The following is a 49996-nucleotide window of genomic DNA, read 5'->3' as shown; positions in this document are numbered from 1 at the left end:
ATCCCCTGCTGCGCCGAAACCGCCCGCTCGGCGGCGACCGAAATGGCGCGGATCGGCAGCTACATCGGCCAGCATTACGGCGGCAAGCACCGGCGGGTGTGAGGCTCTCTCGTCATTGCGAGCGGAGCGAAGCAATCCAGAGCCGGACCAGGACGCCCTGGATGGCTTCGCTCCGCTCGCAATGACGTGCCCCACTCGTCATCCCCGCGCAGGCGGGAATCCAGAACCTCTGACGTCGCGACCCTTGCGACGACCTGTGCGTCTGGATTCCCGCCTTTGGCCTGCGGCCAAAGTTTATCCTGAGCGCCTGCCTTGCAGGCAGCCGAAGGGCGGGAATGACGGTGCTGGTAACCACGGGAACGACGGCACCGCCCCGCACCCTCGACGTCCCCCCGCGATCCGGCGTATGGCGGCGTGGTGATTCAAAGGCCTTTTCCCGCATGACCGCCGAGACCGGGCTGGCCGCCCTCTGGCTCGCCGCCGCGCTGGCGGCGTTGCAGGCGCTGCTCGGCGCCCTCGCGCTCCGCCGTGCCATGCCGCAGGCGACCACCGCGATCCGCGCCGTCGCGGTGGTGCAGGGCGCGCTGGCGGCGCTGGCGATGGCGGCGCTGATCGCGGCGTTCCTCGACAGCGACATGTCGGTCGCGCTGGTCGCCACCAACAGCCATTCCGCCAAGCCGTGGCTCTACAAGTTCGCGGGCGCGTGGGGAAACCACGAAGGCTCGATGCTGCTGTGGGTCACGATCCTCGGGCTGGCCGGGGCCGCCGTCGCGCGGTTCGAGCATCGGCTGGCCGAGCGCACGCTGGTGGCGACACTGGCGGCACAGGCGACGATCGCGCTCGGCTTCTACGCCTTCCTGCTCTTCGCCTCGAACCCGTTCGCGCGTCTCAATCCCGCGCCGCCCGATGGCGCGGGGCTGAACCCGCTGTTGCAGGATCCCGGCCTCGCCTTCCACCCGCCGACGCTCTACGCGGGCTATGTCGGGCTGTCGGTCGCCTTCTCCTTCGCGGTCGGCGCATTGGTGACGCGCGACGTCGGCCCGGCGTTCGCGCGCGCGATGCGGCCGTGGGTGCTGGGGGCGTGGATCTTCCTGACGCTCGGCATCACCGCCGGCAGCTACTGGGCCTATTACGAACTCGGCTGGGGCGGCTGGTGGTTCTGGGATCCGGTCGAGAACGCCAGCCTGATGCCGTGGCTCGCCGCCACCGCGCTGCTCCATTCGGTGACGGTGCTGGCGACCCGCGACGGGTTGCGTGCGTGGACCGTGATGCTGGCGGTCGTCGCTTTCTCGATGAGCATGATCGGCACCTTCCTGGTCCGCTCGGGCATCCTGACCAGCGTCCACGCCTTCGCGGTCGATCCGCGCCGTGGCAGCTTCATTCTCGTGCTGCTGCTGCTCTACATCGGCGGCGCGCTCGCCTTGTTCGGCGCGCGCGTCGGCACGGTGCGGCAGGGGAAATTGTTCGAACCGTTCAGCCGTGAAGGCTCGCTGGTCGCCAACAATCTGCTGCTGACCGTCATTCTCGGCATCGTCCTGATCGGCACCTTTTACCCGATCGTCGCCGGCGCGTTCGACGTGCAATTGTCGGTCGGCCCGCCGTTCTTCGATTCGACCGCCGGGCCGATCGCGCTGTTGCTGGTCGCGGTGATGGCGGTCGGCCCGCTGCTGCGCTGGCGGCGGGACGAAGCCGAGGCGGTGATCCAGCGGCTGTTCCCCGCGATCGCCGCGACGCTGGCGGCCGGGGTCGGGGTGTTCCTGCTGGCCGGGCCGATCGGCGTGCTGCCGCTCGCCGGGGTCGCGCTCGCCGCCGGGCTGGCGGTCGCCAGCGTCGCGCCGCTCGCCCGGCGCAACCTGCGCCGCGCCCCGCTGCAATTATGGGGCATGGTGATCGCGCATCTCGGCATCGCGGTGTCGCTGGCCGGCATGGCGATCAGCACCGCCTATACGCAGGAGACGTTGCTGGCGGTCGGCGTCGGCGATCCCGCACGGGTCGCGGGCTACACCGTCCGGCTGGAGGGCGTCCGCCCGCTGGTCAGCGATAACTGGACCGCGATCGAGGGGCGGCTGTCGGTCACGGACGGGGATGGCCAAAGTTTCGTGCTGCGCCCGCAGGTCCGCTATTTCACCACACCCGTCACCACCACCAACGAAAGCGCGATCGCGACGATGTGGAACGGGCAGCTCTACACCGTCCTCGGCGCGCTCGGTGACGACGGGCGCTGGCAGCTGCGCTTGTGGTGGAAGCCGTTCGTGACGCTGATCTGGCTGGGCGGCGCGCTGATCGCGCTGGGCGGCGCGCTGTCGCTGCTCGGTCACCAGTGGCGCTTGTGGCGTACGAAGCAGCGCGCGGAGGCGTTCACATGAGGAGCGGGCGCATGAAGAGCGGGCGCATGAAGCGCTGGCTGCCGCTCGGCATCTTCGCGCTGATCGTCGCGGTCGTCGCCTGGGGCCTGTGGAGGCCCGCCGACCGCACCGTCCGCTCGGCGCTGGTCGGGCGCGCGCTGCCCGATTTCACGCTGCCCGCGATCGCGCCCGGGAAGCCCGGCCTGTCGAGCGCCGACTTCCGGCAGGGCAAGCCGCGCCTGCTCAACGTCTTCGCCAGCTGGTGCGTGCCGTGCATCGCGGAGGCGCCGCAGCTGATGACGCTGAAGGCGGCCGGCATCCCGATCGACGCCATCGCGATCAAGGACACGCCCGGGGATATCGCGGCGTTCCTGCGCCGCAACGGCGATCCCTATGCCCGGATCGGCGCCGACGCGCACAGCCGCGTCCAACTGGCGCTCGGCTCCTCGGGCGTGCCGGAGACGTTCGTCGTCGACGGCACGGGCGTGATCCGCGCGCAGCATGTCGGCGACATCCGGCCGGAGGACGTGCCCGAACTGATGCAGGCGCTGGCGGCGGCGCAATGAAGCGGCTCGCGCTCGTCGCGTTGCTGACGGCGGTGCCGGTCGCCGCGCAGACCGCGCTGCCGCCGCTCGCCTATACCCAGCTCCGCGACCCCGATCAGGAACGACAGGCGCGCGGCCTGATGGAGACGCTGCGCTGCGTGGTCTGTCAGGGGCAGTCGATCGCCGATTCCGACGCCGACATGGCGGGGGAAATGCGCGCGCTGGTGCGTCAACGCATCGCTTCGGGCGAAAAGCCGGCGGCGGTCCGCGACTGGCTGATCGCGCGCTACGGCGATTACGTCAGCTATGCGCCGCCGCTGCGCGCCGTCACCCTGCCGCTCTGGCTCGCCCCGCTGGCGCTGCTCGCGCTCGGCCTCTGGATCGCGCGCGGCTCCTTCCGTCGGCGGTGATGCGACCGCGCGCGCGGTCGCGGCGTTGACGGCCCGGATAACCGGGAGATTGCCATGCCTTCACTACTCACCACCGCGTTGATCGGCGTCGGCGCCGGACTGGCGGCCTCGTTCGTGATGGACCGTTTTCAGGATGTCGCCGCGCCCGCCTTCGGCATGGACGGGGGCGATGACGATCCCGCCACCGTGAAAGCCGCCGATACGATCAGCCAAGCGGTCGAGGGACGCCCCGTCACCCAGAAGCATCGCGCGCTGGCCGGCTCGGCGATGCATTATGCGCTGGGGGCGGCGATCGGCGGCGGTTATGCGCTGGCGGTGCGGCGCTGGCCGGCGCTGGCGCGGGGCTGGGGTGTGCCCGCCGGCCTGTCGACGATGCTGCTGCTCGACGACGTGCTGGTGCCGGCGGCGGGCTGGGGTCCGTGGCCGCGGGCGGAGGTGCCCGGCAACGCTTACGGCCTTGCCTCGCATCTGGTGTTCGGCGTCTCGATGGAGGCGGCGCGGCGCGCGGGCGGGGCGTTGCCCGTGTGAGCGCCGCGCGCTAACCCATGACGATCTTGTTCCGGGGGTGTCGCATGTTCTCGTCGTTCGTTCGTCCGCTCGCGCTGCTGGGCAGCGGCGTGGGGTTGCTGCTCGCGGTGCCGGCGGTGGCGGAATGCGCGCGTGGCAAGGTCCGCGTCGATCTGCCGCAACAGCGGATGGACGAGCGGATGCAGGCGCTGGCGCACCTCACCGGCTGCTTCATGGAGGTCGATCCGACCCTGCTCGCCGACCGGCAGGCGCCGCGCGTGCGTGGCCGCGTCACGCCGCGCCACGCCTTGTACCTCTCGCTGCGCCGCAGCGGGCTGGAGGCGGCGCCCTACAAGGGCCATTGGCGGATCGATCGCCGCCAGCAGGAACGGTTCGCGCGCCGTATCACGACGCTGCGTACCACCGCCGCCGAACAGCGGGAGCGTGGCGCGATCAGCCGCGTGCGCGCCGCCGGTGTCGCGCACAGCCTGCGCCATGTCGAAAAGGCCGTTCCGCGCGAGGTGAACGAACAGGCGCATCTGAGCGTGAAGGATCGCATCCGCTACAATGCGCAGCTCGACCGGGTCGGCCGCAAGATCGGCACGCCGCCCCCGCCGCTGCCGTCGGGCTGGGTGCCGCCGATCCGGTAAGCGCGCTACCGGTCGCGCCACCAGATCAGCACCGCCAGCGCGACGCCGGCCGCCAGCCCGACGAGAAAGCCGATCGACGGCTGGCCGGTGTACAGGCCGATCGCGGTCCCGCCCAGCGCGCCGACCGCGATGGGGAAGCCGCCGGCGGATGGGGTGCGCGGGGGAGGTGCCATGCCGCGCCAGATGCCACGCCGCGCCGTGCAGCGCCAGCCGTCGCGACCGGGCGTGGCGCGCATGCGATGCGGACGCTGATCACCCCGGTTTTCGCGCTTCTTCTTCGCTGAGCAAGCCGCTAGACCGGGGCCATGTGGCCTGACGTGGGGCGGCATGGCGTGCTGGTCCGCGTCGTGTGCGGCGCGATCATCGTAAACGGGATCGTGGCGGTCCCGGCGTCCGCGCAGCAGGCGCCGGCGCCGCCCTTGGTCGTGCCGCCCGCGCCGATGAGCGATGTCGATCCGAACGACGCGCTCGCACCGCTGCCCGATATCGGCGTCGACTGGCCGGACCTCTCGACCACCGCCGCCGCCCCCGCCGCGACGCGCGGCGATGTCGGCGCGAGCTTCCGCTACGGCTGGCGGATCGACGGGCTGGACGCGATCGGCGGCGCGCTGCTGCGTCAGCGGTTCAGGGAATTGTCCGTGCTGGCCGGGGCGGAGGGCAAGGAGGCCAATGCCGCGCAGCTCGACCGGCGCGCGCGGCAGGACGCCGACCTGCTGGTCACGCTGTTGAAAGGAGAGGGTTATTACGACGCGGTCGTCGCGACCCGCGTCGAGCGGCAGGATCGTCGCCCGGTGGTCGTGCTGGCCGTCACACCCGGAGCGCTCTATCGCTTCACCGGCGTCACCTTGGCCGGGGTCGAGGCGGCGGGCGCCAAGGCGGCCACATTGCGCGACGCGTTCGGGGTGAAGCCCGAGGATGCGGTGAACGCCGATGCGATCGCCGCGGCCGAGTCGAACCTGCGCACGCGGATCGGCGAGGAGGGCTTCCCCTTCGCCACGGTCGGCGACCCGGAAGTGGTGGTCGATCGCGCGACGCAGACCGCGACGCTGGCGATGGAGGTCGCGCCCGGCACCGCGCGCCGTTTCGGCCGGATCACGGTCAATGCGGACAACAAGGTGTTCGACGCCGCACACGTTCAGGACATCGCCCGCTTCAAACCCGGCGACCAATATGAGACCTCGGAGGTCGACGACCTGCGCCGCGCGCTGGTGCAGACCGGGCTCGTGTCCACCGCCGAGGTGCGCGCGGTTCCGGCCGCCGACCCGAACGCCGTCGATATCGCGGTCCGGCTGGAGCCCGCGCCGCCGCGCACGATCGCGGTCGAGCTGGGCTATGGTACGGGTGAGGGTGCACGCTCCGAGGTGAGCTGGACGCACCGCAACCTGCTTCCGCCCGAAGGCGCGGTGACGCTGCGCGGCGTCGCGGGCACGCGCGAGCAACTGGGGCAGATCACCTTCCGTCGCAACAACTTCCATGCCCGCGACCGCGTCCTGACCGCGCAGCTTTCCGCCGCGCACCTGCGCCGCGACGCGTTCGATGCGCAGACCATCTCGCTGTCGGCGGCGCTGGAGCGGCAGACCAATATCTTCTTCCAGAAGACCTGGACCTGGTCGCTGGGGGCGGAGCTGGTCGCGACCGACGAGCGCGACGTGATCGCCTCCACCGGCCAGCCGCGCCGTCGCACCTTCCTGATCGGCGCGCTGCCGACCAGCCTCGGCTATGACGGATCGGACGACCTGCTCAACCCGACCCGCGGATTCCGGCTGGCGGGGCGGGTCAGCCCGGAAGTGTCGTTGCAGGACAGCGTCTTCGGCTACACCCGCGTCCAGTTTGACGCCAGCAAGTATCAGCCGGTCGGCGACGGCGTGGTGCTGGCGGCGCGCATCCGGCTGGGCACGATCCTCGGCGCGCCGCGCGACCAGATCGCGCCGTCGCGGCGCTTCTATGCCGGCGGCGGCGCGTCGGTGCGCGGTTACAGCTTCCAGTCGATCGGCCCGCGCGACGTCAACAACGACCCGATCGGCGGACGCAGCCTCGCCGAGTTCGCGGTCGAGGCACGCATGAAGGCATTCGGCAATTTCGGCGTCGTGCCGTTCCTCGATGGCGGCAACATCTACACCGGCGGGCTGCCGGATCTGAGCGGGATGCGGTACGGCGCCGGGATCGGCGTGCGCTATTACAGCAACTTCGGGCCGATCCGGCTCGACGTCGGCACGCCGATCAATCCGCAACCGGGCGATCCGCGGATCGCGGTCTATGTCTCGCTGGGACAGGCGTTCTGATGCGGGTGGCGCGGGTTCTGGGCCTGATCGTTCTCGGCGTGGTGGCGCTGGTCGCGATCGTCGTCGGCGGGCTCGATACCGATGTCGGGCATCGCTTCGTCGCCGATCGCGTCAACGCGCTCAGGCCCGATAACGGCTTGCGTTTCCGGATCGGACGGATCGACGGGTCGCTGTACGGGCAGGCCGAACTGATCGACGTGCGCCTCTATGATCCGAAGGGCCTGGTGCTGTCGGTGCCACGCGCCCGACTCGACTGGTCGCCGCTGGCGTGGCTCGGCAACCGGCTGGAGATTACCGCGCTCGACATTCCGCTCGCGACGCTGGCGAAGCTGCCGGAGCCGCGCGATACCGGGCGATCCGGTCCGCTGCTGCCCAGATTCGACATTCTGATCGGCCGGCTGGCGGTGACGCGGCTGATCGTTGCCCCCGCCGTCACCGGGCGGGTCCGCGAAGGCCGGTTGCGCGCGCGCGCCGACATTCGCGACGGCCACGCGCTGGTCGATCTGGACGCGGTTGTCGCGGGTAGCGACACCCTGGCCGTCCGTCTGGATTCGCGACCGGATGCGGGGGTGTTCGATGTCGCCGCGCGCGCACGTGGCGGCGTGCGCGGCGTGCTGGCGCAATTGACCGGGCTGAACCGCGCCGTCGCCCTCGACGTGGCCGGGGCGGGGGATTGGCGGCGGTGGCGGGGCCATGCGGTGGCGCAGGCGGGCACCACGCGCATCGCCGACCTGACGCTGGGCAATCGCGCCGGACGCTACACGCTGACCGGCACGGTCGCCCCGGCCAGCATCACGCGTGGGAAGCTTCAATCGTTGACCAGCCCGCACGTCATCGTGAACGGCGACGCGACCTTCGTGGCGCGGCGGCTGGACGGGACGCTCTCGCTGCGCTCGCGCGGGCTGGCGGTGCAGGCGACGGGGATGGTCGATCTGGCCGACAGCGCCTTGCGCAGCGTGCGCGTCACCGCGCGGCTGCTGCGGCCCGAGGCGCTGTTCCGCAACATGCGCGCCACGGACATGCGGCTGCGTGCAATCCTGGACGGCAATTTCCGCACCTTCACCTTCGATTATCGCCTGACCGCCAATCGCTTCGCCTTCGACGATACCGGTTTCGAGCAGGCACGCGCCGCCGGACGCGGTCGTTGGGGACCGCGCCCGATCGCGCTGCCGCTCGCCTTCACCGCCGCGCGCGTCACCGGCGTCGGCGACGTGGCGGGCGGTATCCTGCGGAACCTGTCGCTGGCCGGTGTGCTGCAGGTGACAGCCGATACGGTGGTCGGCGATGGTCTTCGATTGCGGTCGGACAAGCTGACCGGCCGGATCGGCCTGACGCTCGACCTTCATACCGGCCGCTATGACATCGCGCTGTCGGGGGCGCTGGGGCGCTACCTCATTCCCGGGCTGGGCGTGGTGGACGTCGATTCGCAACTGCGCGCGGTGCCGGGCGCGAACGGCCATGGCACGCGCGTGGTCGGGCGCGGGAGCGCGCGGATGGTGCGGCTCGACAACGGTTTCTTCCGCAGCCTGACCGGCGGGCTGCCGCGGGTCGAGGCGCTGCTGGAACGGACGCCCGACGGCGTACTGCACTTCCCCCGACTGGTGCTGACCGCCCCCTCGCTGCGGCTGGCGGGCAGCGGCTATCGGCGCCGTGACGGGACGTTCGTGTTCGAGGGGAGCGGCACGCAGGCCAGTTACGGTCCGGTGCAGCTGAAGCTGGACGGGCGCATCGAGAAGCCGACGATCGACCTCGTCTTCCAGCACCCGAATGCCGCGTTGGGATTGCGCGACGTGCGCGCGCATCTCGACCCGACGCCGCAGGGGTTCGCGTTCGCGGCGGCCGGTGGCTCGCGACTGGGACCGTTCGAGGGCGCGGGCGCGATCCTGCTGCCGCCGGGCGGGCAGGCGCAGATCGCGCTGGCACGGCTGGACGTGAGCGGGACGCGTGCGACCGGAACGCTGGATATCGTCGACAACGGCTTCAGCGGACGGCTGCGCGTGGCCGGTGGTGGCTTGTCGGGGGCGCTCGACTTCGCGCCGGCCGGCGCGGTGCAGCGTGTCTCCGGGCGGATCGACGCCCGCAATGCCCGGATCGGGGGCGGGGCGAGCGTGCGGCAGGGGCGGGTCGATTTCAACGTGCTGCTGGAGCCGGATGGTGCCCGCGTCACCGCGACCACCAGTGGTGCGGGGCTGCGTCGCGGCGCGCTGTCGGTGTCGCGCTTCGCCGGGCAGGTGGCGCTGACCGGTGAAACGGGTGAGGTACGCGCATCGGTCGCGGGATCGCGCGGCGTCGGCTTCCGGGTGGAGACGGTGACGCAGATCACCGCCGATGGTTACGTCGTGCGCGCCAACGGAACGATCGGGCAGCAGCCGATCCGGCTGGAGACGCCGGCCGTGCTTCGTCGTGACGGGGACGTCTGGGCGCTGGCGTCGACCCGCCTGACCTTCGCGGGCGGCAGTGCGCAGGTATCGGGGCGGCTCGGCGCGCGAGAGACGGCGGTGCGCGCGGCGTTGCAGAGCCTGCCGCTGGGTGTCCTCGACATCGGCTATAGCGGGCTGGGACTGGGCGGCACCGCGACCGGCACGCTGGAACTCGCCGCGCGCGATGGCGCGGCGCCGACCGGGCGCGCCAATCTGACGGTGCGCGGGCTGACCCGGTCCGGGCTGCTCACATCGTCCGCGCCGATCGACCTCGGGCTCGCGGGCGTGCTCGGCAGCGACCGGCTGGGCGTGCGTGTGGTCATGGCGTCCGGCGGCAAGACTGTCGGGCGTGCGCAGGCGCTGTTGAAGCCGCTGGGCGGCGGCGACCTGGTGGAGCGGCTTACCCGTGCGCCGCTGTTCGCGCAGCTTCGCTATGCCGGACCGGCGGATACCTTGTGGCGGCTGACCCGGATCGAACTGTTCGACCTGTCGGGCCCGGTCGCGATCTCCGCCGACGTGACCGGCACCGCCGGCAGTCCGCAGATCCGCGGGCTGGTGCGCGCATCGGGCGCGCGGATCCAGAGCGCGACCACCGGAACGGTCGTCACCAACATCCAGACCGCCGGGCGCTTCGACGGATCGCGGCTGCGGATCGAGCGCTTCACCGGCGACGCCGGGCGCGGCGGGCGCGTGACCGGGACCGGCAGCTTCGATTTCGGCGCGGCGAACGGCGTCGCGCTCGACCTGCGGATGAACGCCGATCATGCGGTGCTGATCGACCGCGAGGATATCGGCGCGACCGTGACGGGGCCGATCGCGTTCCGCTCCGACGGTACGGGAGGGGTGATCTCGGGCGACGTGCGGCTGGACAGCAGCCGCTATCGGCTGGGACAGGCGACGGTCGCCAGCGCGCTGCCGCAGATCAATGTGCGCGAGATCAACGTGCCCGGCGGCGACGTGATCGATGACGAGGCGGCCGCGCCTTGGACACTCGACGTCCATGCACGCGCGCGCAACGGCCTGCTGGTGTCGGGGCTCGGCTTGACCAGCGAGTGGACGGCGGACGTGCAGATCGCCGGAACGCCGACCAATCCCGCGATCACCGGGCGCGCCGACCTGATTCGTGGCGATTACGAATTCGCCGGGCGCGAGTTCGAGCTGTCGCGCGGCGTGATCCGCTTCGCGGGCGAGGTGCCGGCCAACCCCGCGCTGGATATCGAGGCGGCCGCCAACACCACCGGGCTGAACGCCACCATCCGCGTGACCGGCGTCGCGCAGAAGCCGGAGATCAGCTTCTCCAGCACGCCCGCGCTGCCGCAGGACGAGTTGCTGTCCCGCCTGCTGTTCGGCACCTCGATCACGAACCTGTCCGCGCCAGAGGCCTTGCAGCTGGCGGCGGCGGTCGCGGCGTTGCAGGGCGGCGGCAATGGGCTGAACCCGATCAACGCGGTACGGCGCGCGGCGGGGCTGGACCGGCTGCGCATCCTGCCCGCCGATCCGCAGACCGGGCAGGGCACGTCGATCGCGGCCGGGAAATACGTGACTCGCCGCTTCTATGCCGAGATCATCACCGATGGCGCCGGCTATTCGGCAACGCGGGTCGAATTCCAGGTAACGCGCTGGCTATCGTTGCTGTCGTCGATCTCGACGCTGGGGCGGCAAAGCATCAACGCACGGGTATCGCGCGATTATTAGCGTAGCGATGCGGAACCGTCAGCGCTGGGCCATGTTGATCGTTCGCTGATGACCACGCCCCAACTCCTCTCGATCGCGACCCTGATCGGGATGATGGCACTCTTCATCTGGGGGCGTCTCCGCTACGATCTGGTCGCGATCATGGCACTGCTCGCCAGCCTTGCGCTGGGGATCGTTCGGCCGGCAGACGCCTTCAAGGGCTTCTCGGACGATATCGTCATCATCGTCGCGTCCGCATTGGTGCTGTCGGCGGCGGTGCAACGATCGGGTGTGATCGAACGCGCGCTACGCCGCGTGTCGCGGCGCGTGACGCGGGTCCGCGGGCAGTTGCTGGTGCTGACGGGATCGGTCGGTGTGGCGAGTGCGCTGGTCAAGAATATCGGCGCGCTGGCGATGCTGATGCCTGCCGCCTTCCAGATGGCCAAGAAGAACAACCACGCCCCGTCGGTCTTTCTGATGCCGATGTCGTTCGCCTCGTTGCTGGGCGGGTTGATGACGCTGGTCGGGACGTCGCCCAACATCATCGTCAGCCGATCGCGCGAGCAGATGCTGGGCGAGCCGTTCGGGATGTTCGACTATACGCCCGTCGGGCTCGGGTTGTTAGTGATGGGGCTGCTGTACCTCAGCGTCGCCTATCGCCTGATTCCCGCCGACCGGCGCGCGGCACCCAGCATGGCGGAGGCGCTCGACATCACCGGCTATGTCACCGAGGTGGTCGTACCGGAACAGTCGCCGGCGGTCGGCGAAACGGTCGCCGCCTTCCTGGACCGTCACGAACATGAGGTGACGATCACGCGGATGGTGCGCGCCGGCATGCGCAGCCATCCGCTGCCCGATACCGAGTTGCTGGCCGGCGACACCCTGATCCTTGGCGGGGATCCCGACGCGCTGGAGCGCGCGATCGCGGGCGACCGGCTGACGCTGGAAAGCGAGGAGCGCGAGAAGCGCACCGATCGCGGCGAAAGCGAGCTGGGGGTCATCGAGGCGGTGGTCAACGTCGGCTCCCCTTTGGAGGGGCAGACGGCGGGGCGGCTCGATCTCCAGGCACGCTACGGCGTCAACCTGATCGCGATCTCGCGGCGCGACGAGCGGTTGTCGCGGCGGCTCGGCAATATCGCGCTGCGCGCCGGGGACGTGGTGGTATTGCAGGGGGCGCTCGACAGCTTGCCGGAGAAGTTGCGCGCGCTCGGCTGCCTGCCGCTCGCCGAGCGCGAGCTGCGGCTGGGGACCAGTCGGCGTGGGTGGCTGCCGGTCGCGATCCTCGGCGTGGCGATGTTCGCGACCGCCATGGGCTGGGTACCGGTGGCGGTCGCCTTCTTCGCGGCGGCGGGCGTGGTGGTCGTTACCGGGATGCTCCCGGTGCGCGACGCCTACAATCATATCGAATGGCCGATCCTCGTGATGCTCGGCGCGCTCATCCCGGTGTCGGATTCGTTGCGGACGACGGGCGCGTCGGACGTGATCGCGACCTGGCTCGCGCAGACCGCCACGGTGCTGCCCGCCTGGGGGGCGGTGATGCTGATCCTGGCGGCGACGATGGCGGTCACGCCGTTCCTCAACAATGCCGCGACGGTGCTGGTGATGGCGCCGATCGCCGCGCAGTTCGCGGGCGACCTCGGTTATCGACCCGAAGCCTTCCTGATGGCGACCGCCGTGGGGGCGGGGTGCGATTTCCTCACCCCGATCGGGCACCAGTGCAACACGCTGGTGCTGGGCCCGGGCGGATATCGTTTCGGCGACTATGCGCGGCTGGGAGCACCGTTGTCGCTGATGGTGCTGGCATTCGGAACGCCGCTGATCTTGTTCTTCTGGCCGCTCCATTGACGCGCATCAGTATGAATTTATGGGGCTTTTCCTGAGGCGCTGGAACCGCGTCGGTGGCTTGCCGTTCGTCGCGGCGACGTAACGGGAGAGTGATGATGAAGAGCTTCGTTCCGGTGGCCGCGTTCGCGATGATCGCTGCGGTGCCAGCAACGGCGCAGGTTACCTCGCCGGGGGCCTTCGTCGCGGCGGCGGGGGCCAGCGATTTGTATGAGAAGACGTCCAGCCAGTTGGTGCTTCAATCGACGCGCGACCCGAAGGTCCGCTCCTTCGCCCAGATGATGGTGCGCGATCACAACCAGAGCACCGCGATGGTGAAGGCTGCGGCCGCCAGGGCCGGCGTGCGTTCCGCGCCGCCCAAGCTGATGCCGGCTCAGGCACAGATGGTCGCCGACCTGCGCCGCGCCTCCGGCGCGGACCGGGATCGCGCCTATGTGACGCAGCAGCGCACCGCGCACGATCAGGCACTCGCGCTGCATCAGGGGTATGCGGCGAACGGCACCGCCGCGCCGTTGAAGGCGGCAGCGGCGAAGATCGCGCCGGTCGTGCAGCACCATATCGAGATGCTGTCGTCGATGTGACCCGGTGGCGGAGAGGCGCCGTGACGGCGCCTTCCCGCCACGCCCCTCATTGCGGGCAGGTATCCGCCGCGCTGGGATCGAGATCAAGGCAGCGCCCGTCCAGTCCGGAAACCGGCAGCCCGATCGTCGCCGCGAGGGTCGGTGTGATATCGACCGTCTCGACCGACAACGGCTGCTCGAACCCGGCCATGCCCTTGCGCCAGAACATGACCGGCACCCGCCGATCGTAATCCCACGGACTGCCGTGCGTTTCGACGTAGAACGGCCCCGGCGCGACGATCGTCGTCACGCGCGGCTTCAGCAATACCATCAGATCGCCGGACCGCTCCGGATCGTAGGACGCGCGGGCGCGCTCCAGCAGCGTCCAGCTTTCCGGCGGCGTGGTGGCGAACCGGGACGCGGCGATCTCCTCGCGGGTGAAGGCGGCGGCGACCTGCGGCAACGCCAGATAGCGGCGCTTCGCCTCCGCCAGCACCTGCGCCCGGCGCGCCGGCGGCACCGAGTCGGCGACATAGACGTCGCTTTCCGGCCCGATCAGTACCGGCCCGGCGATGCCCAGGTCGCGGCCGATCGCCGCGCCGACGATCTTTGCGGCGTTGGTCGCGGAGGCATGCTCCTCCATCGGCATCGCGCGCTGTTGCTGCCGCTCGGTCATGTCGTGCGCGCCATGGTCCGCGGTCAGCATCACCTCATAGTCGATGCCCCATCGATCGAGCTGTCCCAGGAATGCGCCGATCGTCTGGTCGAGCTGTGCCATCTGGATGCACATTTCCGACCCTTGGGTGCCGAGCGCATGGCCGACGTAATCGGTCGCCGACGCGCCGATCGCGATCAGGTCGGTCGAGGGGCCCTGCCCCAGCTTCATGTCCTGGATCAGCCCGGCGGCCAGCGCGAACACCGCGCCGTCGAGCGCCGGCGAGGCGCGGAACGACTTTCGGTCTCCCGCCGCCCGCTCGAACCGGCCGGCGCCCATGGTCTGCCCGCCGACCGTGATCGGCTGCGCCAGTCCCTTGCAATAGCCGGGAAGCGGCAGTGCGGGCTGCGGCGCCGCCAGCAGCTTGCCGACCGCGTCGTTTGCACGCGCGACCACCGCCGGGACCGGCGCATTGCCGCGCGACGGCAGCGTCACGAACCGGTCATTGGCCCAGAACCACATCTGGTCGGTATTGTGCCCGCCCATCATGATCGCCGCGCGATCCTTTCCCGCGACCGAGACGACGCGCGCTTTCGGATCGGCCCGCTTCATCATATCGCCCAGCGTCGGCACGCGCAGATGAAGATCGGACGGCGCATAGTTCTTGTCGTGATCGGTCCCGGCGACGCTTTCGTCCTCGGCGCAATAGATCAGCTTGTCGGGCCGTCCGGCCCGCTGGTCGAGCCAGGTGTTGGCGATGATTCCGGTATGCGCGGGGCGCATCCCGGTCAGGATCGTCGAATGGCCGGGGCAGGTCTCGGTCGCGGCATGGCTCTGATAGCCGGAGGGGAAGACCACGCCCTGCTGCAATCGTGCGAGCCCGTCGGTATAGCGGTTGCGATATTGCGCGAAGAGGTCGGCGGAGAATTGATCGACCGAGATCGCGACGATCAGCTTGGGCCGGGGAGGTGGCAGCGACGGGGCGGCGGGTGCCGTCGCGTTCTGCGCCACGGCGGGCGCGACGATCGCGACGGAGGCGAGCAGGGCGGCGGCAAGCAGGCTTTTCATGGGGCAACCTTGATGCAACGGGGGAGCGGATTGGCTATGGTCGCGCTCCGATGGTCAGGCAAGCTGTGCGCGCGGCGCTTTTCACTCTCATGACATGCTGGGCGATGGTGCTGGGGTCGGCACCCGCGCTGGCGCAGCAACGTCATGTCGCGATGACGCTTTTCGCGGAGTCCGAGCGTCCCGCTGCGGGTGAGCCGTTGGCGCTGGCGATTCGCGCGGTGCCGGAGGCGGGGTGGCATGGCTATTGGTCGAATCCCGGCGATGCCGGCGTGCCGACCAAGGCGACCTGGACGTTGCCGCCCGGCGTGACGGTGGCCGCGCTCGACTATCCCGCCCCTCGTCGGCTCGTGATCGCCGGGTTGATGAATCACGTTTACGAGCGGCCGTGGACGATGCTCACCACATTGACGGTGCCGCGGGGGCTGGCGCCGGGGACCGCGCTGCCGATTCGGGTGAAGCTGGATTATCTGGTGTGCACCGACCAGATGTGCGTTCCAGAGACGCAGGAACTGTCGACGCGACTGACGGTCGGAAACGGGCAGGTCGTCAAGGCGATGCGCACGTCGTTCGACACGTGGCGACGCGCGCTGCCGCAGCCGCTCGGCAGCACCGCGACCTGGCAGCACGACAAGGGACGGTTTCGCCTGTCGGTGCCGTACCCGCGCGACGCGGCGCTGGGCGCGGTGTGGTTCTATCCTGCGGCCGGCGGTGCGACCGACTACGCCGCCGCGCAGCAGGTGGCGCGTGACGGCGATCGGGTGGTAATCGAAACCAAGGCGGCGGCTGATCCGGCGCGCGGACCGATCGCGGGCGTGCTGTCGATCGGCGGTGGACCGGGGCTGTCGCTGGAGGCGCAACCCGGCATCGTCCCCCCGGTAAAGTCCGCCGACGCGGTGGACGGCGGCATCGCGGTCGCCGCGTTCTTCGGGGCCGTGCTGGGCGGTTTGCTGCTCAACGTCATGCCGTGCGTCTTCCCGATCCTCAGTCTGAAGGCGTTGGGGCTGGCGCGCTCCGGTCAGGGCGAGACACAGGCGCGCACCGAGGCGCTGGCCTATGCGACCGGGGTCATCCTGGTGTGCCTCGCGCTGGGGGCGACGCTGTTGGTGCTGCGCGCCGGCGGAACGAGTGCGGGCTGGGCCTTCCAGTTACAGAACCCCCGGATCGTCGGCGTCCTGCTGCTGCTCGTGACCGGTATCGCGCTCAATCTGGCCGGGCTGTTCGAACTGCCGACGCCGACGTTCGCGGGACGGCATGGCGCGGCGGGCGCGTTCATGACCGGCGCGCTGGCGGCCTTCGTCGCCACGCCGTGCACCGGGCCGTTCATGGGGGCGGCGCTGGGTGCGGCGCTGGTACTGCCGCCCGCGACCGCGCTGCTGGTGTTCGCGGGTCTGGGCATCGGTATCGCGTTGCCGTTCCTCGCGATCGGCTTCATTCCCGCGCTGCGCCGCCGACTGCCGAAGCCGGGAGCGTGGATGGTCCGGCTGCGCCATATCCTGTCCGTTCCGATGTTCGCGACCGCGCTGGCGCTCGCCTGGGTGTTGGGGCGACAGGCGGGGGTGGATGGTATGACGTTGGGGCTGGCCGCGGCGCTGCTCGCGGCGCTCGGGCTGTGGTGGACGGGCCGCCGTCAGCATCGTGGCGCGCACGCAGCGTGGGTGCCGGCCGCGCTGTCGATGCTGCTGGCGGCGGGGACGCTGGGGGCGGTCCGTCCGGCCACGGCATCCGCCAGCATGTCCACCGGCGGGCTGCCGGGTGCCGAGCCCTTCAGCGAGGCGCGGCTGGCTACCTTGCGTGCCGAGGGTCGGCCGGTCTTCGCCTATTTCACCGCCGACTGGTGTCTGACGTGCAAGGTCAATGAAAAGGCGGCGATCGAGACCGCCGCGGTCGCCGAGGCGTTTCGCCGCAAGCGCGTCGCGGTGCTGGTCGGCGACTGGACCGATGGTGATCCGACGCTGAGCCGTTTCATCGGGCAGCACAATCGTGCCGGCGTTCCGCTATATCTCTGGTACGCCCCGCGTTCGTCCACGCCCCGCGTGCTGCCGCAGGTGCTGACGCCCGCGACGTTGACCGAATTGCAATGATCGTCGCGTTTCGGGATTGAGCGGTTGCACCGCAGCGTGATCTCGATCAGCATGCGACGGAATTGCCGCTCGGGCGTTACAGGGGTCACATGGGGACAGCGCCGTTCGACGAGATCATGGGGGCAGGGGACGCCGATGGCGCTCGCCCGGAATTGCGGGAGCTTTGCGGGTGGCTGACCGATACGCCCGACGGCGAATTGCGACGTCGTCAGCAGTCTGCCGAGACGACCTTTCGCCAGCTCGGAATCACCTTTGCCGTCTATGGGGAGAGTGAGGCGAGCGAGCGGATCATTCCCTTCGATATCGTGCCGCGCGTCTTTCTGGCCGACGAATGGGCGCGCCTTTCCGAAGGGCTGGTGCAACGCGTCGAGGCGATCAATGCGTTCCTGGTCGATATCTATGGTGAGCAGCGCATCCTGAAGGAGGGCGTGCTGCCCGCCGACCTGATCCTCGGCAACGCGCAATTCCGCCCGGAGATCGCCGGCATCCGTCCGCCGCACGACGTGTGGGCGCACATCTGCGGGATCGATCTGGTCCGTACCGGACCGGACGACTTTTTCGTGCTGGAGGACAATGCCCGCACGCCATCGGGCGTCAGCTACATGCTGGAGAATCGCGAGGCGATGGTCCGGCTTTGTCCCGAACTGTTCGCCAAGTTCCGCGTCGCGGCGGTGGACAGCTATCCCGACCGGCTGCTGGAGACGATGCGCTCGGTCGCGCCGCGTGGCTGCGGCGGTCGCCCGACCTGCGTGGTGCTGACACCCGGTCACTATAATTCGGCCTATTACGAGCATAGTTTCCTGGCCGATTCCATGGGTGTCGAACTGGTCGAGGCGGCCGACCTCGTGGTCGATGACGATGTCGTGTACATGCGCACCATTGAGGGACGGGTGCGCGTCGACGTCATTTATCGCCGCGTCGACGACGATTTCCTCGATCCGCTCGTGTTCCGCCCGGACTCGATGCTGGGCGTGCCCGGCCTGATCGCGGCCTATGCCGCCGGCAACGTCGCGATCATCAATGCGCCGGGCAACGGCATCGCCGACGACAAGGCGATCTACAGCTACATGCCGGAGATCGTGAAATTCTACTCCGGCAGCGAGGCCCGGCTGCCGAACGTCGAAACCTATCGCTGCCGCGAGCCCGAGGCGTTGCGCTACGTGCTCGATCATCTCGACGAACTGGTGGTGAAGCTGGTCGACGGATCGGGCGGCTACGGGATGCTGGTCGGCCCGACCGCGTCGAAGGCGGAGGTGGAGCGGTTCCGTGCCGCGCTGATCGCGCAACCCGAACGCTATATCGCGCAGCCGACGCTGGCGCTGTCCACGGTGCCGACGCTGGTGGAACAGGGGGTCGCGCCGCGCCACGTCGATTTCCGCCCGTTCGTGCTGAGCGGCGCGAAGGGCGTACAGGTCGTCCCCGGCGGGCTGACCCGCGTCGCGCTGCGCGAAGGGTCGCTGGTCGTCAACTCATCGCAGGGCGGCGGTACGAAGGACAGTTTCGTGCTGATGGCCGAACAGGGCACGATGACCCAGAGCATGAGCGGTATCGGCGGCGGCATGACGCAGACGCTGCGCGGAGGGATGCTCTGATGCTCAGTCGCACCGCCGCGTCGCTCTACTGGCTGGGCCGTTATATCGAGCGCGCCGATTTCATCGCGCGGCTGGTGGAGGCGACCTTGCGCCTCGACGTGCTGTCGACCCGCTCGGCGGGGGAGGATGCGTGGCGCACCGCACTGTCGGTGGGCGAGACATCGGAGGCGTTCGCCGCCAGCGGCAGTCCGCTGACCCGTGAGGATGTGGTGCACTTCCTCCTCGCCAGCAGCGCGCATCCGGGATCGATCCTCCGCTGCCTCGCTCTGGCTCGTGACAACGCCCGCGCGGTGCGCACCGCGCTCAGTCGCGAGGCGTGGCAGGCGATCAATGGTGCCTGGCTGATCTTCGACCAGCGCATGGGCCGGCTCGATCCCACCGCGACGCTGGCGGTGGTCGACGCGGTGAAGGCGGAAACGCGCGGGTTCGAGGGGGCGGTGCACCGGATGCTGCGCAACCAGACGACCTCGTTCATCCGGCTGGGGCAGGCGGTGGAGCGAACGGACAACACCGCACGGTTGCTGGACGTCAAATATCACATCCTGCTGCCGGAGGGGGAGCGCGTCGGCGGTACCGTCGATCGCGACCAGTGGACGACGATCCTGCAGACCGTATCGGCGGTCACTGCCTTTCGATGGCTCTACAATGACGGGTTGAACCCGACCAACGTCATCGATCTGCTGCTCAGCCGCGTCGAACTGCCGCGCAGCATCGCCGCCTCGATCGAGGAGACGGTGACCGCGCTGACCGCGCTGGCGCGCGCCAGCGGGACGCAGGGCGAGGCCGATCGCATGGCGCGAACGCGTCAGGCGCGGGTTGCGCGCACGCGCACCGGCGACGTCATCGCCGCCGGACTGCACCAGCATCTCCAGGCCCTGATCGCGGAGAACGCGCATTTGCACGACGCGATCGGCCGGCAGTTCAAGTTCCACTGATGCGCCTCACGATCGATCATCGCACGACCTATCGTTTCACCGCCCCGCAGGGACGCGTCGTACAATTGTTGCGGATGACCCCGCGCGATACGCACGACCAGACGGTCGCGGAATGGAATATCGCGGTCGATTGCGATGCGCGCTTGCGTCAGCATCGCGACGGTTTCGGGAACCTGACGACGATGCTTTATGCGGAGGGGCCCCTCGACGCGATCGAGATCACGGTCGTCGGCGAGGTGGTGACCAGTTCGTCCAGCGGCGTGCTGCACGGCACCTTCGAGCCGCTGCCCGCTCCGCTTTTTCTGCGCACCACGCCGCCGACGCACGCAGAAGCGGCGTTGACCGCCTTTGCGCGCGAGACGACAGCCGACCGCACGCCAATCGCCGCGCTTCATGCCCTGAACGCCGCGCTGCACGAACGTTTCGCCGTCGTCGATGGCCGCCCGGAGCCAGGACTGACCGCGACCGCCGCTTTCGTGCGCGATGCGGTGACCACCCGCGATATGGCGCAGATGTTCATCGCCGCGGCGCGGGCGATCGGCGTTCCGGCGCGCTACGTCACCGGCTATTGCGATGCCTTGCCGAACGGGCGCCCGACGCCGCACGGATGGGCGGATGCCTGGGTCGACGGGCTGGGTTGGATCGGCTTCGACCCGACCCTGGGTTTGTCGCCCGAGGAACATCATGTCCGCGTCGCGGTGGCATTGGACGCCGCCGGCTGTTCGCCGGTCGCGGGATCGCGGCTCGGCGAGGGCCGCGAGTGCCTGGACGTCGAGGTGCAGGTGAGCGGCCAAGCCTGAAGACCGGATGTATGCCGGTGGTTATCGATCGTTAACCCGTGTGGCCCATAGTTTGTCGCACGTCCGGGCGGGACGGCGGCGGCACCGGGCGGTCGAGACGGGGGGCAATGTTGAGCGGCATCGAGCGCGCGATGGCGATGGCGGTTCGGCTGGCGGCCGGCCCCTCGGCGCATCTGCGCGAGGTGCACGACGACCTGATCGCCACGGTGATTCAGCGGCGCCCCGCCGTCTACATCTCCTGCGCGACGATCATGATCATGAGCGTGACGGCGGCGCTGATCACGCGGCGGCCCTGGGCGTTCGGATGGCTGGCGATCGACGCGTTATTGATTTCCTATCGGCTCTACCTCTCCTTTCGGCACGATAACGGCCGTGACGAACCGGTCGAAGGACGTGCGGCGGTGGTCGGATCGATGTTCGTGCTGTTCGTCATCTTCGGCCTCGGCTGCTCGTTATGCATCGTGAACGGTCCGCCGGTGCTGATGCTGATGGCGATCATCTCCACGCTGGGCATGTTCACCGGGATCGCGTCGCGTTGGGCGGGACTGCCGGGGCTGGCGCTGCTGACGATCGTGCTGGTCGCGCTGCCTGTCTGCGTCGCGACCAGTCGGCATTTCGGCGGCGGCGTCAGCGTCGCCGCTGTGCAGTTCGCGATGGTGGCGGTGGTGACGGCCACCCAGATGATCCAGAACCACCGCATGCTGGTACGGATGATCCTGGCGGAACAGCAGAATGCGCTGCTCGCGCGTTCCGATGCGCTTACCGGCCTCGGCAACCGCGTGCGATTGCGTGAGGACATGGAGCGGCTCTTCAGGCCCGGCCGCCGCCGGTGGCCCGTCGCGGTCATGTATCTCGACCTCGATGGCTTCAAGGGCTTCAACGATCGCCACGGCCACGATGCCGGGGATGCTCTGCTGAGACAGGTCGGGATCGCGATCCGAGACGAGGCGAAGGGGGCGAGCGTCTATCGCATGGGCGGCGACGAGTTCGTCGTGGTGTGCAGCCGGCATGAGGAAGCGGCGGTCGTGCCGCTGGCACGGCGCATCATCGACACGGTGTCGACCGTGCGGCTCGACGGGGTGGAGGCCGCTTCCTGTGTGGCGGCCAGCGTCGGTGTCGCTCTCGCACGACATGCGGACGAACCGGCTTCGGTACTCGCCCGCGCCGACGAGGCGATGTATGCGGCGAAGCGCGCCGGCAAGGCCCGGTGCCATATGGCAGCCATCGGCGACGCGGCCGGATCGATTGCCGCGTAAAGCACCTCAGCGGTGCGGCGCTTCCTGTCCCTCGTTCTCGGGCAGAAGCGTCCAGCCATGGGCGCCAAGCACCTCCAGCGGGCGATAGCGTGTCTTGTAGGCCATGCGGGCCGACCCTTTCACCCAATATCCCAGGTAGATGTACGGCAGCCCCGCCTCGCGGGCGCGTGCGATATGGTCGAGAATGATGAAATTGCCGAGCCCCGGTCGCGCATCCTGATCGGTATCGAAGAAGCTGTAGACCATCGACAGGCCGTCGGCCTGCCGGTCGGTCAGGCAGCATCCCACCAGCCGCCCGGGGCGTCCGTTCGCCTCGGGCGGCTCGCGATACTCCACGATCACCGAATTGACCGGCGATTGCTCCACCATGTCGGCGAAGTCGCCTTCATCCATTGCCGCCATCCCGCCGCCGGGATGACGGGCCGACAGATAGTGACGCATCACGCCATATTGCTCGTCGGTCGCCCAGGGGCGGCACGCCGTCGCCTCCAGGTCGGCGTGGCGGCGCATCAGCTTGCGCTGCGTCGCATTCGGCTCAAACTCGCTGGCCCGCACCCGCACCGACACGCAGGCCGCGCATCCGGCGCAGCTCGGGCGGTAGGCGACCGATTGGCTGCGGCGGAAACCGATCCGGCCCAGCGCGTCGTTCAGCTCGGTGGCGTTGGGGCCCGACAATTCGGTGAACACCTTCCGCTCCTGCCGGCCCGGCAGATACGGGCACGGCTGCGGACTGGTGACGAAGAAGCGCGGAAAGCGGAATGGTGCCGTCACGCTGCCCGAACCTTCCCGACACCTCTCATGTCACGCCCCAAGACAGTCGAAGCGGTCATATGAGAGCTTGGGCGCCCCATGAAAAGCCGCTTTGCGATCCGTGCCGCCTCGTGGCGGGACGGGCTATGCCAGTTCGACGGGGCTGACATCATACCCCGCCTCGCGCAGCGCGGCCATCAGCCGGTCGAGATGCGCCCGGTCGCGCGCTTCGCACTCGATGTCGGTGATGAGGCCCTTGGCCGGTAGCGTGGTGAAGACGCGCTGGTGATAGATTTCGATGATGTTGACGCGCTCGCGATCGAACACGCGCATGACGTTGTAGAGCGCGCCCGGCTGATCCTGCAGCCGCAGCCGCAGCCGCGCCAGCCGCCCGGAGCGCGCCAGATCGCGCAACAGCACGTTGGCGAGCAACCGCGTATCGATGTTGCCGCCGCACAGCACGACGCCGACGGTCTTGCCCCGGAACCGTTCCGGGTGCGCGAGCAGCGCGGCCAGCCCCGCCGCGCCGGCACCCTCGACCACGGTCTTCTCGATCTGGAGCAGCAGGCTGACCGCTTCCTCCAGCGCCCGTTCGGACACCAGCACGATATCGTCGACCAGGTCGCGGACCATCCGCGCGGTGATGCCGCCGGGTTCCTTGACCGCGATGCCCTCCGCCAGCGTGTCGCCCGCGCATGGCATGTCGGTGCCGTTGATGCGGTTGTACATCGACGGGTACAGTTCGGCCTCGACCCCGACGACCTCGATCGCGTGATCGGCGGCGCGCGCCACCGTCGCCATGCCCGAGATCAGCCCACCGCCGCCGATCGGCACCACCAGCATGTCGATCTCGGGGTGATCCTCCAGCATCTCCAGCGCGACGGTGCCTTGTCCCGCGATCACGCGCACATCGTCGAAGGGCGGCACGAAGGTGAAACCGCGCTCCGCCTCCAGAACGCGGGCGTGCGCCAGCGCGGCGTCGAAGGTATCGCCCTCAAGGATCACGGTCGCGCCGTGCCCCTGCGTCTGCACCACCTTCACCACCGGGGTATTGCGCGGCATCACGATCGTCGCGGGCACGCCCAGCCGGTTCGCATGATAGGCCAGCCCCTGCGCATGGTTGCCGGCCGAGGCGGCGATCACGCCCATGGCGCGTGCCTCCGGCGACAGTTGCAGCAAGGTGTTCAGCGCGCCGCGTTCCTTGTAGGCGGCGGTGAATTGCAGGTTTTCGAACTTCAGGTACACGGTTGCGCCGGTCATCGCGGACAATGTGTGGCTGATCAGCGTCGGGGTCCGCACGATCGCATCGGCAATCCGCATGTGCGCGGCGCGAACGTCGGCGATCGAGACGGGCTGTTCGGATACGGGTGCGAGCTGGGTTGCCATGACCGGCGACGTAGCGGATCGGGCGCGCGAAAGGAACACCCGCGCAGGTCCATGGCGCGTGACGGGTCATCAACGATGAGACGGTGGCATTCATCGGAACGGGCGTGATGAGCGCGCCGATGACGAGGCGCGCGCGCCGAAGGTTATCGAGCGACGAACATCGCGCGCCATTCGGGCCTGACGATGCGCAGCAGGGCGGGGGTGACGGGGAGCGTTATCTCGTACATTCCCTCGGCGTACGACCCCGCGACATATTGCCCGGCGATCAACCCGATCCGGTCGATTGCGCGGGCGTCGGTGGAGCCCAGCAGCAGCGTCAGCTTGTCGACCGTGGGGCAGGGGAAGATGTCGTCGTCGGCAATGTCGCCGCCCAGCCGCTTCACGCGCGCGGCCTTCAGTTTCTCGCACCATGTTTTGCCGAGCAGGTCCTGCAAGGCGCCGTCCGATACGAACATCGCGCGCGGCGCCACGCGCCTCGCCCGTGCCTTGTCCCACACCACGCTGTCGATCACGGTGCCGCCGTGCGCGCCGCCGGTGTAGCGATAGCTTTCGACCGACAGGCTGAGCAGACGCGGCGTATCGGTGACGACCTTCCATTCGGTCGTCGCGTCATGCTGGCGGAACGGGAAGCCGCTTTTCGTCGCTTCGCGCCGGTCGGCTGTGGCGTCGCGGAGTGCCTTGGTGCGGAGCGCGGAGCGTTGCGCGTCGAGCCAGCGGCGCAGCGGCGCGATCCGCGCGGCGGCGGCGGGGTAGGTGTAGCTGAAATCGAGCGCGGGGGTCTTTTGCGTGACCGTGACCGAAGCGGGTGAGCGTGGCGCGGCCACCGCCGGAAGCGCCGCCAGTATCGCCACGCCGATCAACCAGGTCCGCATCGCTCTCCACCCTCGCCAAAAACGCTTTGTCCCCATATGGCAGGCGACATGAACGGACGCCAACTTCGCCGCGCTTCGGGCGCGCTTGCCGGTTTCTCGCTGCTGCTCGCCGGTGGCGCGGGGGCCGATGCGCTGATCGACAATGTTACCGGCATGACGCTGAACCGCGACGGCCAGGTGGTGCGGTTCAAGGCGATGGTGATCGACGCGCAGGGCAAGGTCGTGCGCCTGATCGCCCCCGACGAGCAGCCGCCCAAGCCGACCAAGAAGAACCCCGGCCCGCGGTATGACTGGCGTGCGGACATGAAGGGGCGCGTGCTGGTGCCCGGCATGATCGACGCGCACGGGCATGTGATCGAGCTGGGGCTGGCGGCGATGACGCTCGACCTGTCCGATACGCGCTCGCTGGCGGAGGCGAAGGCGAAGATCGCGGAGTATGCGCGCGCCAACCCGGAGCGGCAGTGGATCATCGGGCGCGGCTGGAACCAGGAGGCGTGGGGGCTGGGACGTTTCCCGACCGCCGCCGATCTCGACGCGGTGGTGAGCGACCGGCCGGTGTGGCTGGCGCGCGCCGATGGCCATGCGGGCTGGGGCAATTCGTTGGCGTTCAAGGCCGCCGGGGTGACCGCCGCAACCACCGCGCCATCGGGCGGGCGGGTCGAAAAGCCGCTGGGCGTGCTGGTCGATCGCGCGACCGAGCTGGTCGAGCGCGTGGTGCCGAAGGTCAGCCCGAAGGATCGGACCGCCGCCTTCCTGAAGGCGCAGCAGATCCTGTTGGGGTACGGCGTGACGGCGGTGTCCGACATGGGGACCAGTATCGACGACTGGATGACCTATCGCCGGATGGGCGACATCGGCGCGCTGCGCGTGCGGATCATGTCGTACGGCATGGGGATCGATACGACGGTGACGATCGGCGGGACCGGGCCGACGCCGTGGCTATACGACGACCGGCTGCGGCTGGAGGGCGTGAAGCTGTATGCCGACGGGGCGCTGGGGTCGCGGGGCGCGTGGCTGAAGGCCGATTATGCCGATGCGCCGGGGCAGCGCGGGCTGGGCTTCCTCTCCGACGACCAGTTGCAGAACATCATGAGCCGCGCCGCAATGGACGGCTATCAGGTGGCCGTCCATGCGATCGGCGACCGCGCCGACAAGCAAGTGCTGGACGCGATTTCCGAGCTGTCGCAGACGTACAAGGGCGACCGGCGCTGGCGGATCGAACATGCGCAGATCGTCGATCCCGCCGACATGGCGTCGTTCGGGAAGCTGGGCATCATCGCCTCGATGCAGCCGACCCACCAGACCAGCGACCGCGTGATGGCGGAAGCGCGGCTGGGGCCGGCGCGGCTGGGCGGAGCCTATGCCTGGCGGACGCTGCTGGACGACGGCGCGAAGCTGGCGTTCGGGTCCGACTTCCCCGTCGAGAAGCCGGATCCATGGGCCGGCTGGGCGGCGGCGTTCACGCGGATGGATGCCGGGGGGCAGCCGGTCGGCGGCTGGCACCCCGAACAGGCGGTGACGCGTGAACAGGCGTGGTGGGGCTTTACCGGCGGCGCGAGCTATGCCAGCTTTGCCGAGCAGAAGTTCGGCATCCTCGCGCCGGGGCAGCGGGCCGACTTCCTGTTGCTGGATCGCGATCCGCTGGCGGCGACGCCTGCGGACCTGCGCCAGACCAAGGTGCTGGAGACGTGGATCGGCGGCACGCGGGCGTGGGCGCGCAAATAGCCGCCGATCCGGGGCTGGATCAGAACTCCGACCAGTCTTCCTGCACCGAGACGGCGGCCGCCGTGCCCCGGCTGCGTGCATTGGCGGCGATCCGGGCGCCCGCCTGCGCGGCGCGCGCCTGAAGCTGATGGACCGTCGTCGGCGCCGGCGCGGGTGAGCGCGACCCGCCGTGCGCCGCGAGCCGGAAGCGGGCGACCTCGCGCGCCATGGCGTCGGTTTCGGTGGCCAGGCTGCGCGCGGCGGCGGTCGCTTCCTCGACCATCGCGGCATTCTGCTGCGTCACGCCGTCCATCTCCGACACGGCGGTGTTGACCTGTTGCAGCCCGGTCGCCTGCTGATCCGCGGCTGCGGCGATCTCGCTGACCAGCGCGTTGATCTCGCCGATCCGGCCGGTGATGCGTTGCAGCGCCGCGCCCGTCTCCGCGACGAGTTCCACGCCCATGTCGACCTGGTCGGTTGAGGCGGTGATCTTCGCCTTGACGTCCTTGGCGGCGTCGGCGGAGCGTTGCGCCAGCGCGCGCACCTCGCTCGCCACGACCGCGAAACCCTTGCCCGCGTCGCCGGCGCGCGCCGCCTCGACACCGGCGTTCAGCGCCAGCAGGTTGGTCTGGAAGGCGATGCCGTCGATCACCGCGATGATCTCGCTGATCTCGCCCGAGGACCGCTCGATGCCGTTCATCGCCTCCACCGCGCGGCGGACGACGTCACCCGACGCCTCCGCATCCTGCCGCGTCGCGCCGACGACGGCGTTCGCCCGCGTGGCGTTCTCGGCGGTCTGGCGGACGGTGGCGGTGATCTGGTGCATCGCGGCGGCGGTTTCCTCCAGCGAGGCGGCCTGCTGCTCGGTGCGCTGCGACAGGTCGTCCGACGCCTGACGGATGTCGTTCGCGCCATTGGTGATACCGGTCGCGCTGGCCGATACCGCGCTCATCGCGTTCGACACCGCGACCATCGCCTCGTTGAAATCGCTCTTGAGCTTGGCGAACGGCCCCACGAGTTCGGCCTCGATCCGTGCGGTCAGGTCGCCCTGCGCCAGCGCGTGCAGCCCGCGTCCGACGCTGTCGACGATCAGCGCGGTCTGTTCCTGCTTCGCGCGTTCGGCCGTGGAAAGCTGGTCGCGGAACAGCACCATCGCTTTGGCCAGGTCGCCGACCTCGTCGCCGCGTTCCTCCACGTCCACACGCGCGTTCAGGTCACCCGCCGCCAGCCTGCTCATGGTGCCCGTCATCGCCTTGATCGGCACTGCGATGCCGCGGATCAGCATGGTCAGCAACATGCCCGCGACCGCCAGCGCCGCCAGAACGACCGCGATCGACAGGATGCGCGAAAAGCTGTAGAGATCGGAGGCTGCGTCCATCTCCTGTTCCATCAGTTCGACCTGGATGTTCTGCATCTTGACGACCATCGCGTTCGCCTCTTCGAACAGCGGGCGGGTCGTGCGGAAATGCTCCGAGGCCTGATCGTTCAAATTGCGCGCGCCAAGCTGTCGCGTCACCATCGATTCGGTGGCGAATTTCTTCCAGTCCCTGCGGAAGCGGGTGAAGATCTCTCGTGCCGTCGGGTTGGAAAGGGCCTTGTCGAGGAAGGCGCTGTTCTTTTCGATGATCGCCAATCGTTCGGTGGCCTGCGTTTCCGATTCGCGGATCTTGGAGGCATCGAGTGCGATGATGGTCGTCGCCTCGGCGAGGCGGTAGTCCGAGGCGGCGGTATTGATGTTGGCGATCGCCACCAGCTTGTCGCGTCGATCCTTGCCAAGCACCTCGGTGGCCTTGTTCAGTCGCGCCTGAGTCCACATCGACATGCCGGCCATGCCCATCAGGGCGAGCGCCAGGACCCCAAAGGCCAGCAGCAGTTTTCGACCGATCGCAAGGTTCTTCATCGTCACGACTTTCACGGAAGGCAATCGTGTCGTCTTACGATCAGTGATTTTCGATCAAGTTAACCAGCGAAGCATTTTACATCACGCGATAGGGGACGACGCCACGCACGTCGGATTCCACCGTTATCGCGCGGTCGGTCGGGGGGAAGGCGCGCTGGTCACAGTCGCCGCGCGGGCACAAGCGGCAACTGATCCCGATCGGTGTAGCGGTGCGCGTATCGACCGTATCGGCATAGACGAAGTCCGCGGCATGCGTCGCCTCACATCCCAGGACCACCGCATACCGGCGCGGGGCGCGCGCGAATCGCCCCGACGGCTTCACCAATCCCTTCGCCATCGAAACATAGCGGACGCCGTCGGGGGTCTCCGCATGTTGCACCAGAATCCGGTCCGGGATCGCGACCGCCTCATGGACATGCCATAGCGGGCAGGCACCGCCGAACCGCGCGAATTGCAAACGGGTGGCGGAGTGCCGCTTGGTGATGTTGCCGGCCATGTCGACACGGCAGAAGTAGAAGGGGACGCCCTCCGCACCGCGACGTTGCAACGTCGATAGCCGGTGACAGGCTTGCTCGAAGCTGGCGCCGAAGCGGCGCGAGAGGCGGTCGATGTCGTGTCTTACAGTACGCGCGGTGTAACGAAACGCGGCGTAGGGCATCAACATCGCGCCGGCCGTGTAATTGGCGAGCCCGATGGCGAGCAGGCGCCGTGCCTCGGGCTGGACAAGGCCCGACTCCGCGACGATCGCCGCGATCGCATCGGCGAAGGCAAGCGCTGCCAGGCGGTTGGCGATCAGGAAACGACGGCTCTCCGGCGGCAGCGCGGCGTTCAGGCGCAACTCGCGTCCATCGAAGCGTGCAAGCGGCGCATCCTCATGGATCTCGGCGACGATGGCGACGCCGCGTTCGGCAAGTCCCCCGGCCAGCCGCGCATCGATGTCGCCCGCCGAGCCGGCCCATGCTTCCGCCGCGCGGTCGAGCCGGTCGATGTAATTGCCCGCCTCGTGGAACCAGTCGCGCACCGCCTCCCATGGTAGCCGCGCGCCTACCCCGGCGGTCATCGCTTCCTCTGCCAGGGCGACGCGCTCCTCCGCGGCGCGCTTTGCCTCGTGGAGCGCGATCAGGCGGTCGGCCAGCGCGGGTTGTTCTTCGGCCAGTCGCGCGATGTCTTCGGCGGGCAATGGCGCGACCGCCGGGTCGGCGAGCGCGTGGCCCAGCGCGACGAGGCGACGGGCCGGTGCCTCGCCCTCGATATCGGCGAGCGCCGCCGGGAAATGACGCGCCAGTGCGGCCGTGACGGCGGCGGTCAGCGGGCGTTCGTCGCCTTCGAGCTGCGACAAGTAACTGACCGACAGGCCGAGCCGCGCCGCCATCGCACGCTGGTTGAGCTGCGCGGCCACACGCAGACGGCGGAGTTGCACCCCGGCGTAGCGGCGGGATTTCACCACCTTGGCTTCACCCGTCGCGAGGCGGCGATGGCGTTCGTGGTACTGAACCCCGGCCTTCGCCAGGGTGACGGTGGAGCACAGAGCATTCGATAATCTATGCGTTCCACGTAAGTTCGCAAGTCTATCCTTCGCAAGTTCGCAACTTCACATTTGCGCCTGCGGCCTCGGGCATGCACAACCCGGCCCCAAGTCCGGGAGAGAAGCATGTCATCGACGATCGCCGAACTGGAGAGCCGCCGCGCCGCCGCCCGTGCCGGGGGCGGCTCGAAGCGGATCGACGCGCAGCACGCCAAGGGCAAGCTGACCGCGCGCGAACGGCTCGACGTGTTGCTCGACGAGGGGAGTTTCGAGGAACTCGACATGTTCGTCGAGCACAATTGCGTCGATTTCGGGATGACCGAGCAGGTCGTGCCGGGCGACGGGGTGGTGACCGGATCGGGGACGATCAACGGGCGGCTGGTGTTCGTCTTCTCGCAGGACTTCACCGTTTTCGGCGGGTCGCTGTCCGAACGGCATGCGCAGAAGATCTGCAAGATCATGGATATGGCGCTGAAGGTCGGTGCGCCGGTGATCGGGCTGAACGATTCGGGCGGCGCGCGCATCCAGGAGGGCGTGGCGTCGCTGGGCGGCTATGCCGAGGTGTTCCAGCGTAACGTGCTGGCAAGCGGCGTCGTGCCGCAGTTGAGCCTCATCATGGGGCCGTGCGCGGGCGGGGCGGTCTATTCGCCGGCCATGACCGACTTCATCTTCATGGTAAAGGATTCGAGCTATATGTTCGTCACCGGCCCCGACGTGGTGAAGACGGTGACCAACGAGGTCGTCACGCAGGAAGCCCTGGGCGGCGCGGTGACGCACACGACGAAGACCAGCGTCGCCGATGTCGCGTTCGACAATGATATCGAGGCGCTGCTGGCGGCGCGCGACTTCATCGACTTCCTGCCCGCGTCTAACCGGGAAGGCGTGCCGAAGCGGCCGACCGACGATCCGTGGGATCGGGTGGAGAATAGCCTCGACACGCTGATCCCCGCCAACGCCAACCAACCGTACGACATGCACGAGTTGATCGCGAAGGTGGTCGACGAGGGCGATTTCTTCGAGATCCAGCCCGCGCACGGCGGCAACATCATCTGCGGCTTCGGGCGGATCGAGGGGCGGACGGTCGGTGTAGTCGCCAACCAGCCGCTGGTGCTGGCCGGCGTGCTGGACATCAATTCGAGCCGCAAGGCGGCGCGGTTCGTGCGCTTCTGTGATGCGTTCGAGATTCCGATCGTGACCTTCGTCGACGTTCCCGGCTTCCTGCCCGGCACCGCGCAGGAGCATAACGGCATCATCAAGCACGGTGCGAAACTGCTGTTCGCCTATGCCGAGGCGACGGTGCCGAAGATCACGGTCATCACGCGCAAGGCCTATGGCGGGGCGTATGACGTGATGGCGTCCAAGCATCTGCGCGGCGATTTGAACTATGCTTGGCCGACCGCCGAGATCGCGGTGATGGGGGCGAAGGGGGCGGTGGAGATCATCTTCCGTGGCCGCACGCCGGAGGAGATTGCCGAGCGCACCGCCGAATATGAGGCGCGCTTCGCCAACCCGTTCGTCGCGGCGAGCAAGGGGTTTATCGACGAGGTGATCCAGCCGCATTCAACGCGGCGGCGGATCGCGCTGGGGCTGCGGAAGCTACGCCACAAGGCGCTGGAGAATCCGTGGAAGAAGCATGACAATATTCCGTTGTGAGGCGCGTCGTCATTGCGAGCGGAGCGAAGCAATCCAGGGCAGCGCGCGAAACACTGGATTGCTTCGCCACGCTCGCAATGACGGGCGGGGGCGGACGTGAAACAGCCTGCGGTCTATATCATGGCGAACCGACGGAACGGGACGCTCTATGTCGGGGTGACATCGAACCTCGCCCAGCGTGTCTGGCAGCATCGCGAGGGCGTCGCGGATGGGTTCACGCAGCGATACGGTTGCAAAATGCTGGTCTGGTTCGAGGTGGGGGACACGATGGAGGTCGCGATCGTGCGTGAGAAGCAGATCAAGGGCGGATCGCGGGCTAGGAAGGTCTCGTTGATCGAGGCGATGGATCCGGGGTGGAATGATCTCTTCGGGTAGATTGCACATGGATAGCAAGATGACACACCATTCGTCCGTCATTGCGAGCGTAGCGAAGCAATCCAGTGTTACGCGCGCCTCCCTGGATTGCTTCGCTCCGCTCGCAATGACGGGACGGGCGTGGTGATGTTGGGCCGTCTCAACCATGTCGGTATTGCCACGCCCTCGATCGCGCGGTCGATCGAGACGTACAAGACGTTGCTCGGCGCGGACGTCATCGGCGTGCCGTTCGACCTCCCCGCGCAGGGCGTGAAGGTGTGTTTCATCGATGCACCCAATACGCAGATCGAGTTGATCGAGCCGTATGACGACGCCTCGCCGATCGCGGGGTTCCTGAAGAAGAACCCGGCGGGCGGGCAGCATCATGTCTGTTTCGAGGTGCCCGATATCCACGCCGCCGTGGCGGACATGAAGGCCAAGGGCGCGACGATCCTGGGCGAACCGCGCACGGGGGCGCACGGGACGCCGATCGTCTTCGTCCATCCGCGCGACATGGGCGGGGTGCTGGTCGAACTGATGGAAACGCCGCAGGAGGGCGCACATTGAGCTACGAGACGATCACGTTCGACCTGACCGACCGCGTCGCGACGCTGGCGATCGACCGGCCGACGCGGATGAATGCGCTGACGCCGCGCGTCTTTGCCGAACTGACCGCCGCGATCGATGACGCGCTGGCGCAGGGCGCGCGCGCGATCGTGCTGACGGGGACGGGCGCGGCCTTCTGTTCGGGCGCGGACCTGATCGGGGATGGCGGCGAGAAACTGCCCGACGACCTCGGCCTGACGCTGGACGCCAGCTACAATCCGTTCGTGCGCAAGGTCGCCGCGCTCGACGTGCCGTTCCTGACCGCGATCAACGGGCCCGCCGTCGGCGCGGGGCTGGGGCTGGCGTTGCTGGGCGATATCAGCGTGATGGGGCGATCGGCCTATCTGTTGCTGGCGTTCGTCAACATCGGGCTGGTGCCCGATGCGGGTGCGACATGGCTGGTCGCCAAGGGCGTCGGGCGGGCCAAGGCGCTGGAGATGGCGTTGCTGGGCGAAAAGGTCGGCGCGGACGAGGCGCATGGCGCGGGGCTGGTGACGCGGATCGCCGATGACGGGATGGTGCTGCACGAGGCGCAGCGGTTGGCGGCGAAGCTGGCGGCGGGGCCGTCGGTGGCGATCGGGATGATCCGCAAGCAGGTCGCCGCCGCGCTGTCGATGGACCTCGAGCAATCGCTGGCGGTCGAGCGCGAGAACCAGACGCGCGCGGGCTATACCCGCGACTTCGCCGAGGCGGTGCAGGCGTTCGGCGAGAAGCGGAAACCCGTGTTCGAGGGTCGCTGACCCATGACCGAAGAGCGCAACATCGGCGAGGATAGCGGCGCGGCGGCGGGGGCGGGCACGCCCGCGCCGACCGGCACCGAAAGCTGGGCGGCGGCGGCGGCGAAGGAGGTCAAGGGGCGCGACCTGACGTGGGCGACGCCCGAGGGGATCGACGTCAAGCCGCTCTATACCGCTGCCGATGTCGCGGGCTGGGACCCCGGCCTGCCCGGTTTCGCGCCGTTCGCGCGCGGGGTGCGCGCCTCGATGTATGCCGGGCGGCCGTGGACGATCCGGCAATATGCGGGCTTTTCGACCGCCGAGGCGTCGAACGCCTTCTACCACCGCAACCTGAAGGCGGGGCAGAAGGGGCTGTCGGTCGCGTTCGATCTGGCGACGCATCGCGGGTATGACAGCGACCATCCACGCGTGACCGGCGACGTCGGCAAGGCGGGCGTGGCGATCGACAGTGTCGAGGACATGAAGATCCTGTTCGACGGCATCCCGCTCGACCAGATGTCGGTCAGCATGACGATGAACGGCGCGGTGATCCCGATCCTCGCCTTCTTCATCGTCGCGGGTGAGGAACAGGGCGTCGAGCGCAAGTTGCTCGACGGGACCATTCAGAACGACATCCTGAAGGAGTTCATGGTCCGCAACACCTATATTTACCCGCCCGAACCGTCGATGCGGATCATCTCCGACATCTTCGCCTATACATCGGCAGAGATGCCGAAGTTCAACAGCATCTCGATCTCCGGCTATCACATGCAGGAGGCCGGGGCGACGCAGGTGCAGGAATTGGCCTTCACCATCGCCGACGGCATGGAATATGTGAAATACGGCGTCGCGTCGGGCCTGGATATCGACAAGTTCGCGGGGCGGCTCAGCTTCTTCTTCGCGATCGGCATGAACTTCTTCATGGAGATCGCCAAGCTGCGCGCGGCGCGCGTGCTGTGGCACCGGGTGATGACGCAACTGGGCGCCAAGGACGAGCGGAGCAAGATGCTGCGCACGCACTGCCAGACCAGCGGCGTCTCGCTGACCGAGCAGGACCCGTACAACAATGTCATGCGCACCACGATCGAGGCGATGGCGGCGATGCTGGGCGGCACGCAGTCGTTGCACACCAATGCGCTGGACGAGGCGATCGCACTGCCGACCGACTTCTCCGCCCGGATTGCGCGCAATACGCAGCTGGTGATCCAGGAAGAGACGGGGATGTGCAACGTCGTCGATCCGCTGGGCGGCAGCTATTATGTCGAGGCGCTGACGAAGCGGCTGGTCGACGAGGCGTGGGCGATCATCGAGCGCGTCGAGCGCGAGGGCGGGATGGCCAAGGCGGTCGCGGCGGGCTGGCCCAAGGCGATGATCGAGGAGGCCAGCGCGGCGCGCGCGGCGCGGGTCGATCGCGGCGAGGACGTGATCGTCGGCGTCAACAAATACCGCAAGGAGAATGAGGACCCGATCGAGATCCTCGACGTCGACAATCACGCGGTGCGCGAGGCGCAGGTGCGGCGGATTCAGGCGGTGAAGGCGGCACGCGACGAGGCGGCGTGCCGGGGTGCGCTGGATGCGCTGCGCGAGGGGGCGCGGGGGAATGCGAACCTGCTGGCGCTGGCCGTCGAATGCGCGCGGGCGCGCGCGACGCTGGGCGAGATTTCGGCGGCGATGGAGGATGTGTTCGGCCGCTACGGCACGCAGCCGACGCCGGTGAAGGGCATCTATGGCGGTGCGTACACCGACGACGCGCGCTGGCTGCGGCTGGAGGAGGGCGTCGCGGCGACCGAGCGGCGGCTGGGGCGCAAACCGCGGATGCTGGTTGCGAAGATGGGACAGGACGGACACGATCGCGGCGCCAATCTGGTCAGCAGCATGTTCGGTGACCTGGGGTTCGAGATCGTGCCGGGGCCGCTGTTCCAGACGCCCGAGGAAGCGGCGGCTTTGGCCCTGGATAAGGACGTCGACGTGGTCGGGGCGTCCAGTCTGGCGGCGGGGCACAAGACGTTGATCCCGGAGCTGATCGCGCATCTGCGTGACGCGGGGCGGGCGGACATCAAGGTGATCGCGGGCGGGGTGATCCCGGCGCAGGATTATCAGGCGCTGTTCGACGCGGGGGTGCAGGCGATCTTCGGGCCGGGGACGAACCTGATCGCGGCGGCGGAAGAGGTGCTGCGGTTGCTCGGGCACAACATGCCGCCGCAAGGCGAGGCGGCGTGATGCGCCGTGCGGTTCGTCCTTCTTCTTTCTGTCACCCCGGCGAAGGCCGGGGTCCAGTGGCGCGCGGTTCGAGAGATACGGCAGCGTCCCCCAAATGGACCCCGGCCTTCGCCGGGGTGACGGGAGTGGTGGGGGTTATGCTGGTGATGGGGGCGCTGGCGACTCCCGCGATTGCCCAAACCCAGGCCGATCTGACCGCGCAGGCCGGGGCGGACTGGAAGCGTGCCGACGCGGCGATGAACGTTCAGTATCGCACGACGATGGCGTTCATGAAGACGATGGACGGCCATGCGGGCGCCACCAACGGCCCAACGTACCGACAGGCGCTGCTCGCCAGCCAGCGCGCGTGGCTGACATTTCGCGATGCCCAATGCGTCATCCAGGGCTATGGCTATCGCGGCGGCAGCGCCGAGCCGATGGAACGGCTGGCGTGCATGGCGGCGCTGACGCGCGAACGAACGAAGCAATTGAAGGATCTGGTGTGGCAACGGTGACGACCCCCGCGAACGTGCGCAACGACTGGACGCGCGAGGAGATCGCCGCGCTGTTCGACCTGCCGTTCGACGAATTGATGTACCAGGCGCAGACCGTCCACCGCGCGCATCACGCCCCGTCGGAGGTGCAGCTGTGCACCCTGTTGTCGATCAAGACCGGCGGTTGCCCGGAGGATTGCGGCTATTGCTCGCAGTCGGTCGCGGCGGAGAGCGGGGTCAAGGCGACCAAGCTGATGGACGTACAGGCGGTGCTCCAGCGGGCCGCCGAGGCGAAGGACGCCGGGTCGCAGCGTTTCTGCATGGGCGCGGCGTGGCGCAATCCTAAGGACCGCGACATGGACGCGATCATCCAGATGATCGAGGGCGTGCGCGGCATGGGGATGGAGACCTGCATGACGCTGGGGATGCTGACGCCCGAACAGGCGCGGCGGCTGGGCGACGCGGGGCTCGATTACTACAACCACAATATCGACACCTCGCCCGAGCGCTACGGCGACGTCATCACGACGCGGACGTTCGGCGAGCGACTGGATACGTTGGAGAATGTCCGTTCGGCCGGGATCAACGTGTGTTGTGGCGGGATCGTCGGGATGGGCGAGACGCGGGGCGATCGCGTCGGCTTCGTCCATGCGCTGGCCACCCTGCCGCGCCATCCGGAGAGCGTGCCGGTCAATGCGCTGGTGCCGGTAAAGGGCACGGTGCTGGGCGACATGCTGGCCGATACACCGCTGGCGAAGATCGACGACATCGAGTTCGTCCGCACGGTGGCGGTCGCGCGGATCACGATGCCGATGAGCATGGTCCGCCTGTCGGCGGGGCGCGAGAGCATGGGCGAGGCGACGCAGGCGCTGTGTTTCATGGCGGGCGCGAATTCGATCTTCACGGGCGACAAGCTGCTGACCGCGGGCAATCGCGGCGACAGCGCGGATGCCGCGCTGTTCGCGAAACTGGGCGTGCGGCCGATGACGGCGGAAGAGCCGATGCGGGTGTGCGAGGCGGCGGAGTGAATTGCCGTCGCCCCTGCGGAGGCAGGGGCCCATGTCTGTCCAATTAAGTGGGCGGTTTGACACAGAGGCGACGGGCCTGTGGCAGGCCGCATCGAATGACGACACAGACATAGGCCCCTGCCTGCGCAGGGGCGACGACGAACGAAAACAGGAGAGGCCGTTGTTCAAGAAAATCCTGGTCGCCAATCGCGGTGAGATCGCGTGCCGCGTGTTCCGCACCGCCAAGAAGATGGGGATCGCGACCGTCGCGGTCTATTCGGATGCGGATGCGCGCAGCCCGCATGTCTTGATGGCGGACGAGGCGGTGCGGCTGGGTCCGGCGCCGGCGGCGGAGAGCTATCTGAAGGCGGAGCTGATCCTGCTGGCCGCCAAGGAGACGGGCGCGGATTGCATCCACCCGGGCTATGGCTTCCTGAGCGAGCGCGAGAGCTTTGCGAAGGCGTGTGCGGAGGCGGGGATCGCCTTCGTCGGGCCGCCGCCGAATGCGATCGCGGCAATGGGCGACAAGATCGAGTCGAAGAAGCTGGCCAAGCAGGCCGGGGTCAATGTCGTCCCCGGCTATCTGGGCGAGATCGCCGACACCGACGAGGCGGTGCGGATTGCCGCCGACATCGGCTTTCCGGTGATGATGAAGGCGAGCGCGGGCGGTGGCGGCAAGGGAATGCGGCTGGCGTGGAGCGAGCAGGACGTGCGCGACGGGTTCGAGGCGACCAAGCGCGAGGGGCTGGCGTCATTCGGCGACGACCGCGTGTTCATCGAGAAGTTCATCGAGAGTCCGCGGCATATCGAGATCCAACTGCTCGGCGACCAGCACGGCAACATCGTCTATCTCAACGAGCGCGAATGCTCGATCCAGCGCCGCCACCAGAAGGTCGTAGAGGAAGCGCCGTCGCCGTTCGTGACGCCGAAAATGCGCAAGGCGATGGGCGAGCAGGCGGTCGCACTGGCGCGCGCGGTGGGCTATTACAGCGCGGGTACGGTCGAGCTGATCGTGTCGGGCGCCGATACGACCGGCGAGAGCTTCTACTTCCTCGAAATGAATACCCGGTTGCAGGTCGAGCATCCGGTGACCGAGGAGATCACCGGGCTGGATCTGGTCGAGCAGATGATCCGCGTGGCGGCGGGCGAGAAGCTGTTGTTCGGGCAGGACGATGTGCGGCTGGACGGCTGGGCGGTGGAGAATCGCGTCTATGCCGAGGATCCGTATCGTGGGTTCCTGCCGAGCATCGGGCGGTTGGTGCGCTATGCGCCGCCGGAGACGACCGGGGATGACGGCGGGGAGGATGGTCGGGACGCCGTCCGAGTCCGTGTCGACGATGGCGTCGCGGAGGGCGGCGAGGTAAGCATGTTCTACGACCCGATGATCGCCAAGCTGGTGACCTGGGCGCCGACGCGCGAGGCGGCGATCGATGCGCAGGTCGCGGCACTGGACGCCTTCACGATGCAGGGGCCGGGGACGAACCTGCATTTCCTGTCGGCGCTGATGCAGCATCCGCGCTTCCGTTCGGGGGAGATCACGACCGGGTTCATTGCCGAGGAATATCCCGAGGGCTTCCACGGGGCACCGGCGTCGGCGGCGGTGCTGGCGAAGCTGGCGGCGGTCGGGGTGGTTGCGGCGCATGCGCAGGTGACGCGCGCACGGCGGGGCGATGGACAACTCGGGCCTGTCCTGTCCGCGCCGGCCGACTGGGTGGCGCGGGTCGATGGGCAGGATCATGCGGTGCGGATCGCCGAGGGTGCAGTGACGGTCGATGGCACGGTGCTGGACGGCGCGATCGACTATACGCCGGGTGCGCGGGTCGCGACGGTGGCGGGCGACGATCCGCTGACCGTGGCGATCACGAAGCGTCGCGACGGCTTCACGCTGTCGGCACGTGGAGCGAGCCATCAGGTCCGCGTCCTGCCGGCGCATGTCGCGCCTTATGCCGCGCATCTGATCGAGAAGGTGCCGCCCGACCTGTCGAAATTCCTGATCGCGCCGATGCCGGGGCTGCTGGTGCGGCTCGACGTGGCTGAGGGCGACCGGGTCGAGGCCGGACAGGCGCTGGCGGTGGTTGAGGCGATGAAGATGGAGAACATCCTGCGTGCCGAAAAATCCGGCACCGTCGTCGCGGTGCAGGCGGCGGCGGGGGATAGTCTGGCGGTCGATCAGGTGATCCTCGAACTGGAATAGCGACATCTCGCGACACATTTGCGCTGGACGCGCGGCGCGCGCCTGTATCATGCAACGGGGATGAGGCGCGTTTTTCCCTGCTTGGTGCTGGCGCTGGCAACGGCGGGCTGTTCGGTCGGGCCCGACTATCGGCCGCCGTCGTACGCCGCGCTGGCGGTGCCGGCCGGCTACTCGGTGCCTGCCGCGCCGAGCAGGGAGGATCTGACCCGCTGGTGGCGGCGGTTCGACGATCCGGTGCTGGGCGAATTGGTCGAACAGGCCTCGGCGGCGAATACCGATGTCGCGCAGGCCGTGGCGCGTCTGCGGCAGGCGCGCGAGGCGCTGGTACAGAGCCGCGCGAACCTGCTGCCGTCGCTCAGCGGCAATGCCGGATACAGCCGTTCGGAGACACTCCGCGGCGGTGGGCAGACGATCACGCTGCCCGACGGTACGGTGCAGAACATTGGCGGCGGGGGCGGCGCGAACAATTTCTCGGTCGGGGGCAGCGCCTCCTACCAGCTCGGGCTGTTCGGCGAGGTCCGCCGCACCGTCGAGGCGAGCCGCGCGCAATATGAGGCGTCGGGGTTTGATTATGCCGCCGCGCTGCTGACCGTGCAGCAGGAGGTGGCGCGCAATTACGTGCTGGCGCGGCTCTATCAGGTGCAACTCGCCAACGCGCGCGCCAGCCTGGCGTTGCAGGACGACAATCTGGAGATTGCCGGCTTCCGGCTTCAGGCGGGGCTGGTGTCGTCGCTGGACCAGGAACAGGCGCGACAGCAACGCGCGCAGACGGCAGCGTCGATCCCGACGCTGGAGCAGCAATATAACGCCGCCGTCTCGCGGCTGGGCGTGCTGACCGCGCAGGCGCCGGGCGCGCTCAAGCCGTTGCTGGCGGCCGTGCGGCCGATCCCGACGGGCACGCCGCCTGCCGGGATCGGCATCCCCGCCGACGTGCTGCGCCAGCGCCCCGACGTGCGCGCAGCGGAGCGGGCGCTGGCGGCGGCCACGGCGCAGATCGGCGTCGCGGCGGCGGCGCTTTACCCGAACTTCGCGTTCACCGGGAATATCAACGCGCGCGCCAATTCGGTCGGTTCGTTGCTGGACACCGTTACCGGCGGGCTGTTTGCGGGATTGACGCAGGCGATCTTCAACGGCGGCCGGCTGCGCAGCCAGGTCCGCGGACAGGAAGCCGCCGCCGATGCCGCGCTTGCCGCTTACAAGGGCATCGTGCTGACCGCGCTCGAGGATGTCGAGAATGCGGTCGTGGCGCTCGACACCGCGCAGCGTCGCGAACGCGAACTGACGATCGCCTATCAGGCCGCCGGCAACGCCGCCTTGCTCTCGCGTGAGCAATATCGCAGCGGCCTGACCGATTTCACGACGCTCAGCCAGCAGGAAGCGACGCTGCTGACCTCCCGCAACAGCGCGGCGCAGGCGCGGGCCGACGAAGCGACCGCGCTGGTGCAATTGTTTGCCGCGTTGGGCGGTGGCTGGGATGCCGCGACCGTTCCGGAGGCGCCGCCGCGCGCCGCCGCTGCTCCAACGCTGCTCCAGCCCGCCCCCACCAACGGGAATCCCTAGATGGCCGACACCAATCTCGACGATTTCCTGGGGGTGAAGCCGCAGCCGGCGTGGCGGCGCTGGGGCAAATGGGCGCTGGTGCTGCTGGGACTGGTGCTCGTCGCGCTGCTGCTGTCGCGATGCGTGTTCGGCGATCCCGACAAGGTCAGCTATGCGACCGCGCCGGCGACGCGCGGGCGGCTGACCGTCTCCGTGTCCGCGACCGGCAAGCTGGCGCCGACCAATCAGGTGACGGTCGGCTCGCAATTGTCGGGGCTGGTGACGAAGGTGGTGGTCGATGTCAACGACCGTGTCACCGCCGGCCAGCCGCTGGCGCTGATCGATCCGGAGCAGATCGACGACCAGATCCGCGCGGGCCAGGCGACGCTGGCCGCGAACGAGGCGCAGGTGGCGCAGGCGCGCGCGACGCTGGCGGAATCGCAGGCGCAGCTCGCGCGGTTGAACGACGTGTTCCGCCTGTCGAACGGACGCGTGCCGTCGAAGACCGAGTTGCAGACCGGGCAGGCGGATGCCCAGCGCGCGCGGGCCGCGCTGCGCGTGGCGGAGGCGAACGTCATCGCCGCGCGCGCGCAACTGTCGCAATCGCAGACGCAGCGCGCGCGTGCGATCATCCGCTCGCCGGTCAACGGCGTGGTGCTGGCGCGACAGGTCGATCCCGGCCAGACCGTGGCAGCGTCGTTCAACACGCCCACGCTGTTCGTGATCGCCGAGGACTTGACGCGCATGAAGCTGGAGGTGGCGATCGACGAAGCGGATGTCGGCGCAGTGAGGCAGGGGCAGAAAGCGACCTTCACCGTCGATGCGTTCCCGGGCCGGACCTTTCCGGCGACGATCACGCGCGTCGATCTAGGCTCCAACCTGACCGTGAGCAGCGCGACCTCGTCGTCGTCGGGCACCAGCAGCACCACGAGCACCAGCGGGCAGGTGGTGTCCTATGCCGCCGATCTCACGGTCGCCAACCCGACGCTGCAACTCCGTCCGGGCATGACCGCGACCGCCGATATCGTGACCGCGGACAAGCAGAACGTGCTGCTGGTCCCCAACGCCGCGTTCCGGTTCAAGCCGGCGGCTGCGGGTGGCAAGCGTGAAGGGATCACCGGCGCGATCTTCGCCGGGCCGCCGCGTCGCGGTGCGTCGCAGCGGACGGCGACTATCGGGCGCGGCGCGACGCAGACGCTGTACGTCAAGGGCGCGGGCGGTACGCCGCAGCCGATCCAGGTCGTGACCGGCGACACCAACGGCACGCTGACCGAGGTGCTGTCCGGCCCGCTTCAGCCGGGTCAGCAGGTCATCACCGCGCAGCTTGCCGGCGCCGATGGCGCGGGCGCGACGAAGGGCGGCAGCGCCGGGAGCGGATCGCGTGGGCGGTGACGAACCGCTCATTTCGCTGCGGGGCGTCACCAAGGTCTATGGACAGGGCGCGACGCAATTCCAGGCGCTGAAGGGCGTCGACCTCGACATTGCGGCGGGCGACTTCGTCGCGGTGATGGGGCCGTCCGGATCGGGCAAGTCGACGACGATGAACATCCTCGGCTGTCTCGACGTACCGTCGTCGGGCACGTTCCTGTTTCGCGGCCATCATGTCGAGACGCTGGACCGCGACCAGCGCGCGCTGCTGCGCCGCCGCTACCTGGGCTTCGTGTTCCAGGGGTTCAACCTGCTCAGCCGCACCACCGCGCTGGAGAATGTCGAGCTGCCGCTGCTGTATCGCGGCGATGAGAAGCGCGCGCGGCGCGCGACCGCGATGGCGGCGCTGGAGAAGGTCGGGCTGGATCGCTGGTGGGACCATACGCCCGCCGAACTGTCGGGCGGGCAGCAGCAGCGCGTGGCGATCGCGCGCGCGATCGTGACCCGGCCCGACGTGCTGCTGGCGGACGAGCCGACCGGCAACCTCGATTCCGAGCGCTCGGTGGAGATCATGGAACTGCTCACCGACCTCAATCGGGAGAGCGGGATCACCGTGCTGATGGTCACGCACGAACCCGACATGGCGGCGTTCGCGCGCACCGTGATCCACTTCCGGGACGGACTTGTCGAGCGGATCGAGGCGCATCATCGCGCCGGTCGGCCGGTGGAGGCGGATTGATGCTGGGCACCACGCTGCTGCTCGCGCTGCGCTCGATCCGGCGGCATTTGTTGCGGTCGTTCCTGACGATTCTGGGCATCGTGATCGGGGTTGGCGCGGTGGTGACGATGGTGACGCTGGGCAAGGCGACGACGGCGGCGGTGCAGTCGCAGATCGCGGCGCTGGGCACCAATATCCTACAGATCCGCCCCGGACAGGGGTTCGGACGCGGCGGCGGCGGCCCGCGTCCGCCGGACTTCACGCCCGAGGATGTCACTGCGATCGCTACGCAAATCGCCGGCGTCACCGCCGTCGCCCCGCAGGCGCAGGCGACCGCGACGGCGATCTACGAAGGCGCGAACTGGTCGACGACGATCAACGGGACGACGCTGGCCTATTTCCAGGTGCAGCCATGGCCGCTGGCGAGCGGCCGCTACTGGACGCCGGCGGAGGAACAGGCGGGCAAGGCGGTGTGCATCATCGGCAACACCGTGAAACAGAACCTTTTTCGCGGCGGCGAGGCGGTCGGGCAGCGCTTCCGGCTGGGCGATGTCAGTTGCGACATAATCGGCACCCTCTCAACGCGCGGACAGGCCGGTTTCGGGGGTGATCAGGACGATGTCGTGATCATGCCGATCAAGACCGTCCAGCGCCGCTTCACCGGCACGCGCGACATCCGGCTGATGCTGGTCGGCGTCGATCAGCGTTACGCGACCGCCGGGGTGCAATCGGCGATCACCGACCTGCTGCGCGAGCGGCGCACCATCACCGATGGCCGCGACGACAATTTCAACATCTTCGACACCAAGCAGATCAGCGACACGCTGACCGGCACCACCACCGCGCTGACGCGGATCGTCGCGGCGGTCGCGGCGATCAGTCTGGTCGTCGGCGGGATCGGCATCATGAACATCATGCTGGTCAGCGTGACGGAGCGGACGCGCGAGATCGGCATCCGGCTGGCGATCGGCGCGGTCGCGCACGAGGTGCTGCTGCAATTCCTGGTCGAGGCCGTCGTGCTGTCGTGTCTGGGCGGGCTGGTCGGGCTGGTGCTGGCGCAGGCGGTCATCGCCGGGCTGACCCCGCTGCTGGACGTGCCCTGGACGTTCGACGCCCGCATCAACATCGTCGCCTTCGCCATTTCGGCGGTGATCGGGGTCGTGTTCGGCTACTTCCCGGCGCGGCGCGCGGCGGCGCTGAACCCGATCGACGCGCTTCGGCACGAATAGCTCAGGCGGCGTCGGCGGCCTTTTCGATCCGGTTGCGGCCTTCGCGCTTGGCGCGATACATCGCGGCGTCGACCTGCGCGAACAATTCGCCGGCGCCGCGCGGGGTGCGGAACGTGCCGACGCCCATCGAGATCGTCACCGTTCCGTGCGGCGCGTTCCCTTCGTGCCGCAGGCCCAGTCCGGCGATGCTGGCGCGGATCGCCTCGAAGAAGGCCAGCGCATCGCCTTCGCGCGCGACCCTGCAGGCGACCAGGAATTCTTCCCCGCCGATCCGAAACGCGAGATCGTCGTCCCCGCCCAGCCGCTGCCGCAGCAGCGCGCCGATCTGTCGCAGCACCAGATCCCCGGCGGCATGGCCGTAGATGTCGTTATAGGCCTTGAAATTGTCGACGTCGAAGATCCCGACCGAGCGGATGCGTCCGTCATCCGCCCCTTCCGCGAAGGCCGGAAAGTCGGTCGTATAGGCGCGCCGGTTGGGGATGCCGCAAAGGGGGTCGATGCGCGCAGACCGCGCCTCGGTAACATCGGAGAAGACCCAGAGCCGCCCGGCGAACACACCGTTTTCCCGGAAGGGCACACTGCGCCGCATGAGGATGCGGCCGTCCTTCAGCAGCAGTTCGTCCTCGACCGCGTCGTCGGTGGGCGTCACCTCGTCGACCTCGCGCAGAAAGGCGTCGGGGTCGACCAGCTGCTGACAGGCGTAGCCGAGCATCCGGCTTTCGTCGCGCGTCGCAGCAATGTCTTCGGGGACGCGCCAATGCCGGATCAGTGCCGGATTGCTGTAGATGACGCGACGATCCGCATCGATCAGAACGACGCCATCCGGCAGCGAGTCGAGCGCCAGCTCGAAGAGCGATTTGCTGGCGGTAATTCCGGGATTGGTCATCGGTGGGACAATGGGTTCCGCAACCGGCGCGCCGCTACGCGGCCGGATTTCCTAATCTCCGTAAAGGTCTATTCACCGCGTCGACCGGTGTCAAAGGGCGCGCCGGACGCGTGTGTGCCGCCGTGGGGCGCGTTACAGGCCGTCCTCGACCGCGGCCCGCCGAAGCTCCGGATCGGCAGCGCGCAGCACGTGCGACCCCGGCCGCGTCAACGCTTCCGGCGCGTGGACCAGCGCGCGCAGCCGCTCGAGATCCTCGCGCGTGTCGACGTCGATCAGCTCGGCGGCATTGGTGACGACATGGCGCCCGGACTGGATCAGGTCGCGCGCGCCCTGATCGCCGGTGATCGCGAGCATCTCCTCGAACCGTCCGCGCCCGACCAGCACCGGAGGACGCGGCGCGACGCCGTCGCTGGAAGCGACCAGCGCCTGATCGTCCAGATCGGCCGCCGCGTCGAACAGGCGATAGATATGCGCAGCGGTGACGCGGGGCATGTCGGCCAGCGCGATGAGCACGGCCGCGGCCTGATGCGCCCGCGCGCGATCGACGCCCATGCGAACCGACGAGGCCATGTCGCGATCGGGAGCGTCGTTGTGCATCATCGTGAAATGATGCGCCGCATAATCGATCGTACAGCCATCGACGATGACGATCCGTTCGCGGAACGGCATGTCCTCCAGCGCCACCGCGACGTGCAGCCCGAGCGGCCGCGACAGGAACGGCTGGTCGAGTTTCGAGTGAGCATCGCCGAACCGCTCCGACCGACCGGCGGCGAGCAGGACGAGCACGGTATCCTCAACGGCGATCATGAAACGCTCCTACCATCGCGGCGGCGATCGACAGCGCGATCTCCGCCGGGCCGACCGCGCCGATATCGATGCCCACCGGGCCGTCGATGCGGTCGAGCTGATCGGTGTCAACGCCCGACGCCGCCAGTCGCTCCCGCCGTGCCGCGTGGCTGCGACGGCTGCCGAGCGCGCCGACATAGGCCGCGTCGGTGCCGAGCGCGGCGATCAGCGCGGGGTCGTCGATCTTGATGTCGTGGCTGAGCGTGACCACCGCCGTGGCGCGTCCCGGCTTCCATGCCGCGACCGCCTCGTCAGGCCAGCGATCGTCCAGCGTGACCCCGGGGAAGCGCTCCTCGGTCAGGAAGCGCCCGCGCGGGTCGATGACGACCACGTCGATCCCGAGCGTGCGCGCGAGCGCGGCGAGGCTCTGCGCGATCTGTACCGCGCCGACGATCAGCAGGCGGCGCGGCGGATCGTAGCGGTTGACGAACACCTCCCCCGTTTCCAGCGGGCGCAGGTCGGCGTGGCCGGTGGACAGGTCGGTGGTGACGGTCAGCGACTGGCCGGCATCGCGCGCCTCGGCGATCCGGTCGAACAGTTCGGGGTCGAAGCCGGCGGCGCTGACCGGCTGCACCATCACCGAAATCTCGCCGCCGCACGGCAGCCCGACCTGCCATGCGCTGTCGTCGGCGACGCCATAGGTCTTCACGACGAAGGGATCCCCGGCGATGACGCGCGCGGCGGTGTCGAGGATATCGGCCTCGACGCAGCCGCCCGACACCGACCCCTCGAAGCGCCCGTCGGCATGGACGAGCATATGGCTGCCGCGCGGGCGCGGCGCCGAGCCCCATGTCGAGACGACGGTGGCGAGCGCGAGCGGCTCACCCTTCCATGCGGCGGCGGCGGCGAGGACGGAATCGTTGTCGGCCATTCGGGTCTTTCAATCGAGCGCGTCGGGGCGAGCGAAGCGAGGCATTCCGGGGTTCCGTGCGCCGCCCTGGATTGCCGCGTCGCTTCGCTCCTCGCAACGACGGTGGCGTTCAGATGGGTGGGAGTTCCGCCAGCAGCTTGTCGCAAGTGATCGGATAGTCGCGCACCCGCACGCCGGTAGCGTGATAGATGGCGTTGGCGATGGCCGCGCCCGCGCCCGAGATGCCCAGCTCGCCGATCCCCTTGGCGTGGATCGGATTGGCGTGGACGTCGCGCTCGTCGAGGAATTCGACCTCGATCTGCGGAATGTCGGCATTCACCGGCACATGATATTCGGCGAGATCGCGGTTCACGACCTTGCCGTTGCGGGGATCATGGACCAGTTCCTCGGACAGCGCCGCGCCGATCCCGAAGGTCATGCCGCCCAGGCATTGCGAGCGTGCGGTCTTCGCATTCAGGATACGCCCGGCGGCGAACACGCCCAGCATCCGTTCGACCCGTACCTCGCCAGTGACGGCGTTCACCTTCACCTCGGCGAAGTGCGCGCCATAGCTGGCCTGTCGGTGCAGCTTTTCCTGCTTGCCGGGCGCGATGCTGCCGGTGACGGACAGGCCGTCGCCGACCAGTTCGGCGATCTCGACCGCGCGGTTCTCGGCGATCGCGCGTCCGTCCTTGAGCGTCATCGCCTCGACATCGACGCCCATCGCCTTCGCCAGCTTCTCGCGCAGACCTTCGCACGCCAGATAGACCGACGATCCCGACGACCCCGCGCCCCACGAGCCGCCGGACCCGGCGGACGGCGGCGCGGCACCATCGCCGAGGTGGACGCTGACCCGGTCGAGCGGCAGGCCCAGCGTCTCGGCGGCGATCTGCGCCAGGATCGTATAGGTGCCGGTGCCGATGTCGGTCATGTCGGTCGACACGATCGCGCGACCGTCCGTGGTCAGCTCGACGGTCGCCGAGGACTTCTGGAGCATGTTCGATCGCACCGCCGCCGCAACGCCGACGCCGTGCCACCATTCGCCGCGCCGGTCGGTGGCGGGTTGTGGCTTGCGGTCCGACCAGCCGAACAGTTCTGCGCCCCTGTCGAGGCAGGGGATCAACAGCCGGGTGGAGAAGGGGATGTCGTTCTGCGGATCCTTCGCCGGCTCGTTGCGGCGGCGGAGTTCGATCGGGTCGATGCCGACCGCATAGGCCAGCTCGTCCATTGCGGCTTCCAGCGCGAGCATTCCGACCGCCTCGCCGGGTGCGCGCATCGAGCCGGCCAGCAGCCAGTTGAGCCGCACCAATTTGTGGTCGATCAGCCGGTTGTCGGCGGCATAGGCGAACTGCGTCCCGATCCCGGCCGGCTCGAAGAAATCCTCGCCGGGCAGGTTGCTGGCCAGCGTTTCATGCGCGAGGCCGGTCAGCCGCCCGGTCGCGTCCGCCGCCAGCCGGATCCGCTGTTCGGTGTTGGAGCGGCGGACGGTCGCATCGAAGACCTGCTGGCGCGCCATCGCGACCTTGACGGGGCGCTGCAATCGCTTCGCCGCGATCGCGGCCGCGACGCTTTCGGGGGCGATGCCGAGCTTCGACCCGAAGCCGCCGCCGACATAGCGCGAGATGATCCGCACCTGGTCCTTGCCGACGCCCAGCGCGGCGGCGAGCTGCATCTGGTCGGAGGCGACCATCTGGTAGCTGCCGTGCAGGATCAGCGTACCGTCGCGCCATTCGGCGATCGAGGCATGCGGCTCCATCGCGGCCGAATTCTGGCTGGGCGTGGTATAGGTGGCGTCGATCGTGAACGCCGCATCGGCCATCGCGGCATCGACATCGCCCTTGGCCAAGTGCGGCGGAATCTGATCGGGGGCGGGGCGTTCCGCCTGGTCGCGGTGCGCGGCGAAGACATAGGCGCCGTCGCGCGGTTCGTAGTCGACCTTGACGCGGAGCGCGGCGTCGCGCGCGGCCTCGAACGTCTCTGCGACGACGATCGCGACGATCTCGCCGTGATAATCGACCTTCTGCACGCCCTGCGTCGGCGCCTTCTGCTCGCCGCCCTGCTGCGGATTGCGGATGAAGCTGGGATAGTCGGTGACGACGTCGATCACGCCGGGCAGCGCGCGGGCGGCGTCGGCATGGACGTCGCGGATCGTGCCGGAGCCGAACGGCGCACGGACCAACACGCCGTAGCTGAGCCGCTGGGCGGGATATTCGGCGGCATAGGTCGCCTTGCCCGACACCTTCAGCGGCCCCTCGATCCGGTCGAGCGGCTGGCCGATCACCCCCTGCGCGCCGGCATCGAGCCAGCTGTGCGGGTGCGGCTCGTTCATCGTCAGGCTGCGCGTGTCCTCGCGCCCCAGCACCTTGTCGATCAGCGTCATTGCGTCACCTCGTGCAGGACGGCGATCAACGTGCGCCGCGCCAGGGGGATCTTGAAATCGTTCCAGCCGAAGCCGCGCGCATCGGCCAGCAGCGCGTCGGCGGCATCCTCGAACACCGCCTCGGTCGCGGGGCGGCCGACCAGCGCGGCCTCGACCGCCGGATCGCGCCACGGCATCGGGGCGAGGCCGCCGAACGCCAGCGCGGCGGACGTGATGGTCCCGTCCTCCACCGCGACCGCCGCCGCGACCGACACCAGCGCGAAGGCGTAGGACGCGCGGTCGCGGACCTTGCGATAGACCTGTCGACCGGGCGGGGGCGGCGGCAGCTCGACATGGGTGATCAGCTCGCCGGATTGCAGCACATGCTCGATATGCGGCGTGTCGCCGGGCAGGCGGTAAAAATCGCCGATCGGGATGCGGCGCTTGTCGCCATCGGGCTGCTGCGTGACGATCGCGGCGTCGAGCAGCCGCATCGCCACCGGCATGTCGCCGGGGTGCGTGGCGATACAGGCGTCGCTGGTGCCCAGGATCGCATGGATGCGGTTGAACCCGCCGATCGCCTCGCACCCCGTCCCCGGCTCGCGCTTGTTGCAGCCGGCGGCGGTGTCGTAGAAATAATAGCAGCGCGTCCGCTGGAGCAGATTGCCGCCGGTCGTCGCCTTGTTGCGCAGCTGTCCCGACGCGCCGGCCAGCAGCGCGCGGCTCAGCACCTCGTACCGGTCGATGATGCGCGGATCGGCGGCAAGGTCGCTGTTGGGCACCAGCGTGCCGATCGACAGCCCGCCGTCGTCGCGCTCCTCGATCCGGCCGAGGTCCAGCCGGGTGATGTCGACCAGATGGTCGGGCGCCTCGACCTGCAACTTCATCAGGTCGAGCAAATTGGTGCCCCCGGCGATGAACCGCCCGCCGGCGCGCGTCGCGTCGGCCACGGTGCCGGCGCGGGTATAGCCGAAGGTCTTCATGCCTCGACCTTTCCGTGCGCGGCGACCTCGCGGATCGCATCGACGATGTTCGGATAGGCGGCGCAGCGGCACAGATTGCCGCTCATCCGCTCGCTGATCTCGGCGTCGTCGAGCGCCGCGGCCTGCAGGTCGGCGGACGCGTGGCTGGCCCAGCCCTTCCTCACCTCGTCGAGCATCCCGACCGCCGAGCAGATCTGGCCCGGCGTGCAATAGCCGCATTGATAGCCGTCGTGGCG

The 49996-nt window shown here is 68.9% G+C and carries 40 protein-coding genes; 27 read left to right on the top strand and 13 right to left on the bottom strand.

Annotation, left to right across the window (positions count from 1 at the left end; translation table 11 throughout):
- Window positions 1-440: 440 nt before the first annotated feature.
- The 5 genes from NS334_RS09320 to NS334_RS09300 are packed head-to-tail and all read left to right on the top strand — an operon-like array spanning window position 441 to window position 4457.
- Complete coding sequence (locus tag NS334_RS09320; protein ID WP_058755701.1) at window positions 441-2366, top strand: heme lyase CcmF/NrfE family subunit; 1926 nt, start codon at window positions 441-443, stop codon at window positions 2364-2366.
- A gap of 11 nt (window positions 2367-2377) precedes the next feature.
- Window positions 2378-2911 (top strand): DsbE family thiol:disulfide interchange protein, encoded by a 534-nt coding sequence (locus tag NS334_RS09315; RefSeq protein WP_241491884.1) that lies wholly within the window; start codon window positions 2378-2380, stop codon window positions 2909-2911.
- Window positions 2908-3300 carry a cytochrome c-type biogenesis protein gene (locus NS334_RS09310; protein WP_058755700.1) on the top strand — a complete coding sequence of 131 codons (393 nt, stop codon included), beginning with the start codon at window positions 2908-2910 and terminating at the stop codon, window positions 3298-3300. Before NS334_RS09315 ends, NS334_RS09310 begins: the two co-directional genes overlap by 4 nt.
- A gap of 54 nt (window positions 3301-3354) precedes the next feature.
- Window positions 3355-3828, top strand: a complete 474-nt coding sequence (locus NS334_RS09305; protein ID WP_058755699.1) for a hypothetical protein — start codon at window positions 3355-3357, stop codon at window positions 3826-3828.
- A gap of 17 nt (window positions 3829-3845) precedes the next feature.
- Window positions 3846-4457 carry a hypothetical protein gene (locus NS334_RS09300; protein ID WP_193753043.1) on the top strand — a complete coding sequence of 204 codons (612 nt, stop codon included), beginning with the start codon at window positions 3846-3848 and terminating at the stop codon, window positions 4455-4457.
- A gap of 5 nt (window positions 4458-4462) precedes the next feature.
- Here the strand turns inward: NS334_RS09300 and NS334_RS18620 are convergent, their stop codons facing one another.
- The gene (locus NS334_RS18620; RefSeq protein WP_193753042.1) at window positions 4463-4630 is read right to left on the bottom strand and encodes a hypothetical protein; all 168 of its coding nucleotides are present in this window, start codon (window positions 4628-4630) and stop codon (window positions 4463-4465) included.
- Between the two features lie 132 nt (window positions 4631-4762).
- Here NS334_RS18620 and NS334_RS09290 point away from each other — a divergent pair, with 132 nt between their 5' ends.
- The 4 genes from NS334_RS09290 (at window position 4763) to NS334_RS09275 (ending at window position 13256) form a co-directional block, all read left to right on the top strand.
- Window positions 4763-6739: an autotransporter assembly complex protein TamA gene (locus NS334_RS09290; RefSeq protein WP_058755696.1), complete on the top strand. Its 1977-nt coding sequence runs from the start codon at window positions 4763-4765 to the stop codon at window positions 6737-6739.
- A complete protein-coding gene (locus NS334_RS09285; RefSeq protein WP_058755695.1) occupies window positions 6739-10854 on the top strand; it encodes a translocation/assembly module TamB domain-containing protein in 4116 nt (1371 codons plus the stop codon). The genes NS334_RS09290 and NS334_RS09285 overlap by 1 nt, the downstream gene beginning before the upstream one ends.
- A gap of 48 nt (window positions 10855-10902) precedes the next feature.
- On the top strand, window positions 10903-12678 hold the full coding sequence (locus NS334_RS09280; protein WP_058755694.1) for an SLC13 family permease: 1776 nt from the start codon (window positions 10903-10905) through the stop codon (window positions 12676-12678).
- Between the two features lie 95 nt (window positions 12679-12773).
- Window positions 12774-13256, top strand: coding sequence for a DUF4142 domain-containing protein (locus NS334_RS09275; RefSeq protein ID WP_058755705.1), 483 nt, complete (start codon window positions 12774-12776; stop codon window positions 13254-13256).
- A gap of 46 nt (window positions 13257-13302) precedes the next feature.
- On the opposite strand, the gene NS334_RS09270 is transcribed toward NS334_RS09275, so the two are convergent.
- On the bottom strand, window positions 13303-14958 hold the full coding sequence (locus tag NS334_RS09270; RefSeq protein ID WP_058755693.1) for an alkaline phosphatase family protein: 1656 nt from the start codon (window positions 14956-14958) through the stop codon (window positions 13303-13305).
- Between the two features lie 89 nt (window positions 14959-15047).
- On the opposite strand from NS334_RS09270, the gene NS334_RS09265 reads away from it, so the two are divergent.
- The 5 genes from NS334_RS09265 (at window position 15048) to NS334_RS09245 (ending at window position 21622) form a co-directional block, all read left to right on the top strand.
- Complete coding sequence (locus NS334_RS09265; RefSeq protein WP_058755692.1) at window positions 15048-17039, top strand: protein-disulfide reductase DsbD family protein; 1992 nt, start codon at window positions 15048-15050, stop codon at window positions 17037-17039.
- 89 nt (window positions 17040-17128) lie between these two features.
- Window positions 17129-18631 carry a circularly permuted type 2 ATP-grasp protein gene (locus NS334_RS09260; RefSeq protein ID WP_058755691.1) on the top strand — a complete coding sequence of 501 codons (1503 nt, stop codon included), beginning with the start codon at window positions 17129-17131 and terminating at the stop codon, window positions 18629-18631.
- On the top strand, window positions 18631-19566 hold the full coding sequence (locus NS334_RS09255) for an alpha-E domain-containing protein (protein ID WP_058755690.1): 936 nt from the start codon (window positions 18631-18633) through the stop codon (window positions 19564-19566). Before NS334_RS09260 ends, NS334_RS09255 begins: the two co-directional genes overlap by 1 nt.
- Complete coding sequence (locus NS334_RS09250) at window positions 19566-20366, top strand: transglutaminase family protein (protein WP_058755689.1); 801 nt, start codon at window positions 19566-19568, stop codon at window positions 20364-20366. Before NS334_RS09255 ends, NS334_RS09250 begins: the two co-directional genes overlap by 1 nt.
- Before the next feature lie 107 nt (window positions 20367-20473).
- Window positions 20474-21622 carry a GGDEF domain-containing protein gene (locus tag NS334_RS09245; RefSeq protein ID WP_058755688.1) on the top strand — a complete coding sequence of 383 codons (1149 nt, stop codon included), beginning with the start codon at window positions 20474-20476 and terminating at the stop codon, window positions 21620-21622.
- Window positions 21623-21628: 6 nt separating this feature from the next.
- Here NS334_RS09245 and NS334_RS09240 read toward each other — a convergent pair whose 3' ends face one another.
- The 3 genes from NS334_RS09240 to NS334_RS09230 all read right to left on the bottom strand — a co-directional run bounded on the left by NS334_RS09240 (window position 21629) and on the right by NS334_RS09230 (window position 24630).
- On the bottom strand, window positions 21629-22393 hold the full coding sequence (locus tag NS334_RS09240; protein WP_058755687.1) for an arginyltransferase: 765 nt from the start codon (window positions 22391-22393) through the stop codon (window positions 21629-21631).
- Between the two features lie 123 nt (window positions 22394-22516).
- A complete protein-coding gene (locus NS334_RS09235) occupies window positions 22517-23758 on the bottom strand; it encodes a threonine ammonia-lyase (RefSeq protein WP_058755686.1) in 1242 nt (413 codons plus the stop codon).
- A gap of 143 nt (window positions 23759-23901) precedes the next feature.
- Window positions 23902-24630 (bottom strand): DUF4163 domain-containing protein, encoded by a 729-nt coding sequence (locus NS334_RS09230; RefSeq protein WP_058755685.1) that lies wholly within the window; start codon window positions 24628-24630, stop codon window positions 23902-23904.
- A gap of 48 nt (window positions 24631-24678) precedes the next feature.
- On the opposite strand from NS334_RS09230, the gene NS334_RS09225 reads away from it, so the two are divergent.
- Window positions 24679-26355, top strand: coding sequence for an amidohydrolase (locus NS334_RS09225; protein ID WP_083500368.1), 1677 nt, complete (start codon window positions 24679-24681; stop codon window positions 26353-26355).
- 19 nt (window positions 26356-26374) lie between these two features.
- On the opposite strand, the gene NS334_RS09220 is transcribed toward NS334_RS09225, so the two are convergent.
- Window positions 26375-28249 carry a methyl-accepting chemotaxis protein gene (locus tag NS334_RS09220; protein ID WP_241491883.1) on the bottom strand — a complete coding sequence of 625 codons (1875 nt, stop codon included), beginning with the start codon at window positions 28247-28249 and terminating at the stop codon, window positions 26375-26377.
- A gap of 61 nt (window positions 28250-28310) precedes the next feature.
- A complete protein-coding gene (locus tag NS334_RS09215; RefSeq protein WP_058755683.1) occupies window positions 28311-29681 on the bottom strand; it encodes a helix-turn-helix domain-containing protein in 1371 nt (456 codons plus the stop codon).
- 204 nt (window positions 29682-29885) lie between these two features.
- On the opposite strand from NS334_RS09215, the gene NS334_RS09210 reads away from it, so the two are divergent.
- The 12 genes from NS334_RS09210 to NS334_RS09155 all read left to right on the top strand — a co-directional run bounded on the left by NS334_RS09210 (window position 29886) and on the right by NS334_RS09155 (window position 43836).
- Window positions 29886-31412: an acyl-CoA carboxylase subunit beta gene (locus tag NS334_RS09210; RefSeq protein WP_058755682.1), complete on the top strand. Its 1527-nt coding sequence runs from the start codon at window positions 29886-29888 to the stop codon at window positions 31410-31412.
- 120 nt (window positions 31413-31532) lie between these two features.
- The gene (locus tag NS334_RS09205; RefSeq protein WP_083500367.1) at window positions 31533-31787 is read left to right on the top strand and encodes a GIY-YIG nuclease family protein; all 255 of its coding nucleotides are present in this window, start codon (window positions 31533-31535) and stop codon (window positions 31785-31787) included.
- Between the two features lie 123 nt (window positions 31788-31910).
- Window positions 31911-32333: a methylmalonyl-CoA epimerase gene (mce, locus tag NS334_RS09200; protein WP_153002669.1), complete on the top strand. Its 423-nt coding sequence runs from the start codon at window positions 31911-31913 to the stop codon at window positions 32331-32333.
- Window positions 32330-33112, top strand: a complete 783-nt coding sequence (locus NS334_RS09195) for an enoyl-CoA hydratase-related protein (RefSeq protein WP_058755680.1) — start codon at window positions 32330-32332, stop codon at window positions 33110-33112. Before mce ends, NS334_RS09195 begins: the two co-directional genes overlap by 4 nt.
- 3 nt (window positions 33113-33115) lie before the next feature.
- The gene (gene scpA / locus NS334_RS09190; RefSeq protein WP_058755679.1) at window positions 33116-35308 is read left to right on the top strand and encodes a methylmalonyl-CoA mutase; all 2193 of its coding nucleotides are present in this window, start codon (window positions 33116-33118) and stop codon (window positions 35306-35308) included.
- A gap of 125 nt (window positions 35309-35433) precedes the next feature.
- Window positions 35434-35802, top strand: a complete 369-nt coding sequence (locus NS334_RS19085) for a lysozyme inhibitor LprI family protein (RefSeq protein WP_241491882.1) — start codon at window positions 35434-35436, stop codon at window positions 35800-35802.
- Window positions 35790-36809: a biotin synthase BioB gene (bioB, locus tag NS334_RS09180; protein ID WP_241491881.1), complete on the top strand. Its 1020-nt coding sequence runs from the start codon at window positions 35790-35792 to the stop codon at window positions 36807-36809. The genes NS334_RS19085 and bioB overlap by 13 nt, the downstream gene beginning before the upstream one ends.
- Window positions 36810-36969: 160 nt before the next feature.
- A complete protein-coding gene (locus NS334_RS09175; protein WP_058755676.1) occupies window positions 36970-38982 on the top strand; it encodes an acetyl-CoA carboxylase biotin carboxylase subunit in 2013 nt (670 codons plus the stop codon).
- Window positions 38983-39042: 60 nt separating this feature from the next.
- Window positions 39043-40542 carry an efflux transporter outer membrane subunit gene (locus NS334_RS09170; RefSeq protein WP_058755702.1) on the top strand — a complete coding sequence of 500 codons (1500 nt, stop codon included), beginning with the start codon at window positions 39043-39045 and terminating at the stop codon, window positions 40540-40542.
- Window positions 40543-41913: an efflux RND transporter periplasmic adaptor subunit gene (locus NS334_RS09165; RefSeq protein WP_058755675.1), complete on the top strand. Its 1371-nt coding sequence runs from the start codon at window positions 40543-40545 to the stop codon at window positions 41911-41913.
- Window positions 41858-42628, top strand: coding sequence for an ABC transporter ATP-binding protein (locus tag NS334_RS09160; RefSeq protein ID WP_058755674.1), 771 nt, complete (start codon window positions 41858-41860; stop codon window positions 42626-42628). Before NS334_RS09165 ends, NS334_RS09160 begins: the two co-directional genes overlap by 56 nt.
- Window positions 42628-43836 carry an ABC transporter permease gene (locus tag NS334_RS09155; RefSeq protein WP_058755673.1) on the top strand — a complete coding sequence of 403 codons (1209 nt, stop codon included), beginning with the start codon at window positions 42628-42630 and terminating at the stop codon, window positions 43834-43836. Before NS334_RS09160 ends, NS334_RS09155 begins: the two co-directional genes overlap by 1 nt.
- Before the next feature lies 1 nt (window position 43837).
- On the opposite strand, the gene NS334_RS09150 is transcribed toward NS334_RS09155, so the two are convergent.
- From NS334_RS09150 to NS334_RS09125, 6 genes are all read right to left on the bottom strand, one after another.
- Complete coding sequence (locus tag NS334_RS09150; protein WP_058755672.1) at window positions 43838-44722, bottom strand: sensor domain-containing diguanylate cyclase; 885 nt, start codon at window positions 44720-44722, stop codon at window positions 43838-43840.
- A gap of 132 nt (window positions 44723-44854) precedes the next feature.
- A complete protein-coding gene (locus tag NS334_RS09145) occupies window positions 44855-45529 on the bottom strand; it encodes a nucleotidyltransferase family protein (RefSeq protein ID WP_058755671.1) in 675 nt (224 codons plus the stop codon).
- Complete coding sequence (locus tag NS334_RS09140) at window positions 45516-46439, bottom strand: XdhC family protein (RefSeq protein ID WP_058755670.1); 924 nt, start codon at window positions 46437-46439, stop codon at window positions 45516-45518. The genes NS334_RS09145 and NS334_RS09140 overlap by 14 nt, the downstream gene beginning before the upstream one ends.
- Before the next feature lie 109 nt (window positions 46440-46548).
- The gene (locus tag NS334_RS09135; protein ID WP_058755669.1) at window positions 46549-48798 is read right to left on the bottom strand and encodes a xanthine dehydrogenase family protein molybdopterin-binding subunit; all 2250 of its coding nucleotides are present in this window, start codon (window positions 48796-48798) and stop codon (window positions 46549-46551) included.
- On the bottom strand, window positions 48795-49760 hold the full coding sequence (locus tag NS334_RS09130; RefSeq protein ID WP_058755668.1) for an FAD binding domain-containing protein: 966 nt from the start codon (window positions 49758-49760) through the stop codon (window positions 48795-48797). Before NS334_RS09130 ends, NS334_RS09135 begins: the two co-directional genes overlap by 4 nt.
- A partial coding sequence (locus NS334_RS09125) for a 2Fe-2S iron-sulfur cluster-binding protein (protein WP_241491879.1) occupies window positions 49757-49996 on the bottom strand: 240 nt, incomplete at its 5' end. The genes NS334_RS09125 and NS334_RS09130, both read right to left, overlap by 4 nt.

The sequence above is a fragment of the Sphingomonas endophytica genome, assembly GCF_001476895.1.
Taxonomy (GTDB): Bacteria; Pseudomonadota; Alphaproteobacteria; order Sphingomonadales; family Sphingomonadaceae; genus Sphingomonas; species Sphingomonas endophytica_A.
This window is presented reverse-complemented; position numbering and strand designations above follow the sequence as displayed.

Excerpts from the sequence above, each read along its gene's own strand:
- NS334_RS09320 (WP_058755701.1), top strand. The coding sequence starts at position 441 with ATGACCGCCGAGACCGGGCTGGCCGCCCTCTGGCTCGCCGCCGCGCTG.
- NS334_RS09315 (WP_241491884.1), top strand. The coding sequence starts at position 2,378 with ATGAAGAGCGGGCGCATGAAGCGCTGGCTGCCGCTCGGCATCTTCGCG.
- NS334_RS09310 (WP_058755700.1), top strand. The coding sequence starts at position 2,908 with ATGAAGCGGCTCGCGCTCGTCGCGTTGCTGACGGCGGTGCCGGTCGCC.
- NS334_RS09305 (WP_058755699.1), top strand. The coding sequence starts at position 3,355 with ATGCCTTCACTACTCACCACCGCGTTGATCGGCGTCGGCGCCGGACTG.
- NS334_RS09300 (WP_193753043.1), top strand. The coding sequence starts at position 3,846 with ATGACGATCTTGTTCCGGGGGTGTCGCATGTTCTCGTCGTTCGTTCGT.
- NS334_RS18620 (WP_193753042.1), bottom strand. The coding sequence starts at position 4,630 with ATGGCACCTCCCCCGCGCACCCCATCCGCCGGCGGCTTCCCCATCGCG.
- NS334_RS09290 (WP_058755696.1), top strand. The coding sequence starts at position 4,763 with ATGTGGCCTGACGTGGGGCGGCATGGCGTGCTGGTCCGCGTCGTGTGC.
- NS334_RS09285 (WP_058755695.1), top strand. The coding sequence starts at position 6,739 with ATGCGGGTGGCGCGGGTTCTGGGCCTGATCGTTCTCGGCGTGGTGGCG.
- NS334_RS09280 (WP_058755694.1), top strand. The coding sequence starts at position 10,903 with ATGACCACGCCCCAACTCCTCTCGATCGCGACCCTGATCGGGATGATG.
- NS334_RS09275 (WP_058755705.1), top strand. The coding sequence starts at position 12,774 with ATGAAGAGCTTCGTTCCGGTGGCCGCGTTCGCGATGATCGCTGCGGTG.
- NS334_RS09270 (WP_058755693.1), bottom strand. The coding sequence starts at position 14,958 with ATGAAAAGCCTGCTTGCCGCCGCCCTGCTCGCCTCCGTCGCGATCGTC.
- NS334_RS09265 (WP_058755692.1), top strand. The coding sequence starts at position 15,048 with ATGACATGCTGGGCGATGGTGCTGGGGTCGGCACCCGCGCTGGCGCAG.
- NS334_RS09260 (WP_058755691.1), top strand. The coding sequence starts at position 17,129 with ATGGGGACAGCGCCGTTCGACGAGATCATGGGGGCAGGGGACGCCGAT.
- NS334_RS09255 (WP_058755690.1), top strand. The coding sequence starts at position 18,631 with ATGCTCAGTCGCACCGCCGCGTCGCTCTACTGGCTGGGCCGTTATATC.
- NS334_RS09250 (WP_058755689.1), top strand. The coding sequence starts at position 19,566 with ATGCGCCTCACGATCGATCATCGCACGACCTATCGTTTCACCGCCCCG.
- NS334_RS09245 (WP_058755688.1), top strand. The coding sequence starts at position 20,474 with ATGTTGAGCGGCATCGAGCGCGCGATGGCGATGGCGGTTCGGCTGGCG.
- NS334_RS09235 (WP_058755686.1), bottom strand. The coding sequence starts at position 23,758 with ATGGCAACCCAGCTCGCACCCGTATCCGAACAGCCCGTCTCGATCGCC.
- NS334_RS09230 (WP_058755685.1), bottom strand. The coding sequence starts at position 24,630 with ATGCGGACCTGGTTGATCGGCGTGGCGATACTGGCGGCGCTTCCGGCG.
- NS334_RS09225 (WP_083500368.1), top strand. The coding sequence starts at position 24,679 with ATGAACGGACGCCAACTTCGCCGCGCTTCGGGCGCGCTTGCCGGTTTC.
- NS334_RS09210 (WP_058755682.1), top strand. The coding sequence starts at position 29,886 with ATGTCATCGACGATCGCCGAACTGGAGAGCCGCCGCGCCGCCGCCCGT.
- NS334_RS09205 (WP_083500367.1), top strand. The coding sequence starts at position 31,533 with ATGGCGAACCGACGGAACGGGACGCTCTATGTCGGGGTGACATCGAAC.
- scpA (WP_058755679.1), top strand. The coding sequence starts at position 33,116 with ATGACCGAAGAGCGCAACATCGGCGAGGATAGCGGCGCGGCGGCGGGG.
- NS334_RS09170 (WP_058755702.1), top strand. The coding sequence starts at position 39,043 with ATGAGGCGCGTTTTTCCCTGCTTGGTGCTGGCGCTGGCAACGGCGGGC.
- NS334_RS09165 (WP_058755675.1), top strand. The coding sequence starts at position 40,543 with ATGGCCGACACCAATCTCGACGATTTCCTGGGGGTGAAGCCGCAGCCG.
- NS334_RS09160 (WP_058755674.1), top strand. The coding sequence starts at position 41,858 with ATGGCGCGGGCGCGACGAAGGGCGGCAGCGCCGGGAGCGGATCGCGTG.
- NS334_RS09155 (WP_058755673.1), top strand. The coding sequence starts at position 42,628 with ATGCTGGGCACCACGCTGCTGCTCGCGCTGCGCTCGATCCGGCGGCAT.
- NS334_RS09150 (WP_058755672.1), bottom strand. The coding sequence starts at position 44,722 with ATGACCAATCCCGGAATTACCGCCAGCAAATCGCTCTTCGAGCTGGCG.
- NS334_RS09145 (WP_058755671.1), bottom strand. The coding sequence starts at position 45,529 with ATGATCGCCGTTGAGGATACCGTGCTCGTCCTGCTCGCCGCCGGTCGG.
- NS334_RS09140 (WP_058755670.1), bottom strand. The coding sequence starts at position 46,439 with ATGGCCGACAACGATTCCGTCCTCGCCGCCGCCGCCGCATGGAAGGGT.
- NS334_RS09135 (WP_058755669.1), bottom strand. The coding sequence starts at position 48,798 with ATGACGCTGATCGACAAGGTGCTGGGGCGCGAGGACACGCGCAGCCTG.
- NS334_RS09130 (WP_058755668.1), bottom strand. The coding sequence starts at position 49,760 with ATGAAGACCTTCGGCTATACCCGCGCCGGCACCGTGGCCGACGCGACG.